Below are 53,401 nucleotides of genomic sequence, written 5' to 3' on the forward strand. Positions count from 1 at the left end.
CGGTGGTCGGCCGGGCCAGTGTTCCTGCCGCGGCGTGGCCGCCGGCCGAGCTGGTCGCCACGGCGGCGGACGCCCTGCGTAACCCCGGTCTGGTGGTCATCGCGGGGGCGCCGGGGACGGGCCGCACGGGCGTGCTGAAGCGCCTCGGGGAGTCCTTCCGGGGCACGGTGTTCAGCGGTGGCGCGCTGGCGATGCTGCGCGGCGTGCCGGCCCTGCCGCTGTCGCGGGCGGTGCGGGTGCGACTGCCATCACATGAGGCGCCGCTCCTCGCGGAGGCGGTCCGCTCCCGCGTGCGTCACGGCCTGTTACTCCTCGACGACCTCCAGTGGGCCGATCCGATGACGATCGCCGCGCTCCCGGCCATCGCCGAGCACTGTCGGATTGTCGTCACATTGCGCACACCGCACCGCCTGCCCGGCGACGCCGAGCGGGCCCTGCGCGCCGCCGCGACCGCGTGGCTGTCCATGCCGCCGATGCCGGCCGACGCCGCCGCCGCCCTCGTGCGCCAGCTCGCCCCGTCCGCGTCCGCCGCCGTCGTCGCCGACGTCGTGCGCCGCGCCGGCGGCGTGCCCCTCGCCGTGAGCGCCCTCGCCAAGCACGTCGCCCAGGGCGGGGGACTGACCGACACCTTCGACAAGGGCCTCGCCTACGCCGTCGCCGGCGCCCTGGCGGACCTGACCCGCCCGGCCCGCACCGCCATGGCCGCCCTGGGCCTGCTCGGCCGCCCCGTCACCGCCACCGTCCTCGGCGAGGGCCTCGCCGAGCTCGTCGAGACCGGCCTGGTCGAGCTCGCCGACGGCGTCGCCGCGCCCGTCTCCCCGTACACCGCGGAGGTCGCCGCCGGCCTGCTCGACACCGCCGAGCGCGCCGCACTGCACCGCCGCCTCGCCACCCTCGTCCCGCCCCGCGAGGCCGCCCGGCACCTCGCCGCGGCCGGCGCCGCCGCCGAGGCCTACCAGGTCGCGGTCACCGCCGCCGCGGCCGCCGAGTCCTCCGGCGACCGGGCCGAGCTGCTGCTGCTGGCCTGCGACCTGCCCGGCGTGGACCCCGAACCGGCCGTGCGCATCGCCGCCGCCCGCGCCGCCCTCGGCGCGGCCGGCCCCGGCTCCTGCCTGCGGGTCATCCCCGCCGGGACGCCGGACCCTGCCGGTGCGGTGCTGCGCGGGGAGGCGCTGCTGCAGCAGGGCAACCCGGTCGCCGCCGCCGACGCCGTCTCGGAGGTGCCCGACGACGCGCCGGCCGAGACCGTCGGCGCCCGCGACCGCATCCGGCTGCTGTCCATGCTCACCACCGACCCCGACGGCGCCGTCGCCCGGGCCGAGGCGCTGCTGCAGGCCCACGGCGACGCGCCCGCCCACACCGGCCTGCGCGCCGCGATCGCCGCGGTCCGGGCCGGCACCCGCCAGCCCGGCTGGGAGTACGGCCTGGCCTCCGCCGCGTCCGCGGCCGGGCAGGCCGGCGACGCCCTCGCCGCCCGCTGGTCGGCGTGGCTGCTCGTGGAGACCCTCACCGCCGACGCCCGCCTCGCCGAGGCCGCCCAGGCCGCCGCGGCGGCCGCCGCCGCCTGCGCCGGCGACCTCGCCTACAGCTGGCAGACCCGGTTCCTCGCCGCCCAGCTGTGGTGCGACGCCCTGCGCGGCGCCGAGATCGACGAGGTGGTCCGCCGGGCCGGGGACCTCGCCGACCGCACCCTGCCCGCCCTGGCCCGCGGCTACGCCGTCGCCGCCGCGTCCCTCGCCGAGGCCGACGGCGGCCTGCTCGCCCCGGCCCGGGCCCGCCTCGACGCCCTGCAGAACCGGCCCGCCTCGGCCGGGCCGCTGCTGGACTGGGTGACCCGCGAGGCGGCCTGGCTCGACGGCCGGCCCGACCAGGCGGTCGTCGACGCCGCCCTGGCCGACGCGTCGCCGCTCGTCGACGGCCTGCGCCGCATCACCGCCCGCTGGGCCGCCTACGACGCCGGGGTCGCCGTCGACCCCGTCCCCGCCGACGCGCCCCTCGCGCCGGTGCGGGCCACCCTGGAGGCGTGGAAGGCCCCGGACCGCTTCGCCGAGGCCGCCGCCGCCTGGCACGAGCTGGCCCGCCGCGAGGAGGTCCGCTGCCTGCTCGCCCAGGGTCTGCTCGAGGACGCCGCCGACCAGGCCGTCCCGCCGCTGCTGGAGGCCGAGCGCCTGGCCGAGGAGGCCGGCCTGGTCGTGCTGCTGGGCCGGGCCCGTCGCGCCCTGCGCCGCCACTCCATCCGCCGCGACACCCGCGGCCGGCGCGCCGGCGACGACCTCACCGACCGCGAACGCGACGTGCTGCGCCTCGTCGCCAACGGCGAGCCGACCCGCCGCATCGCCGGCCAGCTCGGCATCTCCCGGGAGACAGTCGAGACCCACATCCGCTCCGGCATGCGCAAGCTCGGCGCCCGCACCCGCACCGAAGCCGCCGCGCTAGCCATCGAGGAGCTTGGATGATTTGCCGGGTCTTGTGCCCAGTGCTTTCCTTAACGCATGGTGAGCGCATGTTTTCTCCGATGAGCCGCTGATGGCGGGAGATCCGGCACTCGCGCCGCGGTACGTCGTGGCCACCGGCGCGGAGGCGACCGCCGTCCTGCGCCGCCTCGCCCGGGCCGGCTGGACCACCCGGGAAGGCTTCGCCCTGACCGACCAGGCCTGGGACGTCTCCGACGCCCGGCTCGCCCTGTTCGGCCGCGTCGGCGACGCCGACACCGCGGAGCTCGCCCTGCTCGCCGCCGCCCGCGGCGCCGGGATCGTCGCCATCGCCGACGCCACCGCCGAGATCGGCCGCGCCCTGTTCGCCGACCTCGGCCGCATCGGCCCCGTCACCACCGACCCCGACGCCGAGCTCGGCACCGCCCCGCCCGAGGAGTCCGGCGGCCCGGTCCTCGCCCCCGAGCAACGCGCCCTGCTGGAGCGCCTCGCCGGCGGCGAGACGATCGCCGCCGCCGCGGCGGCCGAGTTCCTGTCGCTGCGCACCGCGAACCGCCGCATCGCCGAGGCCCGCGAGGTCCTCGGCGTGCGCACCACCCGCGAAGCCGTCCTGGCCTACTTGCGCATGCGCCGCGAGGGCTGACCCGGCCCGGCTGCGCGGCTGCCCGGCCCGCGAGGTCCTCGGCGTGCGCACCACCCGCGAGGCCGTCCTGGCCTACCTGCGCATGCGCCGCGAGGCTGACCCGGCCCGGGCTGGTTCCGCGGCCGCCTGACCCGGGCCGCGTCCGGGGTCAGGCGCTCGCGGCCCGGTTGTGCAGCTGCCTGACCCGGGCCGCCTCCCGGGTCAGGTGGTCACGCTCCGGGACGCTCGGCGCGGCGCGGGCCGCCGCCGCGTACAGGTCCGCGGCCCGCTCGAGGTCGCCGTCGCGCTCGTGCAGGTAGGCGGCCACCGCCTGGTACCGCGGCAACGCGGGGTCGACGCCGGCCAGCGCCGCCAGCCCGGCCCGCGCACCGTCGGCCTCGCCGACCGCGACCGCCCGGTTGAGCCGCACCACCGGGCTGTCGCCGGTCAGCCGCAGCAGCTCGTCGTACCACTCCACGATCTGCACCCAGTCCGTCTCCGCGGCCGTGGGCGCGTCGGCGTGCAGCGCGGCGACGGCGGCCTGGGCCTGGTACTCGCCGAGCCGGTCCCGGGCGAGTGCCTCCTGCAGGACGGTGACGCCCTCGGCGATGAGGCCGGTGTCCCACCTCGACCGGTCCTGCCGGCCGAGCGGGACGAGCCGCCCGCCCGGGCCGGTCCGCGACGCCCGCCTCGCGTGGTGCAGCAGCATCAGGGCCAGCAGACCCGCCGCCTCCGGGTCACCGGTCAGCGTGTGCAGCTGCCTGGTGAGCCGGATCGCCTCGGCGGCCAGGTCGACGTCGCCGCTGTAGCCCTCGTTGAAGACCAGGTAGAGGACCCGCAGTACCGTCGCCGGATCCCCGGGCTGGTCCAGCGCCAGCCCCGCGAGCTTCCGCTTGGCCCGGCTGATCCGCTGGGCCATCGTCGCCTCCGGGACCAGGTACGCCGCCGCGATCTGCCGCGTCGTCAGCCCGCCGACGGCGCGCAGGGTCAGGGCGACGGCGGAGCTGTGCGGCAGGGCCGGGTGGGCGCACAGGAAGTACAGCCGCAGCGTGTCATCGGTGGCCGGCGCCGCCCCGGGCGGCGGCTCCGCGTCGACCGCCAGCTCCCGCCCCCGCCGCGACGCCTCGGCCCGGGCCGCGTCGAGGAACTTGCGCCACGCCGCCGCGACCAGCCACCCCTTCGGGTCGCGCGGCGGGTCGTCCGGCCACGTCTCCAGGGCCCGGATCAGCGCCTCCTGCACCGCATCCTCGGCCGACGCGAAGTCCGCCCCGCGCCGGACGAGGATGCCGATGACCGCGGGCACCAGCTCCCGCAGCACCCGCTCGTTCACTCCGCTGCCAAGTGCGTCCCGCTGAGGAAGGGGCGCACCTCCAGCCACTCGTGGATCGGCTTCCCACCGGGCCCCGGCGCCGCGGACAGCTCCCCGGCCAGCTGCACCGCCCGGTCCCACGACTCCACGTCGATGATCATCCAACCGGCGATGAGGTCCTTCGTCTCCGCGAACGGCCCGTCGGTCACCGGCGGGCGGCCCTCACCGTCGGACCGCACGAACGCCCCGCCCGGCGTCAGCCCCTGGCTGTCGACGAACTCACCCGACTCCCGCAGCCGGTCCGCGAAGTCCTGCATGTACTGCACGTGCGCGTCGACCTCCTCCGGCGTCCACCGGTCCATCGGCGGGTACTCCCACACCGGCGCCGGCCCACCCCGGTAGTGCTTCAGCAGCAGGTACTTCATGCCCGTACTCCTTCGTCGCCCGCGGCCCCCGTCGGCCGCTCGTGACCCTGGGACGGAGCCGCCCCCGCATTCTCGACACCTTCCCGCACGAGTTTTCCCGCAACCTGTTTCTGCGTAACCCGTGCCCGCGCGACCTGGACGGCGGGTCAGGACGCGGGGCGGTGGCGGCGCTGGACACTCAACGGCCGGACCGGGTCTACGTAACGCGGCAGCCGCGGCTCGGCCGCCCGCAACGGCCGCAGCTCGGCCGTGATCGCGTCGATGATCAGGTCCGTGGCCCGCTGCGCCGCCCCCGGCGACGCCGGGTCGATCCCGGACAGGTTGACGACCGCCCCGAAATGGACCCGCACCACCGGCCGGCGCACCAGCGCCCGGGACAGCGCCCGCACCGTCGGCCCGAACCCGCCCCACGCCGCCACCTCGTGCGCCCCCCACTGCGCCACCGCCACGACCGGCGCCCCGGTGGCCAGGGCGATCCGCGCCATCCCCGTCTTGCCCCGCTCCGGCCACATGCCGGGGTCGAGCGTGATGCGGCCCTCCGGGTACCCGAGCACGTGCGACCCGGCGGCCAGCGCCGCGGTGACGTCGTCGACGGCGGCGGCCACGTTCGCCTGCCGCCGGTTGATCCGGATGTGCCCGCAGGCCCGCATCACCGACCCGACGACCGGCGCCCGGAAGAGCCCGCCGGTGGCCATCAGCCGCGGCGCGAGCCGCACGACCCCGCACGCCGCCGTGATCGCGATCGGGTCGAACGGCCCGATGTGGTTCACGGCGAGAATGACCGGCCCGGCCCGCAGCTCGGCCGGCACGTCACCGGTGACCCGCAGCCGCGCCACCGGCCCGACCACGCCGCGCGCGACCCCCAGCAGCACCCGCCAGACCCGCGGCACCCGCCACGGCACCACGGCCCCACCACCGGCCGGCGCGGCACCGGGGGAGGGGACAACCGCCGATACCGCGGACGCGGCCCCGACGTCGCCGGGTTCGAGCTGGCTGGGTTCGATCGCCGCCCCGTCGCTCACGTGTACGTCGTTTCCGTTCCTGGCGGGGTGCGTGCCGCCCTGCGTCGATTCCGTCCGGTGCGCCGTCCGCGGCGTCCCGGCCCGGCCCGGTCGGGCCGACGATGGAACGGTAGCGCCGCGCCATCCATGCGCAACCGTCCCGGCGGCCGAACTTCACCGCCCGCGCCGACCTGCCCGGTGCACAGATGGTCTGCCGCCGCACTGGGCACCAGCCGGCCGGGTACGGGAACGCCCCTTCTCGGCTGGCGCCCGCGCGGAAGCCTGAGCCCGCGTCCCGGCTGCGACGACCACCACTGCGAGCCGGCCGCCCCGCCGCCCACTGAGCGTGGCGCGGGACGCTTCCGCACCAACCTGGGCTGCCGACAGCCCGCGCTGTCCCGCGCCCAGCAAGGCGACAGCCCAGCACAGCCACGCTGGGTCAGACGGACCCGGCCCGCCCTGCCCGCGCCGAATCCCGGTTGGGCGGCGCGGGCAGGGGACCGGCCCGGTGTTACTCGGCCTCGCGGAGCTCCGCCAGCCGGGCCTCGATCTCGGCGAGCTCGGCCCGCAGCCGCTCCGCCTGGTTCTCGGCCTCCGCGCGGGCCGCGGACACGATCTCCTCCACGGCCTCGTGCACGCCCGGCACGTCGAGCATCGCGACCATCTTCAGCGCCTCGCCGGCCTTGATGACGTAGGGCTTGGCGAGGGCCTTCGCGCCCTGGTTCGCGGCGACCGTCCACTCACCGTCGGCGTAGGCGAGCGTGACGGTCAGCCCGGCCGGGGGCTTGGCCTTCGGGGCGGCGGTCTTCTTCGCCGGGGGCTTGCTCGAGGAGCGCGGCTCCGGCGCGGGCGGCTCGGCGGCAGGTGACGGCGCCGGGTCCGCGGCGGCCGGCGCGTCGGCGGCCGGGGCGTCGGAGTCCGGCTTGGCCGGGGCGGCGCTGGAGTCGGGTTCGGCGGCAACGGCAGGGGCTGGCACGGGGCTCTCCTCACGAGGTGCTGGAACGGCTGGCGTGCGCTTGACCGGCGGGGCCTTCGGCGCGATCGCCAGGTCTGCGGGGGAGAAGGGCAACTCGTCGCGGCCGAACCGGACCACGACCCATTCGTCGGACAGGTCCGGGTCGGTCAGTGCGACGACCTGGCCCAGCTGCCCGGCGATCTGCCCGGCCTGCTCGGTGAACACGACCTTCGGTTTCCGGCCGGCCGCGAGGGTGTCCCGGATCTGCTCCAGATCCAATGTCGACAAGCCCCCCTTGGCCGCGGTCTGCGCGGCAACCATCGCACCCTCCTACCCGCTCAATCGAACATGTGTCGGAACAGTCATACCAGCCACCTATGACATTTTCCGAGTGCGACACACCGTACGATGATCAGGGGAGCTCGTCGATCTCGGCCTGCGGGTCCAAGGTGCGCAGCATCTCCGCCCGGTCCGTCACGATCGCCCAGCCCGGCCGGGCCTGCGCCCGCCGCACCACGTGCGCCGCCGCGACCAGCGCCGGGCCGCCCTCGCCGCCGAACAGCGCGCCCGAGTCGACCGCGTCCGCCGCCGTCAGGTCGTCCACGACCACCACCGGCAGCGCCAGCAGCACCTTCAGCACGTCGTAGTCCTTCGGCGACGTCTGCGCCCACGCCTCGGCCAGGGCAGCGGCCGGCACCGCCAGCACCACACCCTGGTCCACCGCGTGCCAGACGATCGCCGACGAGTACGGCTTCCCGGCCACGAACCCCAGAATTGCCGAACTGTCCAGAATGCGCCCGCCGACCGCCGTCACGCGACCTCCCCGCACGGCAGGCACCCGCAGCGCCGTTGCGCGCCGAGGCCGGTCACGACATCGGGCCGCTCGCCGGAGCCGGGGCCAGCCCCAGCACCTCGCGCGCCCACGCATGGTGCTCCGGGTCCAGCCGGACGCCCCGCTGCGCGTACAGCTCGTTCAGCGTCACCAGCGCCCGGTCCCGGGCCAGCCGTCCCCGCACCGCCTCGGCGACGTACGCCGACACCGACTCGGCCCCGCCCGCGTCGACGAACCGCCGTACCGCAGCGGCGTCGTCGGCGGCCATGGTGACCGTCACCCGCTCCTTGCGCACCTCACGCATACGAACAGCGTAGCGGCCGCATACCCCGCTTACCTACCGTCGCGTCACCCGCGTGGGGGATGTGCGCGCCGACCTGCGTCATTCGTGCCTCACCTTCCGAAACGGATCACCCTACGTGATCAAGCTTTCGACCCAGTGGCGCTGCGCGTCGACGTCGGGGACGGACACGCCCCGGGCCACCGCCAGCCGCGCCCACACGTCGGCCGGGTCGCCGCCGCACGCCACGAGGACACCGGCGGCGACGGTCGCGGACCGGCCGATGCCGAACCGGCAGTGCACCGCCACGTGCCGGCTGGCGCGGTGATGCCCGACGAGCACGGGAAGTACCGACGCGGAGAAATCGGCGCCGGGCGCCTGACGGTCCGGAATCGGCGCGCGCGGGAACTCCAGGCCGGCGTCGCGTGCGCACGCCGGCTCGGCGGCCAGGCCGGTCTCGCGGACCTCGTCGTCGGTCAGCAGGCTCACCAGCACCCGCACGCCGGCGCGGGCCAGGCGGGCCACGTCGTCCTCGAGCCAGTCACCGGGCCGCGGTTTGGCGAGGATGCTGATCCCGTCCACCGTGTACAACACGTTCGATAATGTACATTATGTCAACCAAACGGGGGTCAGATCGCCGGCCGGTAGAAGAACGTGCGGCGCCGGGCGACGCGCCCGCCCCGGAACTCGTACCAGTCCGCGAAGATCTCGTTGAGCGGCACGCCCGCGTGGGACATGCCGTCGAAACGGCCCCAGCAGAACCCCTGCCCGTCCACGGACAGGCAACGGTCGACCTGGTGCCGGCCGGCGGAGACGATGCACCGCCGGCGGTAGAACCCGACGAACGCGTCGGCGCCCTCGATCGGCGGGCAGCCGGGCCGGTGGTAGACGACATCGTCGGTGACGAGCCCGGAAAGCCCGGCCCAGTCCCGGCGGTCGATGACGGTGAGCAGCTTCGCGATGAGCCCCGGATCGTCGCCCATGGGTTCATCACACGCGCCCCCGGGCGGGCCGGTCAACGCCCTGCCGGTCGATGTTTACACCCGGAAACCGGAACGTTACCGGGTCCGGGCGGGCGCACACTACAAGGGTGGTGTGCGCCGGTCGTCGGCGTGCCGGCGCACGCCACCTCCAGCGGTCACACGGTGACGTCGACGTGGTTGCCGTCGTCCGCGGACGCCTTCTGCGTCTCCTCGGCCGGCTGCACGGCGGTACGGGAGGCGGCGAACGCCATGATGAACGACCACGGCGGCACCCCACCGGATCCGCTCGTCACGGCACCGGTCGGTGACAGGCTGTAGCCGGTGGCGCCCTCGATCGCGGCCCGGTCGCCGGGGGTGAGTTTGCTCAGCACCTGCTGTGAGGCGGGCAGGCCGCCCTTCGGCGGGGGTTCCACCGCGGTGACCCCGGGCTCGCTGGCAGCCGGTTTCGGTGGCGGGGCCGCCGGTTGTGCTGCCGGGCCGGTGGCCGGCACTTGTCGAATCTCCATGTTCGAGCCTCCCGAAGCGTCCGTGCTCCAAGCTGATCTTCGCGTACATCACAGCATTTGCGCAGGTGAACGGGCAGCCGGGCGGTCGGCGCGGACAAATAGGACCGAACGGTGGACACGGATCCCAGGTGCCTCAGCGGCACCTAGACTTCTCGGGTGGACGCTCCCGACGTTTCGCAGACCGAGCGGGTCCTCGCGGCGCACCGGCCGGATCTCGCCGCCGGTTTCGCCGCCGCGGTACCGCGGGCCAGAGCCGCGATCCTGGCCCGCCTGTGGGGTGCGCTGTGGCGTGAGGGGATCGTCGCCCGGTCCCGCCTGTCGGGTGCGATGCCGGCCCTGTTCGCCCCTCCCCTGCCGTGCGTGACCGTCGACGGCGTGCGGTTCGACGACCCGGGCGTGCTGGCGGGGGCGCTGGGGCTGCCGGGCGGGTTCCGGGTGGAGCTGGACAACAGCGTCGCGAACCTGGCCCTGGCGATGGCCGCCCCGCCGGTCGCCGGCACCGGCCTGGCCGCCGCGGAGCAGGCCGTCGTCGACGGTCACCCGCTGCATCCGTGCTGCCGTACCCGGCTGGGCATGTCGACGCTGGAGGTGCTGGCGTACGCGCCGGAGCACCGTCCGGTCGTGCCGCTGCGGCTGGTGGAGGCCGACCCGGCCCGGTGGCGCACGGGCGGGGTGCCGCGGCCGCCGCGGTTCCCGGTGCACCCGTGGCAGCTCCCCCGCGCCCTGGCGACCGGCCTGGTGTCCGACACCGGGGTGGACGTGCCGGCGCGGCCGCTGATGTCGCTGCGGACCCTGGAGCCGCTGGCGGAGTGGCCGGGGCTGCACGTGAAGACCGCGGTGGAGGTGCAGATGACCAGCGCGGTGCGGACCCTGTCGGCGGCCGCGGTCCACAACGGGCCGCTCGCCTCGGACCTGGTGGCGGGGCTTGCCCGCCGTACACCCGGGATCCATGTGCTGCGGGAGGTGTCTTCCGGGACGGTCCTGGACGCGGCCGGCGAGCCGCAGCGGGCGCTCGGGGCCGTGTGGCGGCAGGCCCCGCCGGCCGGCGTGACCGTGGTTCCTTTGGCCCTGCTCCCCCACCGGCCGGACCTGCTCACCCCCGGGTTCTTCACCCGGCTCGTCGAGCTGATGGTGCCGCCGCTGCTCGGGCTGCTGGACCTGGGCGTGGCGCTGGAGGCGCACGGGCAGAACACGCTCGTCGAGATCGCGGACGGGCGGCCGGTGCGGGTGCACTACCGGGATCTGGGTGGCATCCACGTCCATCGGGGCCGTCTCGAGCAGCGGGCCGGGGTGCGGATGCCGCCGCTGATCGGGGCGCTGCCGACCGACGACGAGGACGCGCTGCGCACGAAGCTGCTCGCCGCGGCCTTCTCCACGGTCCTGTACAGCCTCGTCGCCGCGCTCGGTGACGACGGGCTCTGGGAGGTGGTCGCCGCGGTCGCCGACCGGTCGGTCGGGCCGGCCGACAAGGGGGCGGTGTTCGGCGACACGTGGCCGGTGAAGGCGACGACCGCGATGCGTCTGGCCGCGGACCCGCTCAGTGACCGGTGGTGCGAGCTACCGAACCCACTGCGCTGATCACGGCCGGCCACAGCGGCCGGGGCGGCACCTCGTGGCCGAGCCCGGGCAGCGGCACGAACGCGGCGCCGGCGAGGGCGGTGCAGAAGCCGGGGTGCCACCAGTCCATCGACGACGAAGCCCCGCCGATCAGCACGATCGGCGGGGCGTTTCGCGGCGTTCCGTACGTTTCGGTGCACAGCATGCACCTCGTTGTACTACACCCGCCCGAAGATCGCCGTCAGCAGCACGTCGTTGATGTCGAACGCGGTCTTCGACGTGTACAGGGTGCCGCCGCTGGTCCGGGAGATGTCCTGCAGGGCGGCGAAGTCGGCGTCGTTGCCGTAGCCGACGGTGACGATCGGGACCTTCTTGTCGCTGGCGGCGTTGGCCTGCAGCTTGGCCCGCAGCTGGTCGAGGTTGAGCCCGCCGGTCGGGTCGTCGTTGGTGCCGTCGGTCATGAGCACGACGAGGTTGGTCGCGCCGGGCTGGAACGCGTCGACGACGGCCTGCTGGGCGGCGGCCGCGGTGTCGTACAGGCCGGTGTCACCGACGGCGGTGAGCTTGTCGATCGCGGCGACCATCTGGTCGCGGCGGGTGGTCTTGCCGGCGACGGCCTCGCCGACCTTGCCGATCGGCACCAGCGGCTTGTAGTCCTGGTTGCCGGCTTGGCGGCTGGAGAAGCTCCACAGGCCGGCGCTGACGTCGGCGTCGAAGAGGGTCACGGCGGCGTGCGCGGCCTCCCTGGCCAGCTGCATGCGGGTCTTGCCCGTGCCGGGGACGGCCTCGTTCATCGACCCGGACACGTCGAGGACCAGCAGCACGTTCGTGGGCCGGGTCAGGGCCGTCCACGTGTCCATCGACTGTTTCACCGACTCGGGCAGCAGCACGGCCCGGGGCACGGTCTTGATCCGGGCGCTGAAGGACGCGTTGCCGGACAGGGCGCTGCCGCCGACCCGGTTCGGGTCGCGGAACCCGGCGTCGAGGAACACCTTGCGCCCCTCGGGCCCGCGGGCGAACGCCAGGAACGCCTTGGCGACCTCCTGCTTGTCCTTCTTCGCCCACGGGGCCTCGAGGATCAGGTAGGGGTTGTCGGCGTCGGCGCTGCCGTTGGACGGGTACACGGCGACGAGCGGGGTGTGCGGGTTGGCCTTGTTGTAGGTCAGGACGTCCTGCTCGAGGGCGGGGAACGCCGACACGTACTGCAGCCCCTGCGCGGCGCCCTGCTTGTCGGCGGCGGCGAGGCCCTCGAGGAGCTGGCCGGTGGTGTTGGTGTACACGGCCCGTTCCTGCTTGAGCTTGGCGAGGGTGGCCTGCTCGTCGGGGGTGACCTCGCCGTCGTCGTTGCCGTCGAGGATCGCCATGAGGGCGAGCAGGCCGGCGGTGGACTGCAGCGGGTCGCTCATCCCGAACTTGAACTTGCCCCATTCGGCCTTGTTGTACTTCGCCCAGCCCTGTGGGTCCGCCGCCACCTTGTTGATCATGTCTTGCCAGGACAGCTCGCCGTCGGGCCAGCCGAGGGCCTCGGCCATCGGTTTCGGCATGGCCAGGACGGTGGGGCTGCGCGCGAGGGACGGCTGCAGGTCCGGCATCATCCGCTCGGCGATCGCCGCGGTGGAGGCCCGCCGCACCCAGGCGCTGGAGTCCGGCACCCACACGTCCGGCGCGGCGCCGGTCTTCGCGTCCCATTCGGTGCCCAGCGCCTGGGCCATGACCGCGGTGTCGCGGCCGGTGACCGACACGTGGGCGCACTGCCCGGCGACGACCGGGTCGGTCTCGGACCACTTCGTGGCTAGCCCCTCCAGGAGGGTGGCGGTGGCCGGCGACGCGACGACGGCCGCCGTGACCGAGCCGGTGCAGGAGCTCTTCACCAGTTTCGCCGCCGCGTAGGCGCCGCCCGCGCCGACGAGCGCGACCACGAGCCCGCCGATGATCCACGGGGTGAACCGAAACCGGCGCTGAGCTGGGCTGGCGCGGTGTGACCGCACGTCCGCCCTGTCGGCCGTGTAGGCCATGGGTGTGCCTCCGGGGGTGGGAAGTCGGCATAGTTTAGGCCCTCGTCAAGTGGGGTTCACGCCGCCCCGGACGTACCCTGGGCTCCCGTGACACTGCACCCCATCCGCCTGCTCGGCGACCCGGTCCTGCGCACTCCCGCCCTGCCGGTGACCTCCTTCGATGCCACCCTGCGGTCCCTGGTCCGGGACCTGCTCGACACCCTGACCGGCGAGCCCGGCCGGGCCGGGGTCGCCGCCCCGCAGATCGGCGTGGGCCTGCGGGTCTTCGTCTTCGCCGCCGGCGGGCAGCTCGGGCACCTGGTGAATCCGCAGATCACGGCCCGTTCCGGGGTCCAGGACGGCGACGAGGGCTGCCTGTCGATCCCGGGCCTGGCGTTCCCGACGCCCCGGGCGATGACGGTGACCGCGACCGGGTTCGACGAGCACGGCGAGCCGCTCACGGTGACCGGTTCGGGCCTGCTCGCCCGGGCGTTGCAGCACGAGACCGACCATCTCGACGGCGTGCTGTACGTGGACACGCTCACCGGCGACACCCGCCGGCAGGCGCTGCGGGCCGTCAGGTCCCAGTTCCGGCCGGGTCAGCCGCCACGTCGGTCGTGATGAAACTGGGATGTGCCAGGCGCAGGAAGTCGTGGTGGGCGACCTCCCACCCGTAGGCGCCGGTGTTGGCGAACAGCAGCACGTCCCCGGCCCGCACTCGGGTCACGTGGGCGTCGCGGGCCAGCACGTCGCGGGGGTTGCACTGCTCCCCCGCGACCGTCACCCGGTCGTCCACGATTTCCGGGCGTTCGAAGTCGTACGGCCACCCCTGCACCGGCAGCACCGTGAACGGGTGGCTGTACCCCCACGACGCCGGCAGCCGGAAGTGGTGCGTGCCCCCGCGGATCACCACGAACCAGGTGCCGTGGCTGCGTTTGACGTCGACGACCTCGGCCGCGTACCAGCCGGCCGGCGCGGCGACGAACCGTCCCGGCTCGACGACCAGCTCGTGATCATCACCGAGGGCCGGATCGCGCAGCTGCCGGTGCAGCGTGGCCAGGTCGAACTCGGCCCCGCCGGTGACGTCGACGCCGAAGCCGCCGCCGACGTTCACCCACGGCCGGCGGATGCCGAGCGCGGCCGCGGCGGGGCGGGCCCACGCGACGCAGCCGCGGATGTACGCGGCGTGCGCGGCGGCGTCGAGGTTGTTCGACACGGCGTGCAGGTGGAACCCGAGCAGCTGATGCCCGTCCCGCCCGGCGATCCCGGCGGCGGCGGCGAGGTCGGTCTCCGGCATCCCGAACTGGGTCGCCGTCCCGGTCATCCGGTGCGTGCCCGGCAGCGCCGCGTGGCCGCGGTTGACCCGCAGGCAGATCCGCGCCGGCCCGGCGACCGCGCCCAGGCGGCGCAGCTCGTGCAGGCTCTCCACGTTGACGACGGCGTTGCCGGCGACGGCGGCGCGCAGGTCGTCGTCGGTCTTCGCCGGCCCGCTGAAGATCGTCAGCTGGTGCCGCCCGGCCGCGGCCAGCTCTCCCCCGGACGCGACCTCGACGCCGTCGCCCGCCCGGGCCGCCGCCTGCACCACCGCCGGGTGACCGTTCGCCTTCATCGCGTACACGATCGTGGTCCCCGTCGGCAGCGCCGCGCGCAACGCCGCCACCCGGTCACGGACCGTCGGCAGGTCGTACACGTAGGCGGGCCGCGCGGCGGCGAGGACCGCCCGGGCGACACGTGGGCCAGCTGACACCGCACTCCGTTCGTGGCAGGCCGGTACGCACAGTAGGCTTCCCGCGATGCGCCTCATCGACGCCCGCGACCCGATCGCGTTGTGGCAGTACGCGGAACGGTATCTCGGCGTCGGGACCCGCACGTACAGCCCCTACGCCGCGGACCTGGACATCGCCGACGCGTACCACCCGCAGCGGGGCGCGGCGACGTTCGAGGTCCCGACGTTCCGGGTCCCGCCGTCCGCCGGCGTGTTCCGCACGGCCGGGCACCCCTCGCCGCTGCCGGCGCTGTACACCGGCGGCGACGGTTTCCTGCTGCCCGTGCACCCGAACGCCCTCGACGCCCCCGACCTCGCCGGCGCCGGTGTCCTCGCCCGCCTCGCCCGGGGCCCGTCGCTGACGGTCGTGCCGTCGGCGAACGCCCGCACGGTCTTCGTCACCGCGATCGGCGGCCGCCCGGTCGAGCCGCACTTCGTGAAGCTGCACTACCCGCGCCGCCTGTCCCGGTTCACCCGCCGCCTGCGCCGCCCGGTGATCGAGCTGCAGCTGTGGGTCTCCGACGAGCTGCTGCAGGCCGGCACCCCGGTCCTGCCGGAGGTCGGCGGCGGCTGGTTCGGCCCGCACCCGACCCTCGACGACGGGTTCGCCGACGACCAGGACGCCTGGGGTTTCCTCATCCGCGCCGCCCGCCCCGCCGTGGCCGCCCCGGCGTGGACGGTCCCGCTGTTCGCCCTGTACGGCCGGGACCTGCACGCCCCCGCCGACCCGCCGCTGCTCGAGCAGCTCGTCGACGCCTTCGGCGAGGACCCGGCGACGTTCGTCGCCACCCGCGTCGTGGCCCCGATGGTCCGCATGTGGTGCGCCACCGCCGCCGCGACCGGCTGCCCCCTGGAAACCCACGGCCAGAACACCCTGTTCGCCTTCGACAGCCGGGCAAAACGGACAAAGGTGTTGTACCGGGACTGTGCGATCTACGTCGACAGCGCCCTGCGCGCGGCCCGCGGCCTGCCCGGCGGCCTCCCACCGGCGAACGTCATCCCCCGCGACGTCCCCCTCGCCGCCGACGAGGTGTTCAGCCTCACGTACGACAGCTTCATGGGCCACCACGCCCTGTCGTACATCGCCGCCCTCGCCCGCACCACGTGGGGCATCCCGGAGGCAGTCCTGCACGACGCCGCCCGGGCCGCCTTCACCACCCCGGCCCTGCTGCCCGACACCGTCTTCTACTACGACAACGTCCTCTACGACAACGGCGACTGGAAGCTCGTCGACACCGGCGAACCCCCGTCCTGGCGCTGACCCGCCACGCGGCACCCGCCACCCGGCGGCGCCGGGACCGCGGTGCGGCGGCACGGCACCACCCGGCCGCACCCAGTAGGGTCGGACGGTGATCGTCGTGCACGGCCTGGTGACCCCGGACGGACGGCTCGCCTGCTGGGCCGAGACCACCGACGCGCCGATCCTGCACCCCTCCCACACCCGCGCGGCCGAGCACCCGGCCCCGGCGCGAACCGCCGCCCGCCCAGCCGCCGGCGAACCGCCGTCCCGGCACCCGTTCGCCGTGCTCCCGCCCCTGCCGGGCGACGTCTCGACCGCCGACCTGCTCCTGCCGTCCACCCCGGCCCGCCCGGCGGCGTCACCGGAGCTCACCGAGCACCTCCCGGCGGGCCGCGGCACCCGGCCGCTGGCCACCCGGCACCAGGCCCGCTGGACCGTCCCGATCGTCGTGCTGTCCCCGGCGGCCGACGTCGAGGCCCTCCTCGCCGCGGCCACCGACACCCGCCCGGGCTCCTCCATCGGGTACCTCGCCGACCTGGCCACGTTCGCCACGAGCCTCGTCGACCGCGGCCGGGTCGTGCCGGCCCTGCCCCTTCCCGGATCGCGCGCCGACCCGGGTTCGGCGCCGATCGCCGGCCCGGCGGCGACGGCCCGGTGGCGCCCGGTCCTGTGGGGCGCCGACGCCGCCACGTACGACACCCTCCGCCGGACCATGCCCGGCGTCTTCGCCGCCGCCGCCACCCACCGCCCGCCCGCCGAGGCCCCCGAGGCGGCCCTGGACACGACCGTCGACCTGCTGGTCCGCGCCCGCCTGCGCCACCACCCCCTGCTCGCTGACGGCCACGTCCGCCACGACACCGTCGTCCGCGCCTGGCTCCACGCCCTCACGTCCGCCGACCCGCACCTGCGCACGGCACCCGCCGAAGCCCCGCTCCCGGCGCAGCCCGGCCTGCGGCGACCCGCCGGGCAGGACGACCCCACCCCGGCGGCGTCGGCCCTGATCGGCGAGGGCCCGGAGGTCGACCGGCTGCGGGAGGTGCTCGAACGCTGGGCCGGCAGCGGCCGTCCCGCCCCGGTCCGCACCTGCTTCCGCCTCACCTACGTCGAGGACCCCGAGGACGACGCCCCCGAGGACGACACCCCGGCCGGGGACACCTCCCCGGCCGCCGCGCCCCTGCCGCCCACCGCCAGCGACCGAGCCGCAGCCGGAGACCTCCCGACCGCCACGGAAACCCTCCGCAGCGCGGACGACAGCTCCCGGACCACGGACAGCGCCGATGCCGCGGACAGCGCCCCGACCTCGGCCGATGCCCACGCCGCGGCCGGTGCGCCCGCGACCGGGCCGAGCCCACACGCGGGCCGCATGGCTGGCAGCGGCGTGGCGGCCCGGACAGCGGACACCCACCGGGCGCCGGGCCCCACCGCGACGAGCCCCACCGCCGGGCGGGCCTCGGCCGCCACCCGCGGCCACAGGGCCGGCGACATCCCGGACCGGGCGGAGGCCGGGGCCGGCGCCGGCCGGGGGGTCGCGGGCGGCCGGGCCGGCGCGGGCGAGGGCGGCTACTGGCTGGTGGAGTTCCTGCTGCAGCCGGCCGGCGAGCCGGGCCTGCTCGTCCCCGCCGCCGACGTATGGCGGGACGCGGCGACGCCGCTGTTTCGGTGGGTGGACTATCCGCAGGAGGTGCTGCTCGCCGACCTGGGCCGGGCGAGCCGGCTGTGGCCGGAGCTCGACGAGGCGCTGTGGGTGCCGCGGCCGGAGTCGCTGCGGCTGGACACGGCCGGGGCGTTCCGGTTCCTGCAGCACGCCACGCTGCTGCACGACGCCGGGTTCGGGGTGCTGCTGCCGGCGCAGTGGCAGCGGCGGCAGGACCTGGGGCTGACGCTGACGGTCCGGACCCGCCAGCCGGCGGCGCCGGTGCTGCGGGACACGACCGCGAACCGGGCCGCGATCGTCGCCTACCGGTGGGGGCTGGCGATCGGCGACGAGTTCCTCTCCGAGGCCGACCTGGCCGAGCTGGCCCGGGCGAAGGTGCCGCTGGTCAGGCTGCGGGGCCGCTGGGTGCACCTGGACCCGGAGCGGCTCGCGGCGGGGCTGTCGTTCCTGGCCCGCGGCGGCGGGGGTGAGATGACCGCGGGTGAGGCGATGCGCCTGACCCGGCTCATCCCGGACGGGGACCTGCCGCTGCCGGTCACCGGCGTCGACGGCTCCGGCTGGCTCGCCGACCTGCTCACCGGCCGGGCCGTGGAACGCCTGGAGCTGCTGGAGCAGCCGGCGTCGCTCACCGCGACGCTGCGCCCCTACCAGCGGCGGGGCCTGTCGTGGCTGGCGTTCCTCGACCACCTCGGGGTGGGTGCGCTGCTCGCCGACGACATGGGCCTGGGCAAGACGATCCAGGTCCTGGCGTTGGAGGCGCGGCTGCGGGAGCAGGGGCCGCGGCCGCCGACGCTGATCGTGTGCCCGCTGTCGGTGCTGGGCAACTGGCGGCGGGAGATCGCCCGGTTCACGCCGGGCCTGACCGTCGCCGTGCATCACGGCTCGGCCCGGGCGGGCCGCGACGGCAGCACCGACCCGGCGGGGCTGGCCGGAGTGGACCTGGTCCTCACCACCTACCAGGTCGCGACCCGCGACGCCGACACCCTCGCCGCGGTCTCGTGGGACCGGGTCGTGCTCGACGAGGCCCAGCACGTGAAGAACGCGGCCGGGGTCACGGCCCGGGCGGTGCGACGGCTGCCGGCCCGGCACCGGGTGGCGCTGACCGGCACCCCGGTCGAGAACCGGCTCACCGAGCTGTGGTCGATCGCCGACTTCCTCAACCCGGGCCTGCTCGGCGAGGCGTCGATCTTCCGGGCCCGCTACTCGGTGCCCGTCGAACGGTGGGGCGACGAGCAGGCCGCGGCCCGGCTGCGCCGCGTCACCCGGCCGTTCCTGCTGCGGCGGGTGAAGACGGACCGGGCGGTGATCGCCGACCTGCCGGAGAAGTTCGAACGCCGCCAGTACTGCAACCTCACCCTGGAACAGGCGACGCTCTACAAGGCCGTCGTCGACGAACTGTTCGTGAAGCTGCGGGAGGGCCGGGCCGGCCCGCAGCGCAAGGGCCTGGTCCTGTCGGCGATGACGAAACTCAAGCAGGTGTGCAACCACCCGGCGCACCTGATGGGCGACGGCACGCCGCTGCCGGGCCGCTCCGGCAAGCTCACCCGCCTGGAGGAGATCCTCGCCGCGGCCCTCGCCGCCGGCGACCGGGCGCTGGTGTTCACCCAGTTCGCCCGGTTCGGGCATCTGCTCGTCCCGCACCTGGCGCAGCGGCTCGGCACCGGCGTCGAGTTCCTCCACGGCGGCACCCCGAAGGGCGCCCGGGACCGGATGGTGGACCGGTTCCAGGGCGGGGCCGGGCCGGGGGTGCTGCTGGTGTCGCTGAAGGCGGGCGGCACCGGGCTGAACCTGACCGCCGCGAACCACGTCGTGCACGTCGACCGGTGGTGGAACCCGGCCGCGGAGGCGCAGGCCACCGACCGGGCGTTCCGCATCGGGCAGCGCCGCGACGTGCAGGTCCACACGTTCGTGTGCATCGGCACGATCGAGGAGCGGGTCGAGCACATCATGGCGTCGAAGCGGGCCCTGTCCGGGGTCGCGGTCGGCTCCGGCGAGGGCTGGCTCACCGGCCTGTCCACCGACGACCTGCTCGACCTCGTCACCCTGTCGCCGGAGGCGGTCGCGGATGCCTGAGCGCAGCTGGGCGAACCAGTTCATCGTCATGCTCGAATCGTTGCGGATGGGTACGACGTTTTCGCAGGGCCGCCGCTACGCCCGCGCCGGGCAGGTACGTTCCGTCACCATCTCCACCAGTATCGTGACGGCGCTGGTCGTCGACGACGACGGCGACACGTACCGGGCCCGGATCGGGGTGAAGGCGTTCACCGCCGCCGACTGGGCGCGCATCGAACGGGCCCTGGCCGGGGAGGCGATCCACGCCGCGAAGCTCCTCGCCGGGCACCTGCCCGACGACCTCGACACGATCCTCGCCGGGTTCGGGCTGTCACTGCTGCCGCAGAACCTGTCCGACATCGTCCTGGACTGCTCCTGCCCCGGCTGGCAGAAGCCGTGCCGGCACCTGACCGCCGCCTGCTACGTCCTGGCGGAGGAGTTCGACGCCGACCCGTTCGCCGTCCTCGCCTGGCGCGGCCGCGGCCGCGACGAACTCCTCGAGGCGCTGCGCGCCCACCGCGTCTCCGCGCTGGGCCACATCGCCCGCCACCAGCACCCGGCGGCCCGAGCAGACCCCGGACACGACGACCCGGGCGCCGGCACGTTCTGGACCGCCGGCCCCCGCACCAGCCCACCGCCGCCGTCGGTCCCCGGCTCCGTCCACCGCGGCGACGCCATCCTCGACCAGCTCGACCAGCTGCCCCTCACCGCCGGCCGGTTCGACGTCACCGACCTGCTCCGCGGCGCCTACCGCACCTTCACCGACCGTGACCCGGGGTTGCCGGGCCGCCACCCCCGCCGGTAACGTCGGACCGAGCGGCGCTCACAGCGGCCGCGGTCAGGGCCGAGAGGCGCTGCGACGGACCCCGGTTTCGGGCGGTCCGCCACGCTCGGCCGATCACTGACCTCCCTTGACCCAAGGGCGCCTCCTGTCACCGGGAGGTGACCACAGGTATGTCCCAAAACCTGACGCCGGCGCAGCACACCGCCGCCACCCACCCCTACCTGCAGACGCGCAACGGCATCGAGTTCGCCGTCGCCGACCTGTCCCTGGCCGCGGCCGGCCGCACCCAGATCCGCCTCGCCGAGCACGAGATGCCCGGCCTCATGGCCACCCGCCGCGAGTACGCCGCCGCCCAGCCGCTGCGCGGCGCCCGCATCGCCGGCAGCCTCCACATGACCGTGCAGACCGCCGTGCTCATCGAGACCCTCGTCGCGCTCGGCGCGCAGGTCCGCTGGGTGTCGTGCAACATCTTCTCCACCCAGGACGAGGCCGCCGCCGCGGTCGTCGCCGGCCCCACCGGCACCCCCGAGCAGCCGCAGGGCACCCCGGTGTTCGCCTGGAAAGGCGAGACGCTGCAGGAGTACTGGTGGTGCACCGACCGGCTGCTGCAGTTCCCCGGCCCCGACGGGCAGACCCTCGGCCCGAACATGATCGTCGACGACGGCGGCGACGCCACCCTGCTCATCCACAAGGGCGCCGAGTTCGAAACCGCCGGCCGGGTGCCGCAGCCCGCACCCGGCGACGACCCGGAGTACACCATCATCCTGGAAACCCTGGCGGCCAGCCTGCGGCGCGACCCGCAGCGGTTCACCCGCATCGCCGCCGGCGTCCGCGGCGTCACCGAGGAGACCACCAACGGCGTGAAGCGGCTGTACAAGCTCGCCGACGCCGGTGAGCTGCTGTTCCCGGCCATCAACGTCAACGACTCCGTCACGAAGTCGAAGTTCGACAACACGTACGGTATCCGCCACTCTCTCCTCGACGGCCTGAACCGGGCCACCGACGTCATGCTCGCCGGGAAACTCGCCGTCGTCTGCGGCTACGGCGACGTCGGCAAGGGCGCCGCGGAGGCCCTGCGCGGCATGGGCGCCCGCGTCGTCGTCACCGAGATCGACCCGATCTGCGCCCTGCAGGCCGCCATGCACGGCCTGCCCGTCGTCCGTCTCGACGACGTCGTCGACACCGCCGACGTGGTCATCACCGCCACCGGCAACAAGGGCATCATCACCGCCGCCCAGCTCGCCCGGCTCAAGCACAACGCGATCGTCGGCAACGTCGGCCACTTCGACAACGAGATCGACATGGCCGGCCTGGCCCGCACCCCCGGGATCACCAAAACCGAGATCAAACCCCAGGTCCACGCGTGGACGTTCCCCGGCGGCCGGTCCATCATCGTGCTGTCCGAAGGCCGCCTGCTCAACCTCGGCAACGCCACCGGCCACCCGAGCTTCGTCATGTCGAACTCGTTCACCAACCAGACGATCGCCCAGATCGAGCTGTACACGAAGCCCGACGCGTACACCCGCCAGGTGTACCGGCTGCCGAAACACCTCGACGAGAAGGTCGCCGCCCTGCACCTCGACGCCCTCGGCGTCCGCCTCACCGAACTGACCAAGGAGCAGGCCGAGTACATCGGCGTCGACGTCGCCGGCCCCTACAAACCCGACCACTACCGGTACTGACCGTCGCTTCCCGGCCGGCCCGCCCCTGGGCCGGCCGGGACCCGGCCGATGAATCGGCGGCGCCCCGCTCGTCACAGCACCTGACAACGCATCGCGACGAAAGGGCGAACACCGATGGCGACCATCCTGTACTCGGCCACCATGTCCCTGGACGGCTACATCGCCGGCCCCGGCGGCGACATGGGCTGGCTCACCCCGCACCTGGGCCCCAACCCGCTCGTCGACGAGCTCATCCCCCGCATCGGCGCGCTCGTCGTCGGCAACCGCACCTTCGGCGGCGACGACCCCCACAAGGGCACCGACCGGGCCGGGAAGCCCTTCGGCGGCGGCTGGGACGGCCCCCAGTTCGTCGTCACCCACCACCCCCGCCCCTCCGGCGACGGCATCACCTTCGTCCCCGACGTGCCCACCGCCCTGCGTGAAGCCCGGGCCGCCGCCGGCGACGGCTACGTCAACATCCTCGGCGCCGACATCGCCCGCCAATGCCTGCACGCCGGCGAGGTCGACGAGATCCTCGTCTGCGTCGCCCCCGTCCTGCTCGGCGGCGGCACCCCCCTGTTCGCCGAACCCGGCACCATCGGCATGCAGCAGCTGCACGTCAGCCACACCCCGCACGCCGTCAACATCTGGATGCGGATCACCAGCCGGTAATCCACTCGCCGGCCACCCCGCACCCGGCGTACAACTCCCCGGGTGCTGACGATCTTGCGTAAGCCGTACGCGGCCGGGCTCGCCGCCGCGAACCTCCTCGTACGGCTCGCCGGCGGCGCCGTCGCGCTCGCCCTGGTCCTGCACGCCCAGGCCGGCCGCGGCTCCCTCACCGCCGCCGGCATCATCGCCGGCGCCTACGCCGCCGGCACCGCCTGCGGCGCCCCCGTCACCGGCCGGCTCGTCGACCGCCTCGGCGCCACCCGCGTCCTGCTCACCGCCGCGGCCGTCCACGCCGCCGCGCTGCTGGCCGTCGCCGGGCTCCCGCACGCACCCCTCGCCGCGGCCGAGGACCTCGCCGCGCTCGCCGGCGGGGCCCGCCCACCGGTCGCCGCCTGGATGCGCGGCATCTGGGCCGCCATCCTCGACACCGACGAGCAGCGCCGCGCCTCGTACCGCCTCGAAAGCGCCCTCCTCGAGATCGGCTTCATCGCCGGCCCGCTCGTCGCCGGCCTCCTCGCGGCTCTCGGCCGCCCCGCCCTCGGCCTCGCCCTCGCCGCCGTCACCACCGCCGCGGCCACCACCGTGTTCGCGCTGCTCCCACCCGCCCGCCACGCCGCGGCACCACCACCCGCCGGCACGGCGCGGCCGCGCCGGGACCTGCTCGGCGCGCTGCGCTCACCCACCATCCGCACCCTCGTCGCGTCCCGCACCGCCCTCGGCGTCACCCTCGGGGCGCTGCAGGTCGCCGCCGCCGGGTTCGCCGCCGCCCAGGCCCGACCCGGATACGCCGGTGTCCTGCTCGGCGCGTCGGCCCTCGGCAGCCTCGCCGGCAGCGCCGCACCCCGGCTGCCGCCGGCGGCACTCACCGGCGTCATGTGCGCCGGGCTCCTGCCGCTGCTGCTGCCCGCCGGCCCCGCCTGGCAGGCCGTGCTCTTCGCCGTGGCCGGGCTGCCCGTCGCGCCGCTCAACGCCCAGTCCTACGACATCACCGAACAGGCCGCGCCACCAGGGACCCGCACGGAGGCCCGGACCTGGACCAGTACCGCCACGATGGCAGGCAGCGCCCTCGGCGCCGCCGTCGCCGGCACCGCCGTCGAACACACCACCGCGCACGCGGCGATCGCCGTGGCCGTCGCCGGCGCGGCAGCCGCGCTGCTGCTCGACACCACCACCGGCATCGCGCGGCGCTGACGGTCAGTGCCGCTGCCACACCTCGGCGTCGGCGGTCCACCGCAGCGAGATCACCGCCTGCAGCAGCAGCCCACCCGTCAACGACGGCGTCAGGTACAGCTCGTCGGCCAGCGACCGGATGATGTGCAACCCGCGGCCGTGCTCATCCAGCACCGGCTCGCCCGGCATCTCCGCGTCGGCGGCGGGCCCGGCCGGCGCCGGGGACACCGGGGCCAGCAGCGACGCGTCGACCAGCGACCCCGCGTTGACCACGTGCAGGACGCACCGCTCCCCCGACACCTCGATCACGATCTCGTAGTCGTCGATCTCCAGGGCGTGCTCGATGACATTCGCGCACGCCTCCGTCAAGATCAAACCCACGTCGTCGCGGCACCCATCCGCCACACCCAACGTCCGCAAAGCCTGATCCAGCAGGCGGCGCACCAACGGCACCGTCGCCGCATCACGCGGCAAATGCAGCACCAGACGCAACGCGATCGACAACCGTCACCACCCATCCGGACAAGCCCGCAACCACCCGATCCAGCGAACCTACCCGCACACCACGATCCCCACCCCAGGTGGGTGAGGGTCGGACGCCGACAAACGGGCAACCGACACCCGTGCGCCGCACCAGCTGGATCCTCGCCCTGGCCCTCGCCGCCGGCTACATCGACGGCCTCGCCCTGCTCTACCTCGGCGGGATCTTCGCCAGCGTCGTCACCGGCAACCTCGTCCTCATCGGCGTCGCCGCCGCCACCGACCCCCACCACCTCGCCGACCCCGCCATCCGCGCCGCCCTCGCCACCACCGTCTACACCACCACCGTCTGGGCCGCCCGCCGCCTACCCCCAGGCCGCTGCCTCGTCGCCGCGACCGCCGCCCTCTGCACCCTCGCCGGCGGCTGGGCCATCACCCACCACGACCCCCACGGCCTCGTCCAACTCCCCCTCCTCACCCTCGCCACCATCGCCGTCGCCCTCCAAGCCGCCGCCCAGCACGACACCGACCAACCCACCACCTACCTCACCGGCACCCTCACCCGCCTCGCCCAAGGCCGCGCCCGCCTCACCACCGACGCACCAACCCTCATCGCCATCCCCACCGGCGCCGGCGCCGCCGCACTCCTCCTCGACCACGCACCCTGGCTAGGACCACTCCCCGCCGTCGCGCTCCTCGCCACCGCCAGCGTCATCCACGCCACACCCCCACGACCACCCCGCACACCAGAACCCGCCCCCCAACGCCACGCCGCCTACACCCCGTAACATCACCACCATGGGGATGGTGCACACCGTCGGGCTGGTCCTCCACCCGCGCCGCGACTCCAAACCGGCCATCGACGCCATCATCGACTGGGCCCGCGCCCGCCAAGCCACCGTCCTCGGCCTCCCCGACGAAGTCGGCCGCATCGACTGCACCGCCGTCGCCGTCGACGCCGACGAACTCGTCGGCCGCGCCAACCTCGTCGTCAGCCTCGGCGGCGACGGCACCATGCTGCGCAGCATGCGACTCCTCGCCGGCAAACCCACCCCAGTCCTCGGCGTCAACCTCGGCCGCCTCGGCTTCCTCGCCGAAGTCAGCGTCGAGGAACTCCCCGAAGCCCTCACCGCCATCGACGCACACCGCTTCACCGTCGAACCCCGCATGGCCGTGCGCACCCAGCTCCCCGACGGCACCGACGTCACCGCCTTCAACGACATCGCCCTCGTCCGCACCCCCGGACACGGCCTCGCCGCCATCGCCATCTCCATGCAGGGCTACCCGTTCGTCCGCTACTCCGCCGACGCCCTCATCGTCGCCACCAGCACCGGATCCACCGCCTACAGCTTCTCCGCCGGCGGCCCCATCGTCTCCCCCACCGTCGAAGGCATCCTCGTCGTCCCCGCCGCCGCCCACTCCGCCTTCAACCGCGCCCTCGTCCTGTCACCCAACGAAGACCTCGACCTCGAACTCCTGCCCAGCAGCGGCCCACTCGTCGTCGAAGTCGACGGCGAAGTCCTCGGCGAACTCCGCCCCGGCGACACCCTCACCGTCTCCGCCGCACCCGCCGCAGCCAAAGTCGTCCGCCTCGGCTACACCACCTTCTACGAACGCGCCCGCCGCAAACTCCAGGTCAACGGCAGCCTCGAAGTCGAACTCCCACTCTGAGGCGGCGCAACCGCACTACGAATGCGAATGCTCGGGCAACCCCGGCACCCGCAACAACGCCTCATCCTCGTAACACCACACCCAGTCCTCACCGGGCTCGAACGACTGCACCAACGGATGCCCCGCACCGTGGAAATGCGCCGTCGCATGCTTCGCCGGCGACGAATCACAACACCCCACATGCCCACACGTCAGGCACAACCGCAGGTGCACCCACTGCCCGCCCACCGCCAGACAGTCCTCACAACCATCCGCCGACGGCTCCACCGCACCGATCGCATCAAGATGCGCACACGCGTTACTCACCACACCACCGTACCCACCAACCGCAGTCGTCGACCGCCCGAACGCGTGGTTGGATTGACCCCATGGCCAAGCCAGCGATCTTGACCGTCGACGACGACCCCGCCGTCTCCCGCGCCGTCGCCCGCGACCTGCGCAGACAATACGGCGAGGACTACCGAATCGTCCGCGCCGACTCCGGCCAGGAAGCCCTCGACACCCTCAAAGAACTCAAACTCCGCGGCGAACAAGTCGCCGTCCTCCTCGCCGACTACCGCATGCCCGCCATGAACGGCCTGCAATTCCTCGAAGCCGCCATGGACCTCTTCCCCCGCGCCCGCCGCGTCCTGCTCACCGCCTACGCCGACACCGACGCCGCCATACAAGCCATCAACATCGTCGACCTCGACCACTACCTCCTCAAACCCTGGCACCCACCAGAAGAAAAGCTCTACCCCGTCATCGACGCCATGCTCGAAGCCTGGAAAGCCGCACCCGACCGCCCCAGCGCCGACGTCAAAATCGTCGGCCACCGCTGGTCCGCCCCCAGCTTCGCCGTCCGCGACTTCCTCGCCCGCAACATGATCTCCTACCGGTGGTACACCACCGACGACGCCGAAGGCCAACGCCTCCTCACCGCCGCCGGCCTCACCCCCAACGACGTCCCCCTCGTCGTCACCACCGAAGGCAAACCCCTCATCAACCCCACCGAAGCCGAACTCGCCACCCACGTCGGCCTCACCACCACCCCCACCACCGACTTCTACGACCTCGTCGTCGTCGGCGGTGGCCCCGCCGGCCTCGGCGCCGCCGTCTACGGCGCCAGCGAAGGACTCCGCACCGTCCTGCTCGAACAACGCGCCACCGGCGGCCAAGCCGGCCAATCCAGCCGCATCGAAAACTACCTCGGCTTCCCCGACGGCGTATCCGGCGCCCAACTCACCGACCGCGCCCGCCGCCAAGCCATCAAATTCGGCGCCGAACTCCTCACCGCCTGCCGCGCCACCCGCCTCGACATCCAAGGCAACACCCGCATCCTGCACTTCGAAGACGGCACCACCATCGCCTCCCACGCCGTCATCCTCGCCACCGGCGTCTCCTACCGCCGCCTCACCGCCCCCGGCCTCGAACACCTCCACGGCCGCGGCGTCTACTACGGCAGCGCCGCCACCGAAGCCCCCAGCTGCACCGACCAGGACGTCTACATCGTCGGCGGCGCCAACAGCGCCGGCCAAGCCGCCATGTTCTTCTCCCGCTACGCCCGCAACGTCCACCTCGTCATCCGCGCCCCCAACCTCAACGCCTCCATGTCCCAATACCTCATCGACCAGATCGCCGCCGTCCCCACCATCACCATCCACCCCTGCACCGAAATCGCCGCCGCCCACGGCGAAGAACACCTCGAACACCTCGAACTACGCCCCGTCGACGGCGGCCCCAGCCGAACCGTCCCCGCCACCTGGCTCTTCATCTTCATCGGCGCCGAACCCCGCACCGACTGGCTCGACGGCACCGTCGCCCGCGACCCCCGCGGCTTCGTCCTCACCGGCCCCGACCTCCTCACCGGCGACGAACCACCCCCCGGCTGGCACCTCCCCCGCGACCCCTACCACCTCGAATCCAACGTCCCCGGCGTCTTCGCCGCCGGCGACGTACGCGCCGACTCCGTCAAACGCGTCGCCTCCGCCGTCGGCGAAGGCGCCATGGCCGTCTCCCTCGTCCACCGGTACCTCCTGGAGGGCCAATGACCACCAACACCGACGGCCGCCGCCTCACCCCCGACGAACTGCGCCAGCTCTTCCTCTTCGAACACCTCGACAACACCCAGCTCGACTGGATCGCCACCCGAGGCTGGGCCGTCACCCACCCCGCCGGCGACACCGTCTACACCGAAGGCGAACCCGCCACCTGCTTCGTCGTCCTCGTCAACGGCACCGTCTCCCTCAGCCGCAACATCCGCGGCGACGACGTCGAACTCTCCCGCACCGACCAACAAGGCGTCTACGGCGGCGCCACCCAGGCCTACCTCGGCGACCAGGTCCCCCAGCTCTACCTCAACACCATGCACGCCATCACCGACGCCGAGGTCTACGAAATCCCCGCCGCCGAATTCGGCCCCACCATCCGCCAATGGTTCCCCATGGCCATGCACCTGCTCGAAGGCCTCTTCTTCGGCATGCGCAACAGCAACAACGCCGTCGCCGAACGCGAACGCCTCCTCGCCCTGGGCTCCCTCTCCGCCGGCCTCACCCACGAACTCAACAACCCCGCCGCAGCCGCCGTCCGCGCCACCGCCGTCCTCCGCGACAAAATCGCCGGCATGCGCCACAAGCTCGCCCTCATCGCCGACGGCCGCCTCAACGGCGAACAACTCCACGGCCTCGTCGAACTCCAGGAAACCGCCGTCAAAAAGGCCGCCAACGCCCCCAAACGCAGCGCCCTGGAAACCAGCGACGCCGAGGACGCCATCGGCGACTGGCTCGACGACCACAACGTCAGCGGCGCCTGGGACATCGCCGCCACCCTCGTCGCCGGCGGCGTCGACGTCCCCTGGCTCGAAGACATCAACGCCTGCATCGGCGACCTCGACCTCGAACCCGCCGTCCGCTGGCTCACCTACACCATCGAAACCGAACTGCTCATGGGCGAGATCGAAGACGCCGTCGCCCGCATCTCCGGCCTCGTCGGCGCCGCCAAGCAGTACTCCCAGCTCGACCGCGGCCCCTTCCAGATCGTCGACGTCCACGAACTGCTCGACGCCACCCTCATCATGCTCAACGCCAAGATCCCCCAGGGCATCCGCGTCGTCACCAACTACGACCGCGACCTGCCCACCATCCCCGCGTACGCCGCCGAGCTCAACCAGGTCTGGACCAACCTCATCGACAACGCCGTCTCCGCCATGCAGGGCAGCGGCACCCTGACCATCACCACCAGCCTCGACCCCACCGGCGACTGCCTCGCCGTCGAGATCGCCGACACCGGCACCGGCATCCCGCCCGACGTACGCCCCCGCATCTTCGAACCCTTCTTCACCACCAAGCCCGTCGGCGAGGGCACCGGCCTCGGCCTCGACATCAGCTACCGCATCGTCGTCAAGAAGCACCACGGCGACATCCGCGTCACCTCCGAGCCCGGCGACACCCGCTTCACCGTCGTCCTGCCGCTCCAGGAACGCCACTGACCCTGCACCCTCAGAGCGGCTGGCCCTCGGCGGGCAGCCGCTCTTTTGTTGGTGCAGTCCGGCGCGAAGCGCCGGCCCTTCTTTGAAGGCGTGCCGACAGGCACGCTGCCTAAGGCGTCCTAGGATGCTAGGATAAGACCCAAAAGCCGGATGGCTCCGGCCCGCGCAACCAGGGGCCGTTGCTCCCGTCAGCGCCTGGTCTGGGTCGATCAGAGCGAAGCCGCATCGAGCCAGACTGGGCGAACCGGTCGGCCCTGGGGGGCCTCCCTGCCGGCTCCGCCGTGCCAAGACCGCAGTCCGCACCCATCCGTACGAATGAGCACGCGGGGGGCCATCCAGGGGTGGGCGACACGGACCCCGAACTGCAGCACCGGATGCGCCTCGAGCTCGCCTCCACCTCCGCGGCCAACCGGACGAAGTCGCGCGGCCTGACGAAGCTCGGTGCTACGCCGCAGGACGACTCTGGCCTACCCGGAGAGCAAGAGTTCTGCGGCTTGACGCGGAGCTTCCCGCCTGCGTGCGCGGTGCGATCGGACGCTCCGCGCGTACGGCGTCCTAGGATACTAGGTTGAGTCCGGCAGCAGAGGGACCGTCGGGCCCTGGCCACGGCCCAGCAGCGACGCGCGCGTCAGGGCCGCCGACCCGAACCGGTCCCGGACCTTGTCCAGCGCCGAGTCCAGCTCCGCCCCCGACGTGACCTCGAACGGCAGCTCCAGCTGCAGCGACCCGTCGTCGTCGAGGTTCGACACCGCGATCCCCACCAGCGTCAGCCCCCGCTTGGCGATGTCGGAGACGGAGGCGGAGTGCAGCCGCCGTACCGCATCCAGCAGCGTCTGCGTGTGCGAGGTCGGCCGGACCAGGGTGTGCGACCGCGTCACCCGCGCGAAGTCCGCGAAACGCAGCCGCAGCACCACGGTCCGCCCCGTGCGCCCGGCCGCCCGCATCCGCCGCGACACCCGGTCGACGAGGTCGGCCAGGACCGCCTCCACGAACGCCTGCGGGTGCGGGCCACGGCCCAGGGCCCGCTGCGCGCCGATCGAGCGCCGCCGGCGGCCCACCACGACCGGCCGCGGGTCCCGGTTGTGGGCCAGGGCGTGCAGGTGCCGGCCCTGCCCCTCGCCCAGCAGCGACACCAGCGTCGCCTCGCCGAGCCGGGCCACCTGCCCGACCGTGGACACCCGGTGCGCGTGCAGCTTCGCCGCCGTCACCTTGCCCACGCCCCACAGCCGCTCCACCGGCAGCCGGTGCAGGAACGCCAGCTCCTCGTCCGGCGGCACGAGCAGCAGCCCGTCCGGCTTGGCGACCCCACTGGCCACCTTGGCCAGGAACTTCGTGCGCGCCACGCCGACCGTGATGGCCAGCCCGACCTCGGCCCGGACCCGCTGCCGCAGCCGCTCGGCGATGTCCATCGGCGCCCCGGCGATGCGGTACAGCCCGCCGACGTCCAGGAACGCCTCGTCGATCGACAGCCCCTCCACCACCGGGGTCGTGTCCCGGAAGATGGCGAACACCGCCTTCGACGCCGCCGAGTACGCCGACATCCGCGGCGGCACCACGACCGCGTCCGGGCATAGCGCCCGGGCCTGCCGCCCGCCCATCGCGGTGCGCACCCCGCGCCGCTTCGCCTCGTAGCTGCACGCCAGGACCACACCCCCGCCGACGATCACTGGCCGGCCGCGCAGGCGCGGGTCGTCGCGCTGCTCCACGGACGCGTAGAAGGCGTCCAGGTCAGCGTGGAGGATGTGCGCGTCCGACACGAACATATGTTCGCATAGCCGCGCCCCTGGGCGCACGGACCTTAAGGGAACATTGACGTTCTTGACTTCCCTGCATCCCCGCCTCGAAACTGACAGGAAACTTTCCTAAAGGAGGGAACGAGTGCACCCCACCAGGCTTCTCGCCGCCACTCTGCTCCTCGCCGGGGCCGCGGTCGCGGTCCCGGTCTCCACCGCCCAGGCCGCCACACCGGGCCTCACCGCCGCGTTCTCGGCCGCGGACTACGGCAGCTACTGGGTCGACAAGTACATCGTCACCAACCCCACCGCCGCGTCCATCACCGGCTGGACGCTCGAGTTCGACGTGCCCGCGGGCCTCAACGTCGGCCAGGGCTACAACGGCGCCGTCACCCGCACCGGCAACCACGTCACCGTCGTCAACGAGCACTACAACGGCACCGTCGCGGCCGGCAAGAACACCGAGCCGTACAGCTTCTGGTTCATCGCCACCGGCACCAACACCGCCCCGCTGAACTGCCGCATCAACGGCAACAAGTGCGACGGCAGCGCCGACCGGGCCCCCGGCGTGCCCACCGGCGTCACCGTCAGCAGTCGCACCACGAAGACCGTCTCCCTGGCCTGGACCGCCGCCGCCGCGACCGACTTCCCGATCGCCGGCTACGACATCTACCAGGGCGGCACCCTCAAGACCAGCGTCACCGGCACCGCCGCCACCGTCACCGGCCTCAACCCGAACACCGGCTACTCGTTCACGGTCCGGGCCCGCGACACCCGCGGCAACGTCTCCGCCGACAGCGCCGCGGTCAGCGCCACCACGCTCAACCCGGCCGACGACACCACCGCCCCGCCCGCGCCGGGCAACCTGCACGCCGTCGGCAAGACCGCGGTCAGCGTCAGCCTGGCCTGGAACGCCGTCACCGACCCCAGCGGCATCGCCGGCTACGACGTCTACGCCGACGGCGCCCTCAAGGCCTCCGTCACCACCACGTCGGCGACCGTCACCGGGCTCGCCCCGCTGACCGCCTACTCGTTCACGGTCAAGGCCCGCGACACCTACGACAACGCCTCCCCGGCCAGCGCCGCGCTGCCGGTGACCACCGACGACTCGGTCGGCAACGGCGCCTACGCCAAGGTCGGGTACTTCGTGCAGTGGGGCATCTACGGCCGGCAGTACTTCGTGCGCAACCTCGACACGTCCGGCGCCGCGGCCAAGCTCACCCACCTCAACTACGCCTTCGCCAACCTCGACCCGGTCAACCTCACCTGCCTGCAGGGCGTGACCCGCGGTACCACCGCGAATCCCCAGGACCCCGACCAGGGCACCGGGGCCGGGGACGCCGACGCCGACTACGGCCGCCCGTTCGCCGCCGCCCAGTCCGTCGACGGGGTCGCCGACACCGGCTGGGAGACCCTGCGCGGCAACTACAACCAGCTGCGCAAGCTCAAGGCCAAGTACCCGAACCTGAAGGTCCTCATCTCCATCGGCGGCTGGACGTACTCCAAGTTCTTCGCCGACGCCGCCGCCACCCCCGCCTCGCGGCAGAAGTTCGTGGCGTCCTGCATCGACATGTACATCAAGGGCAACCTGCCCGCGTACAACGGCGCCGGCGGCCCGGGCAGCGCGGCCGGCATCTTCGACGGCATCGACCTCGACTGGGAGTGGCCGGGCGCCGAGGGCCACGCCGGCAACCACTACGGCGCCGCCGACAAGGCCAACCTGCTCGCCCTGACCGCCGAGTTCCGCAAGCAGCTCGACGCCCTCGGCGGCAAGCGCTACCTGCTCACCGCGTTCACCCCCGCCGACCCGGTGAAGCTCGCCGCCGGCTGGGACGTGACCAAGGCCGACGGCACCCCGAGCGTGTTCGACTACCTCGACTTCGCCAACGTCCAGGGGTACGACTTCCACGGGGCCGGCAGCGACAACTCGTGGGAGCCCAACCGCACCGGGCACCAGGGCAACCTCTACGCCGACGCCCAGGACCCGTACTCGTTCACGTTCTCCGTCGACCGGGCCGTCAAGGCCTACACCGACCAGGGCGTCAACCCGCGCCAGCTCACCGTCGGCTTCGCCTTCTACGGCCGCGGCTGGCAGGGCGTGGCGTCCGGACCGGCCGGCACCAACGGCGAGTGGCAGACCGCGACCGGGGCCGCCCCCGGCCAGTTCGCGGAGGAGGCCGGCACCCGCGGCTACGCCAACCTCCTGGCCATGGTCCCCGGCTGCACCGTCTACCACGACACCCAGTCCGTCGCCACGTACTGCTACACCGGCAACAACGGCCAGTGGTGGACGTTCGACGACACCTGGTCGATCGGCCAGAAGACCGCCTGGCTCAAGCAGCAGAACCTGCTCGGCGGCATGATCTGGGAGATGTCCGGCGACACCACGTCGGGCACCCTGATGAACGCCCTGGCCGGCGGCCTCTAGCCCGGCCGGGCTCGCCGGCGGGCGCGCACCTGCGCCCGCCGGCGAGTCATCCGGCCCCGCGCGGCGGGAGCCCCGCCGCCCGGTACACGTCGTCGATCACGCGCATGGTCCGCACCGAGTCCTCCGGCGGCGTCAGGTTCGTGTCCCCGCCCGCCACCGCCGCGGCGAACGCCCGCAGCTGGTAGGAGTACGTCGTCGCGCCGGGCACCCGCTCGTGGCTGGTCCTGCCGTTGCGGTGCACCGTGAGCCGGTGGAAGGCACTGGGCGCCAGATAGTTGAAGATCCTCAGCGATCCCTCGCTGCCGGTGTACCGCGCGGAGACGTTCAGCAGGTGCCGCGACCACATGCTGGCGACGGTCCGCCCGCTCGCCCCGCCCGGGAACCGGTACTCGGCGACCATCGCCCGGTCCACCTTCGGCTTCTGCAGCAGCGCCCGGGCCGACGTCACCTCGGGCTCCGCTCCCCCGAGCGTGCGCAACGCGTGCACCGCGTAACACCCGGCGTCCATCATCGCCCCGCCGGCCAGCCCGTAGTCGTACCGGATATCGCTGAACCGCGGCAACGGAAAACACAGCGCCGTGTCGATGCTGCGCGGCTCGCCGAGCGTGCCGGCGATCTCCAGCGCACGGGCGAACACCGGGTGGTACCGATAGTGGAACGCCTCCATGACGACGAGCCCGGCCCTGCTCGCCACCCCCGCCACCGTCTCGGCCTCGGCCGCGTTGGCGGTGAACGGCTTCTCGCACAGTACGTGCTTGCCGGCCTCGAGCGCCGCGATCGTCCACCGCGCGTGCAGCCCGTTGGGCAGCGGCACGTACACGGCGTCGATCCCCGGGTCGGCGAGCAGCTCGGCATACCCGCCGTGCACCCGCCCGATCCCGTGCCGCCGCGCGAACGCCTCCGCCTTGCCCCGGTCCCGCGCCGCCACGGCCGCCACCTGAACCCCGGGCACCGACCGGGCCGGCTCGATGAGCGCCGCGGGCGCGATCCGGGCGGCGCCGAGCACCCCGATGCGCAGCATGCCGCCACGGTACCGCGCCCGCCCCGATATCCTTCCGCCGTGGCCCATGTGATCACCCTCGATCCGGTGGCGCCCCACCAGGCCCGCGTCGACGAGTTCCTGGGCCCGGGCGTGTTCCGCAAGACGATCTGGGACTACGACGACGCCGTCGGCCGCATGCGCGGCACCGTGGCGGCCGCCGGCGACGAGGTCGCGCTGTCCTTCGTGGTCGTCATCGGCAACATGCTGCGGTCGTGGCGCACGAGCTGGTGCGGGGCCGCGCTGCTCGCCGACCTCAACCGGCGTGCCCTGCCGTGGCGGCCCGCGGACGTCGCGATGCTGTTCGGGTTCATCGGCGACCTGGACGACCGCAACGTCCCGCTCCTGGTGCGGGCGGCGACCGGCGCCGCCGGGCGACTCGACCCGGCCGGCCGCGGGTCGCTCGCGCCGCTGGCCCGGGCCGCGCTCGCCGACCTGGACCGGCGCGAGTCCCTGACGTCAGCCGAGCGGACCCGCCTCCGGGCGCTGCTGCGAGCCCTGCTGGCCGACGCCGACCTCGTCCACGGCGGCGACGGCTGGGGCCGGGCCGCCCTGCCACTGCTGCGCACGGCCACCGGCGCCGCGCCGTTCGTCGCACACCTCGAACGCGCCGCGCCGACCCCCACGGCGGCGTGGTTCGCCCGCGCCGCGGCCCTGCTGGAGCCTCTCCTGGTCCACGACCTCCTGGCCGCCGTCGCGGACGGCGATCCGTCCGACTTCGCGGACGCGGCCGGGGACTTCGCGCCGCGCTGGGTCGGGCCGGACAACGCCCTGGTGGTGCGCGGCCTGCTCTGGTCGGCCTGCGCGCTGGGCGCCGATCCCGTTCTCGGCGCCGAGGCCGCGGTGGCGCCGATCCACCGCACCGCCACCCTCGGCCGCGCGGTCGGCGAGCGGGTCGTGCACGCCGCGATCGCGGTCCTGGCCCGGCTCGGGCAGCCGGGCACCGCCGCGCTGCACGACCTCCAGCGGACCGTCCGGCAGCCACCGCGCACGGCCCGGCTCGTCGCCCGCATGCTCACCGGGTCCGCCGGGCGTTCCTGACCGCTACGACTGGCGCAGGGCGCGCAGGGCGCGTTCGGAGGATGAGCCGGCCGCGGCCGTGATGAAGACGACCTGCTGGTCGTCGTCCGGGACGGTCAGGACGTCGCAGTGCAGGTCCAGCAGGAAGCGGCGCCGGGCCAGGTTCGGGGCCCGACGCAGGTCGCCCAGCAGGGCCTCGGCCAACGGGTTCCAGGCGAAGCGTCCCAGCTCGGCGCGCGCCATGCCATCGCCCCTTTCGTGGCCCTTTCTGTACCTGGAACGGCCGCCACGACCTTGCCAGGCTCGTGCCATGAACTTTCCACGGCACTGGTCACCGGCGCCAACAAGGGCATCGGCTGGCACATCGCGCGGCAGCTGGCCGAGGCGGGGCTGACCGTCCTCGTCGGCTCCCGCGATCCCGGGCGCGGGGCGGAGGCCGCCGCCCGCATCGGCGGCGACCCGGCGCGGCCGCTCGTGCTGGATGTGACCGACGGGGCGGGCATCGCCGCGGCGGCGGCCGGCGTCGAGCGGCTCGACATCCTGGTCAACAATGCCGGCGTCATGGTCGACGGGGCCACGGCGCCGGAGGCGTCGGTCGAGTCGTTCCGCCGGACGTACGAGACCAACGTGTTCGGGGCGCTCGCCGTCACCAACGCGTTCCTGCCGGCGCTGCGGCGCTCGGCGCATCCGCGGATCGTGAACATCTCCAGCGGGACCGGGTCGCTCGGCTGGAGCGCCGGGGAGGAGTTCCCGTCGGCGGGCGGGGCGGCGTACCGGTCGTCGAAGGCCGCGCTCAACGCCCTGACGATCTTCTACGCGCGGGCGCTGCCGGAGTTCCGGGTCAACGCGCTCGCGCCCGGGCTGCGGCGCACCGATCTGGCGCCGCGGGCGGCGTCGGCCGCGGCCGGGGACCCGGCGGAGGCGGCGGCCGCCGCGGTACGCCTGGCCACCCTGCCCGACGACGGGCCGACGGGCGGCTTCTACTCGTGGGACGGCACCCCGGCCGCCTGGTGAAGGCCGTGAAACTGGCCGACCGCGGCCCGCACGCCCGGGGCCAGGGCGGTGTCATAGGCGGGATCGGGTTCGGCGCCGGCGGCCGCGATGACGGTACTGAAGAAGCACCGCGCCGCAGCCGTCAGCGCCACGTCCAGGATCTCCGGGTCGGTGAGCCCCAGCCCGCGCAGCACCCGGACGTGCTCCGCGGTCACCGAGTTCGGGTCGCCGGCCACCCGGTCGGCGAAGTCCATCACGGCCACGTCGACCTCGGACAGCCCGGCGGCGTGGTGGTCCGCGGCGATGCGCTCGAGGGCCTCGTCGTCGTAGAACCGGTCGCGCAGCACCTTGGCGTGGGCCAGGGAGCAGTACCGGGAGCGCAGCCGCCGGGCCGCGGCGAAGGTGGCCAGCTCGAAGCGGCGCAGGTCCATGGTGGACTTCACGGCGGCGCCGAGCGCCTGCCAGGCCTCCAGCGCCGCCGGGCGCAGCGCCAGGACGCGGGTGTAGTTGGCGACGTACCCGAAGCGGGCGCGGTCCGCGTCGTAGAGCCGCGCGGCGGCGGGGTCGGTCATCGGCGGCGGTTCGAGGTGCGACATGCCGGCACGCTAGCTCGCGATCGGCGCGGCGCGAATGGGCAGACTTGCCCATGTTGGCGGGTGGGTTAGGTTGGTTCGCGTGCGGGTGCTCATGATTGCGCCGCCTGGCGCGGGCAAGGGAACACATGGCGCGGTGATCGCCGAGCACTTCGGCCTGGACCACATCGCCATCGGCGACCTGTTGCGGCGCAACGTGTCCGAGGGCACGGAGCTGGGCCGGCGGGTCGAGCCCCTCCTGGCCCGCGGCGAGCTCGTCCCCGACGACATCGTGCTGGAGCTGACCCGTCAGGGCCTGGCCGCGGCGAAGGCGGCCGGCCACGGCTACGTCCTCGACGGCGTCCCCCGCACCATGGCCCAGGCCCTGGCCGCCTACCGCATCGGCCTGCGGCTGGGCATGACCGCCGACGTGGCCCTGCACCTGGCGGCCGACGACGACGAGCTGCTGCGCCGCCTGCTGAAGCGGGCCGAGACCGAGCACCGCGCCGACGACACCGAGCCGGTGATCCGCCAGCGGCTGCGCTTCTACCGCGACGTCACCCAGCCGGTCCTGCAGTTCTACGCCCGCCGCCGCATCCTGCTCACCGTCGACGCCGAGCGCCCGGTCGAGGCGGTCAGCGCCGACGTCATCGCCGCCCTGCAGGAGCGGGCGGCATGACATCGCGCTCGTCGTGGTGTTGTGCGTCGCGGACGCGGATCACACCATGTGCCCGGCGATGGTCAAGGGGGGCGTGATCGGCCGCCGCGAGGCGCGGGGCTACCTGGCCCTCGTGGAAACGCCCGACGCCGAGGTGAGACGGGCGCATACTGTCGACGGGTGAACGCTGAGACGCTGCTGCTGCTCTGCCTCGGGGCCGTCGCGATCATCGCCGGAGTCCGCTGGCTCGGAGAGCGCACCGGCCTCCCGGCGGCCGCGCTGCTGCCGGTGATCGGCATCGCCTACGCGCTGCTGCCCGGCCCCAACATCCCGCTCGACCCGCACATCGTGCTCACGTTCGTGCTGCCGCCGCTGCTGTACAGCGCCGCGCTGGACTCGTCGCTGCTGGCGATCCGGGCCAACCTGCGCATCGTGATCGGGCTCTCGGTGCTGCTGGTGTTCGCCACCGCGCTGCTGATCGGGGCCGGGTTCGCGCTGTTCGTCACCGGGGCCACGCTCGCGGCGGGGGTGGCCGTCGGGGCGGCGGTGGCGCCGCCCGACCCGGTGGCGGCGCTCGCGGTCGGGCGCAAGGTCGGGCTGCCGCCCCGGCTGGTCACGATCATCCAGGGCGAGGGCTTGCTCAACGACGCCACCGCGCTGACGCTGCTCAACGTGGCGGTCGCGGCGGCCGTGGGCGGGGCGTACTCGACGCCGCTGGCGGCCGGGCTGTTCGTGTTCGCCGCGGTCGGCGGGACCGCCGTCGGGCTTGGCGTCGCGTACCTGCTGCGGCTGCTGCGCCCGGTCGCCCGCGATCCGCTGCTGGCCAACGCGATCTCCCTCGCCACGCCGTTCGTCGCCTACCTGATCGGCGAGGAGCTGCACGTCTCCGGGGTGCTCGCGGTGGTCGTCGCCGGGCTCGTCGTCGGGCACGACGCCCCGCGGTCCACCACCGGCGCCGGGCGGCTGCAGACCGGCGCGGTCTGGCGGCTGGCCGACTTCCTGCTGGAGGGGATCGTGTTCCTGCTCATCGGCCAGCAGCTGCCCACGGTGGTGCGGGGGCTCCAGCATTACGCCATGAGCACCATCGTGACCGCGGTGGCCATCTCCGTGGGGGTGACGCTGCTGCTGCGGCCCGTGTGGCTGATCCTCACGCAGGCCGCCCACCTGCTGCTGCGCCGCGAGGACGAGGGCCTCAGCGGGCGGGAGATCACGGCGCTGAGCTGGGCCGGGACGCGCGGCGTGATCAGCCTCGCGGCGGTGTTCACCATCCCGCTCACCACCGACGCCGGTGCGCCGTTCCCCGACCGGGACCTGCTGCTGTTCTGCACGTTCGTGGTGGTGCTCGTCACGCTGGTCGGGCAGGGGCTCACGTTCGCGCCGCTGGTGCGGGCGCTGGGGCTGAAGGCCAACGAGGTGGATGAGGCCCGGCAGCGCAACGAGGCGCGGGCCGCGGCCGTGCAGGCGGCCCTGGACCGGCTGGACGAGCTGGAGCGGGAGGAGCCGGACGAGGCGCCGGTGGTGGCGCAGCTGCGCGGCAAGCTGCAGGGGCGGCTGCGCCGCTACCAGCACCGCCTCGACGTGCTCTCGGCCGCCGAGTCCGACGAGGTGCCGACGTCGCAGCGGTACGAGTCGGCGCTGCGGGTGCAGAAGATCGCCATCGAGGCCCAGCGGGAGGAGCTGCTGCGCTGGCGTGACGCCGGCAACCTCCCCGACGAGGGCCTGCGCCGCCTGGAGCGGGAGCTCGACCACGAGGAACGCATCCTGCCCGAGCGACCCTGATAAACCCATCGGCTGAGTGGGATTGACGAGCGACGGCCACCTTCACTACATTACCTACTCAATAAGTAGGCTACATAGACTTTCGAAGGATGGATGGCCCCGTGAAGCTGCGCACCCGCATGCTCGCCGTCAGTGCCGCGCTCCTGGTGACCGGGATCGCGCTGGGCGGCTGCGCCGGCACCGCGAACAGCTCCAGCGAAGGCGGCAGCGGCGACGAAGTGACCCTCGCGCTGGTCGCCTACTCCACCCCGCAGGCCGCGTACGAGCAGCTCATCGCCGCGTTCCAGAAGACCGACGCGGGCAAGAAGGTCAAGTTCACGCAGTCCTACGGCGCCTCCGGCGACCAGAGCCGCGCGGTGGCCAGCGGGCTCAAGGCCGACCTCGTGGCCTTCTCGCTGGAGCCCGACATCACCCGCCTGGTCACCGCCAAGCTCGTCGACGCCTCGTGGAACTCGGACCAGTACAAGGGGATGATCACCGACTCGGTGGCGGTCATCGGCACCCGCAAGGGCAACCCGAAGAGCCTCAAGACGTGGGACGACCTGGCCAAGCCGGGCGTGCAGGTGCTCACCCCCAACCCGTTCACCTCGGGCGGGGCGAAGTGGAACATCCTCGCCGGCTACGGCGCCAAGTCGAAGAAGGGCACCGACAAGGACGCCGGCGCGGCCTACCTCGACGCCCTGTTCAAGAACGTCCCCGTGCAGGACAACAGCGGCCGCGCCTCGCTGCAGACGTTCACCAGCGGCAAGGGCGACGCGTTCATCTCCTACGAGAACGAGGCCCTCTTCGCCCAGAAGAACGGCCAGGCCGTGGACTACACCGTGCCGGACGACACGATCCTCATCGAGAACCCGATCGCGGTGACCACCAACAGCGCCCACCCGGCCGAGGCGAAGGCCTTCCTGGACTTCCTGCACACCCCGGCCGCGCAGAAGATCTACGCCGACAACGGCTACCGCCCGGTGGTCAAGGACGCCGGCGGCCCCTCCTTCCCCACCCCGTCCGGCCTGTTCACCATCGCCGACCTCGGCGGCTGGTCGAAGGTGAACAAGGAGCTGTTCGACCCGGGCCAGAGCGTCATGGCCTCCATCGAGCAGAAGCTCGGCATCTCGACCTCCGCGGCCCCGGCGGCGAGCGGGAGTGCGAAGGCCTCCGCGGCCCCCAGCGCCTCGGCCTCCAAGTAATGACCGCAACGACGGCAGTCAAGCCCACCGGGTCCGGCACCGCGCCGGGCCCGGCCGGGCCCGTGTTCCGCAAGCGCCGGCCCTACGGCACCGCGCTCGGCCTCGGCACGGCGGTGCTGTACCTGAGCCTCATCGTGCTCATCCCCCTCGCCGCCGTCGTCTGGCGCTCCACCGACGGCGGCTGGGACCGGTTCTGGGCGGCCGTGCGCACCCCGGACGCCTGGGCCGCGCTCGAGCTCACCGTCGGCGCGTCCCTCATCGTCGCGCTCGTCAACGTGGTGATGGGCACCGTGATCGCGTGGGTGCTGGTCCGCGACAAGTTCCCGGCCAAGGGCCTCGTCGACACCCTCATCGACCTGCCCTTCGCCCTGCCGACCATCGTCGCCGGCCTTGTGCTCCTGGCGCTGTACGGCACGAACAGCCCCCTGCACATCGACCTCGCCTACACCAGGGCCAGCGTCGGCGTCGCGCTGCTGTTCGTCACCCTGCCGTTCGTGGTGCGCACCGTGCAGCCCGTGCTCAAGGAGCTGGACCGGGACATGGAACAGGCCGCCTACTCCCTGGGCGCCTCACCCTTCACCACGTTCCGCCGGATCATCCTGCCCAACCTGGCCCCGGCCATGATCTCCGGCGCGGGCCTGGCCTTCACCCGGGCCATCGCCGAGTACGGCTCCACGAACCTGCTCACCGGCAGCATCCCGTTCCAGACCCAGGTGTCGGCGGTGAACATCTTCGGCCGCATCGAGAGCGACGACACCACGTCGGCCGCGGCCATCTCCACGGTGCTGCTGGTCGTCGCGTTCGTGGTGCTCGTCCTGCTCGACCTCTTCCAGCGTTGGAGCGCCCGCCGTGGCTAAGTACCCGCTGCGCATCCTGGCCCTGGTCTACCTGCTGTTCCTGCTCGTGCTGCCGGTCGGCCTGGTCCTGTGGCGCACGTTCGAGCACGGGCTGCGGCCGGTGATCGACACCCTGACGTCGGACAACGCCACCCACGCGTTCGCGGTCACCCTGTCGGTGGCGGTGTGGGCGGTGCTGGCCAACACCGTCTTCGGCATCGGCACCGCGATCCTGCTCGTGCGGCACAACTTCCCCGGCAAGCGGCTGCTGGGCGCGCTCATCGACCTGCCGCTCGCGGTGTCCCCCGTGGTCGTCGGGCTCGCCCTGATCCTGGTGTACGGCAAGTTCGCCCCCGTCGGCGGCTGGCTCGAGGACCACGGCGTCCAGGTCATCTTCTCCCTGCCCGGCATGGTCCTCGCGACGATCTTCGTGTCGCTGCCGCTCGTCGTGCGGGCCATCGTGCCCGTGCTGGAGGAGATGGGCGACGAGCAGGAGCAGGCCGCGCACACCCTGGGCGCGAACCGCCGGCAGACCTTCCTGCGCATCACCGTCCCCGGCATCCGGGCCGCCCTGGGCTACGGCGTGGTGCTGTGCCTGGCCCGGGCCCTCGGCGAGTACGGCGCCGTCGCGGTCGTCTCCGGCCGCCTGGTCGGGCAGACCCAGACCGCCACGCTGTACGTCGAGGAGCGCTACCAGAACTACCAGCAGACCGCGGCGTTCACCACCGCCGCCGTGCTGGCCCTGATCGCGATCGTCATCCTGCTCGTCACCAAGCTCCTGCGGCCGAAAGAGAACGACTGATGGCCATCGAAGTCCGCGACGTGAACAAGTCGTTCGGCAAGACCCCGGTCCTGCGCGACATCTCCATCGACATCGCCTCGGGCTCGCTCACCGCGCTGCTCGGCCCGAGCGGCGGCGGCAAGTCCACACTGCTGCGGGTGATCGCCGGCCTGGAGCAGCCCGACAGCGGCACCGTGCGGATCAACGAGGTCGACGCCACGCGGCTCACCCCGCAGCGGCGCAACGTCGGGTTCGTGTTCCAGCACTACGCGGCGTTCAAGCACATGACGGTGTACCGCAACGTCGCCTTCGGCCTCGAGGTCCGCCGCCGCCCGAAGGAGGACATCCGCAAGCGGGTCATGGAGCTGCTCGAGCTCGTCCACCTCGACCAGTTCGCCGACCGCTACCCGGCCCAGCTCTCCGGCGGGCAGCGCCAGCGCATGGCCCTGGCCCGGGCGCTGGCCCCGCAGCCGCAGGTGCTGCTGCTCGACGAGCCCTTCGGGGCCCTCGACGCCCAGGTCCGCAAGGAGCTGCGCACCTGGCTGCGGCGCCTGCACGACGAGGTCCACGTGACGACCGTCTTCGTCACCCACGACCAGGAGGAGGCCCTCGACGTCTCCGACGAGATCGTGGTGCTCGCCGACGGGATCGTGCAGCAGGTCGGCAGCCCGCACGAGATCTACGAGCACCCGGCCAACCCGTTCGTGATGAGCTTCCTCGGCCCGGTCACCCACCTCGGCGGCCACCTGGTCCGGCCGCACGACGTCGCCCTGTCCCGGGAGGCCTCCCCCGGCGCCACCGCGGCCGTCGTCACCCGGGTCGTGTCGCTCGGCTTCGAGGTGCGCATCGAGGCCAAGGCCGGCGACGTCGACGTCTGGGCCCAGCTGACCCGGGCCGGGGCGAAGGCCGTCGGCGTGCAGCCCGGCGACACGGTGTACCTCAGCCCGGAGACCGACGCCCGGACCCTCGCCGCCGCCTGAGGCGCCCCGCACATGCTGCCCAAGCGCATCGAGTACTCCATCCGGGCCCTCGTCGCCCTGGCCGGCGCCGCACCGCAGACGGTCAAGGCCCAGGACGTCGCCGACGCCCAGGACATCCCCTCCGGTTACGTGTACGACCTGCTCGCCGACCTGCGCCGCGCCGACCTCGTCCAGGTCCAGCGCGGCACGGGTGGCGGCTACCAGCTCGCCCACCCGCCGGCCGACCTGACCCTGGGCGAGATCGTGCGCCGCCTCGACGGCCCGGGCACCGACCCGCCGCCGGACGCCGACCGCTCCATCGAGCGCTTGCGCCACCTGTGGGAGCGGGCCAACCGGGTGCGCCTGGACTACCTGGACGCGGTCACCCTCGCCGACCTCATCAACCACCGCCCCCCGTGACCGGACCGGATCGGCTGCTCGAGCCCCTGATCCCCCGGGACCGCGAGCAGCTGCCCTGGGGGGGCAGCCCGGACCTGGACGCGTCCTCCGACTACTCCGAGAACTACGCCTATGCCGTGAACGTCGAGCGCCGTCTCGTCTTCTTCGCCACGCGCAACAACCACCCGGAGGGCTGAGGCCCGGCGGCGGTAACGGGGGAACCGCCGCCGGACGTTTCAGAGCTGCCCGTGGGTGCAGCCGGCGAGGTACCCGGCCAGGTGGGCGTGCGGGATGGCGGCGACGTAGGCGTGGCCCCAGGTCCAGGCCGGCACCAGGTAGTGGGTCGGGTTCTTGGTGATCTTGCCGGTGATGGCGAGGATGTGCGCGCCGACCGGGGTGCGGTGGCCCCACAGGCGGGTCGGGGCGGCCGGGGCCGGGGCGAAGGCGTCCGGCTTGGCCTCGGTGCCGTCGAGCCAGCCGTCGACACCGTTGACGAAGCCGTAGACGAACGGGCGCTCGCGGTCGAACTGGGCGTTGATCACGCCCACGGCGACGTCGACGGAGCCGGTCAGGGCGGTGTAGGTGCACGAGGCGGCGCCGACGACGGAGGTCATGATGGTGGCCAGGCCGGTCGGGTCGAGGGCGAGGTCGCCGTCCTTCTGGTAGATGACGGCGCTGTTGACCGCGGCCTGGTAGACCACCGACTCCGAGAAGGCCTCGTGGTAGGCGTCGTAGGAGACGTCGAGGTGGTCGGCGGCCCGGGTGACCAGCAGGCGGCGCTTGGCGTCGTCGGCGAGCTTGATGTGCCACTTGCGGCCCAGCTCGACAACCTCGACCTTGGCCGACGTCGGGTCGATGGAGAACGCGCACAGGTAGGCCGAGCGCCAGTCCTTGATCCGAAGGTGGAAGGCGAGCAGGTCGCCGATCGTCTGGGTGTCGAGCTCGGCGGCGAACTGCAGCGGCAGGTCGAACAGGTGCACCGGCGCGGCGTCCGGGCGGGTCCGGTAGTTGGCCGAGATGTCCTCCGAGGTCATCAGCTGCAGCTCGTACGCGGGCAGGGACCGCTCCTTGAGCAGCTTGCCCAGTGCCCGGGACAGGATGAAGTCGAGGGCGTACAACGGGTTCGGCGGGTCCAGGCCCAGGAGCCGCTCGTGGGAGACCTTGCGGTCCCACTGCTTGACCCGGCCGGTGAGCAGCTTCCCCTCCGGCACCACGGCGATCGTGTTGAACGGCCGGCTGCGGAAGACCGCGTCGAGCAGCTCGGCGAAGCGCGCCTTGTCGTCGGCGGCGAGCAGGCTGCGCACGACCGCGGCCATCCCGCACACCCCGAAGCTGCTCTGCTGCATCGCGTCGGGCTGGTCGAGCAGCGCCAGGGCCCGCGGGGCGTAGTCCTCGAACGCCGGCACCTCCGCCGCCAGCTTCGTCACGTGCCCCTTGGCCTCGGTCAGGTTCATCTCACGTCCCCCTCCACAACGGTGCGTGTTCGCGGCAGGACGACCGCTGACCGGGGGTCGCAGATACGGCGTGTCAGCTTGGCGACAGGCGCTCCAGCTGGGCCAGGATGGTCCGGTCGGTGATGCGCTCGTCGTCGGCCAGCAGCAGGATCTTGCTCAGCACGACGCTGGTGCCGGGGTCGTCGTCGGCGAAGGGCAGGAACAGCCGGGCGTGCGGGCGGGCGCCGAACGCCTCCGGGACCACGCACAGGTAGCCGCCGGGCTCGACGTGGATGCTGCCGCTGTTGAGGTGCACCCGGTAGGTGGCCCGGGAGCCGCGGACCACGGCAGTGGTGCCCTCGACGGCGACCCAGTCCAGGCCCAGGTCGCGCACGAGCGCGCCGAGCAGCTGGGCGCGGCTGTGCGCCAGCAGCGGCGACGCGTAGCCGCCGGGGTCCGTCCCGGCCACCGAGGCGACCAGGTCGAGGTCGCGCATGACCTCGGAGAACGCGATCGGCGGGGCCTCGTCCAGCGCCACCGCGGCGCCGCCGGCCAGCAGGGTCACCTCGCCGAGCACGACGTCGCCCATGCCGAAGTACCCGTGGAACTCGCAGGCCAGTGCGGCGGTCAGGCCGGGGCCGGCGGGCCGGGTGGCCTGGTGGGTGTCGTAGGCGTCGCGCAGCCGCCAGCCCCGCGCGGACAGCAGCCGCCCGGCGACCTTGCCGTCGACGCGGTGCCCGGCGAAGCGGGCCGAGCGGGTGCCGGCGGCGCGCTCGGCCGGCGTCGGGACGTACAGCTCCCGGAACGCCTGCTTGACGGGCTGGCGAATCCGCCGGGCGACGATCTCGGCCTGCCAGTGGGCGAGCAGGTCGCGCTCGAACAGGTGCCACGGGTGCACGGCGGTGACCGGTCCGGCGGTGTCGACGTCGTCGAGCAGCCCGACGGCCCCGGCCCGGTCCAGCCACAGCAGGCCGGGCAGCATCGCCGCGCCGGACGGCAGCCGCCGCAGCCGGGCCAGCTCGTCCGGGGCGAGGGTGCCGCCGGTGGCCACCAGCCGCTCGATGAGCCCGGCACGCATCCGGCGGGCCTGCTCGCGCAGCCGCTCCTGGTGCTCCCGCAGCAGCGGGTAGTCCTCGTGTTTCCTGACTTCCGGCGGTACCGCCCGCAGCCGCTTCCCGCCGCGGACCACCTCGATCACGGCGTCGGTCCCGTCGGCCCGCACGGCCACCGCGTAGGCGCCGATGCGCCGCTCGACCGGCCCCTCGACCAGCCCGGCCTCGCACTCCCACTCCAGGCGGCCGGCGTCGGGGTAGCCGGCGACCTGGGCGAGGTGGTCGAGGGCGGCGTCGACGGCGGCGGCCTGGCTGTGCCGGCGGTTCGGCCCGAGCTTGACGCCGCGCTTGGCGACGTCGCGCAGCGCCAGGTACCGGTCCACGACCGTCTCCCCGGCGGCGAGGGGCAGCAGCCCGTAGGCGGCGATGCCCTCGAGGGCGTTGTGCTTGACCCGCTTCTCGACCGCGGCCCGGTCGAGCCCGAGCGCGGCGGAGACCGCCTCGCTGGGGAACAGCCGCAGCGCCCGCCGGGTGCCGTCCTCCCCGGCGGCGGCCGCGGCGGCCCGGATCTCGGCGAGGTCGTAGCGGCGCGGCCCGGCGTCGGCGTCCCGGGGCCCGGGCCGGCACAGCCGCAGCAGCGGCTCGGCGGCGGCCAGGCCGAGCAGCGGCAGCAGGGGTGCGGCGTCGCCGAGCGGCAGCCGCCGCAGGAACAGCGCCTCCACCTCGGCCTCGGTGCGCCCGCCCAGCCAGGCGACGAGCTCGTCCATCTCGGCCGGCGTCAGCTCGGCGGTCGCGAACAGCTCCGCCGTACCGGGCTCCGCCGCCGCACGTTCGACGGCCCGCCGCACGAACCGCAGCCCGCGGGGCCGCAGCAGCGACGGCCCGTCGCCGCGCCAGAACAGCTCGTCGGCCACGTCCCGCACGACGCCGGTGAGGGGCGGGCCGGCCGCCTCGGCGCCGCGCCACAGGAACCGGTCGGCGGCGAACGCCCGCTCCACGGTGGCCGCGTCGAGCGCCCCGGCAGCCAGCAGGGCGGCGAGGGCCCGGCCGGCGACGTCGCGGTTGATCGGGCGGAACGGGTTGTCCAGCAGCAGCCGCAGCAGCGGCACGTCGCCGGCCTCGATGGCCTCCTCGGCGCGGTCCTCGAGGCGGCCGATGCGCTCGAGCCGGCCCTCGTCCGGCCACGGGTTGTCCAGCAGGGTCGCGAGGCCCGCGCCCGGGGGCGCCGGGAAGGCCCGCTCGTAGATCTCGTCGAGGGTGGCGACGAGGTCGCGGACGGCGGAGCGCAGGTGCCCGCCGGTGCGGTGGATCTCGTTGCCGGCCTCGAGGCGTCCGCGGATCTCGCGCGCGAGGTCCCGCAGCGCGTCCCGGTCGGTGAGCTCCGCGGCCCGCGCGACGAGGCCTTCGAGGGCGGCCCGCTCGTCGGCGACGGCGGCGAGGTAGACCACCGGCACGTTCAGGGTCACCGCGCTCAGCCCCCGACCAGCGGCACGAGGCGCAGGAACAGCACCGTCTCCCCCGGCCCGAGGACGACGGGCTCGTCGAGCCGGTGCAGCTGGCGGCCGCCGGCGAAGACGACGAACGCGCCGCGCTCGAACGCCCGCCGGGCCCGGTCGGCCTCCGCCGCGGCGTTGACCGGTCGCGGCTCGCCGGCCGGCAGCCGGACGACGCCGGTGGGGGCCTGGGCGGCGATGTCCTCCGCGGTGAGGTACTGCCGGTCCAGCACCGTCCGGCACCGCGCCCGGTCCGCGTCGAGCAGGCGCACCTGCTCCGCCACCGCCCGCCCGATGAGCTCGGCCACGGTGACCGGCCCCGCGCCCAGCTCGACCCCGACGGCCGGCATCTCGTCGCGTTCCCGCCCCGGCACCCGCCCCCGCACCTCGACGATCATCGCCCCACTATGGCAGCCGGAACTCGGCCACCCACCGCCGCACCGGCGGCACCTCCCCGTCGTCGACCTCGTCCACGGCGACCTCTCGCAGCCCGCCCGTGGCGAAGGCGGCGATCTCGGCGCGGGTCAGGGGCCACGGCATCATGGCGCTCACCGTAGCAAACCGTACGTACGTCTTGGTATGCCGGTCCGGCGCTCAGTAGACGTCGCGCAGGTAGCGCTTCTCGGTGGCGAGCTGCTTGACGTAGGCGGCGGCGGAGGGCTCGTCCAGGTGGCCGTGGGCGGCGGCGATCTCGCGGAGGGTCCGGTCGACGTCCTTGGCCATCCGGGTCGCGTCGCCGCACACGTACAGGTACGCCCCGTCCTGCAGCCACGCCCACAGCTGGGCGCCGTGCTCGCGCATGCGGTCCTGGACGTAGACCTTGGCCCGCTGGTCGCGGGAGAAGGCGAGGTCGAGGCGGGTCAGCGTGCCCCGCCGGGACAGCTGCGCCAGTTCGTCGGCGTAGTAGAAGTCGGTGTCGCGGCGCTGCTCGCCGAAGAACAGCCAGTTCGGGCCGCGGGCGCCGCGGGCGTCGCGCTCCTGCAGGAAGGCGAGGAACGGGGCGACCCCGGTGCCGGGCCCGACCATGATCATGGGGGCGGCGTCGTCGGCCGGCGGGTGGAAGTGCGGGGAGCGCTGCAGGTACACCGGCACCCTCGCCCCGTCGGCCGCGTCGGCCAGGAACGTCGAGGCGACGCCCTTGCGGTTGCGGCCGTCGGCGTTGGGGAAGCGGATCACGGACACGGTCAGCGACACGTGCCCGGGACTCAGCAGGGGCGAGGAGGAGATGGAGTACTGCCGCGGCTGCAACCGCTTGAGGACCGCCACCCACTCGTCCGGCCCCGCCTTGACGGCGTGCTCGGCGACCACGTCGACGGCCTGCCTCCCCCAGGTGTACTTCGCCAGCTCCCCCTGGTTGTCGGGGCGCAGCAGCGCGCGCAGGGGCGAGTCCCCGGCCCGGTCGGCGACGAAGCGCAGCAGGTCCGGGGTGATGCGGGTGACGTCGAGGCGGCGCAGCAGGGCCTCGCGCAGCTCGACCTCCCCGCCGGCGTCGACGACGGCCCGCGGGTCGAGGCCGGTGACGGCGAGCCACTCGTCGACGAGGTCGGGGCAGTTGACCGGCCACACGCCCAGGGCGTCCCCGGCCCGGTAGTCCAGCTCCGGCACCTCGAACGTGAACTGGCGGACCTCCTTCGCCGACCCGGGGCGGCTCAGCAGCCTGTTGCCGGTCAGCGCCGCGGTCACCGGGTCGGCCCGGCCGGAGCGGCTCGCGGCGGGCGCGGCGGCCGGGGTGCGCAGGGCGGTGACGACGGCGTCGAGCCAGCCGGCCGCGGCGTCGGCGTAGTCGGGCTCGCAGTCGACCCGCGGGGCGAGCCGGACCCCGCCGAGCTCGGTGAGGCGGGCGTCGAGGCGCCGGCCGTGCCCGCAGAAGTCGGCGTAGCTGGAGTCGCCCAGGGCGAGCACGGCGTAGCGGCGCCCGTCGAGGCGCGGCGGGTCGGCCTGCAGCGACTCCCAGAACGCGGCGCCGTTGTCGGGGGCGTCGCCGTCGCCGAAGGTGCTGGTGATGACGAGCAGGTCGTCGCCGCCGCGCAGCAGCTCCCCGGCGGCGGCGGTCATGGCCCGCACGTTGGGCCGCAGCCCCTCGCCGGTCAGGCGGCGGCCCGCCTGGGCGGCGAGCTCCTCGGCGTTGCCGGTCTGCGACGCCCACAGGATCTCGACGGTACGGCCCGGGCTCGGCGCCACCGCCGGCGCGCCGGGCCGGTGGTAGGTCCCGGCGAGGAACCCGTCGACCCAGGCGGCCCGGTCCGCGGCGAACGGCGCGCCCGGCGGCAGGGCCGGCACCATGCCGGGCGCGGGCGGGCTGGCGGCCAGGGCGCCGAGGAACCCGGCGAGGTAGGCCCGCTCCCCCTCGGTGAAGACGGGCGGGGCGAGGTCGAGTCCCAGCGGGCCGGGTGCCAGCGGGGCGGGTTCCGGCGGGGCGGCGGCCGCCACGCGCGTGAGGCGGACCGCGCAGGCCTTGAGCTCCGGCTGGAACGAGATCGGGTCGACGGCGTCGGAGGTGACCGCGTTGACGGCCAGGTCGTCGCCGAACAGGTCGTTCCAGTGGAACGGGGCGAAGCAGGTGCCGGGCCGCACCCGGTCGGTGACGGTGGCCGGCAGCACCGCCCGGCCGCGGCGGGAGGCGACCTCGACGCGGTCACCGGCGCCGAGGCCGAGCCGTTCGGCGTCGGCCGGGTGGACCTCGACGAACGGGCCCGGGTTGAGCTTGTTGAGCTTGCCGATCCGGCCGGTCTTGGTCAGCGTGTGCCACTGGTGCTGGACCCGGCCGGTGGTGAGCAGCAGCGGGTAGTCGTCGTCGGGCAGCTCGGCCGGGTCGAGGTGCGGGCGGGCGAAGAAGACCGCGCGGCCGCTGGCGGTGGCGAAGCGCAGGCTCGGCTCGGCGGCCTCCTCGCGGTACCGAATCGGATTGCGGCTCTTCGAACCGGGCGGCGCGGGCCACTGCACGGGCCCTTCGCGCAGCCGCTCGTAGCTGACGCCGCGCAGGTCGTAGCCGGTCTGCGGGTTGTGGAAGCCGCGGATCTCGGCGAACACGTCCTCGGCGCGGGCGTAGTCGAACGCCGCGCCGTAGCCCATGGCCCGCGCGACGCGGGCTATGAGGTCCCAGTCGGCGAGGGCCTCGCCGGGCGGGTCGGCGACCGCGCTGACCAGGGTCAGGTTCCGCTCCGAGTTGATCATCACGCCGTCGGTCTCGGACCACGTGGCGGCGGGCAGGATCACGTCGGCGTAGGCGTTGGTCTCGGTCTCGGCGTAGGCGTCCTGGGTGATGACCAGCTCGGCCCGGCGCAGTGCCTCCACGACGGTGTTCCGGTTGCCGACCGAGGCGACCGGGTTGGTGCAGATGATCCAGCAGGCCTTGATCTCGCCGGCCGCCATCCGCTCGAACATCTCGATCGTGCCCTTGCCGGCGTCGGTGCGCAGGGTGCCGCCGGGCAGGCCCCAGGCCCGCTCGACGAAGTCCCGGTCGGCCTCGACGAGCACGGAGCGCTGGCCGGGCAGGCCCGGGCCCATGTACCCCATCTCGCGGCCGCCCATGGCGTTGGGCTGGCCGGTGAGGGAGAACGGGCCGCTGCCGGGGCGGCAGATGGCGCCGGTGGCCAGGTGCAGGTTGACCAGGGCGTTAGTGTTCCAGGTGCCGTGGGTGCTCTGGTTGAGGCCCATGGTCCAGCAGCTCATCCACTCCCCGGCCGCCCCGATGAGCCGGGCGGCCTCGGCCAGGTCCTCAGCCGGGATGCCGGTGATCGCCTCGACCTTGTCCGGGGTGTAGCCGGCCAGGAACCCGGGCATCGCCTCCCAGCCCTCGGTGTGCGCGGCGATGAAGGCCTCGTCGGTGTGGCCGCCCTCGACCAGCAGGTGCAGCAGGCCGTTGAGCAGGGCCAGGTCGGTGCCGGGGCGGACCGGCAGGTACAGGTCGGCCTTCTCCGCGGTGGCGGTGCGGCGCGGGTCGGCGACGATGAGCTTCGCGCCCGCCTTGACCCGGTCCATCATGCGCAGGAACAGGATCGGGTGGCAGTCGGCCATGTTCGCGCCGATCACGAGGAACACGTCGGCGTGGTCGAAGTCGTCGTACGACCCGGGCGGCCCGTCGGCCCCGAGCGACAGCTTGTAGCCGCTGCCCGCGCTGGCCATGCACAGCCGCGAGTTGGACTCGATCTGGCTGGTCCGCACGAAGCCCTTGGCGAGCTTGTTGGCCAGGTACTGCGCCTCGAGGGTCATCTGCCCGGAGACGTAGAGGGCGACCGCGTCCGGCCCGTGCTCATCGACGATCGCGCGCAGGCGGGCCGCGGCGTGCGCGATCGCCGCGTCGACCCCGGTCTCCACCCGCGGCCCGGCCCGCTCGGCCCGGACCAGGGCGGTGCCGAGCCGGCCGCCGGCGGCGAGCATCTCGGCGCTGGTCGCGCCCTTGGTGCACAGCCGGCCGCGGTTGGCCGGGTGGTCCTTGTCGCCGTGCACCCGCAGCACGCGGCGGCGGCCGTCGGGGTCCGTCGCCACGTCGAGGACCATGCCGCAGCCGACCCCGCAGTAGGAACAGACCGTGCGGCTCTGCATCACGCCGCAGACGGTACGCACGCCCAGTTACACCCGTGTCACACGAATCCGCACGACCGACGACGGCCGATGTGAGCGGCGGCCGGGACCCGGAATGGCCCGCCCCATGGGCCGAGATGTCCCGTCGAGTAGTCAGACGGCGACGCACGGCACTGACACCGGGGGCGGCCCGCCCCATCATGGGGGCGCGACCTACCGGGAGGGCAGACGCATGATCGCCGGTCGACTCATCGTTGCAGGGGGCCTCGTGGCCCTGCTGGCCGCCTGCGCCCCGCCGCGCAGCCCGCGCCGGTGACCCTCGACCCTGTCGCGGACCAGGTGAACAAGGACCGCGTGACGGCGCGGCAGCTGCGGGAGCTGCTGCACGGCGCCGGCCGGACGTTCGACCACCACGTCTTCATCTCCTACGCCCAGGACCCCGACCTCGAGCGCGCCCAGCGCCTGCGGGCCCGCCTGCAGCGGCTCGGCCGGCGCTGGTGGGAGCGGCGGCGGCTGCGGGTGTTCCTCGACGTCGCGAGCCTGTCCGCGGGCGAGGGCCTGAGCAAGAAGATCGAGGCCGCGCTGCACTCCTCCGCGGGGCTCGCCGTGCTGGCCGGCGAGTCCTCCGCCGGGTCCCGCTGGGTCGCCGAGGAGCTGCGGTCCTGGTGGGAGTGGGAGCGGCCGGCTCCGCTCATCGTGCTCACCGGCGGCGAGATCGCCTGGAGCGACGCCGAGCGGGACTTCGTGTGGCCCGCGAGCACCGCGCTCAACCAGGCCGGGTTCGCCGGGCGGTACCGCGAACAGCCCCTCTGGGTCGACCTGCGCCCCCGGCACACCGGATGGCTGCGGGCCCGGCGCCACGAACGCCGGCAGCTGACCGACGCCGCCGTGAGCATCGCCGCGGCCGTGCTGCAGGTCGAGCGCGACGCCCTCGCCAGGCACGAGGAGCGGCTGCGGCGCCGGCGGCTGGTCACCGTCGCCGGCGCCGCCGCGCTCACCGCCGCCGT

General features: G+C 73.9%; 49 protein-coding genes. 26 read left to right on the plus strand and 23 right to left on the minus strand.

Annotated features, from left to right (window positions below; genetic code table 11):
• Together ABD352_RS47800 and ABD352_RS47805 are read left to right on the plus strand one after the other, a co-directional pair.
• On the plus strand, positions 1 to 2,456 hold a 2,456-nt coding region (locus ABD352_RS47800), incomplete at its 5' end, for a helix-turn-helix transcriptional regulator (protein ID WP_344619286.1).
• A 70-nt stretch (positions 2,457 to 2,526) separates the two neighbouring features.
• Positions 2,527 to 3,075, plus strand: a complete 549-nt coding sequence (locus ABD352_RS47805; protein ID WP_344619287.1) for a LuxR family transcriptional regulator — start codon at positions 2,527 to 2,529, stop codon at positions 3,073 to 3,075.
• A 148-nt stretch (positions 3,076 to 3,223) separates the two neighbouring features.
• Here the strand turns inward: ABD352_RS47805 and ABD352_RS47810 are convergent, their stop codons facing one another.
• The 9 genes from ABD352_RS47810 to ABD352_RS47850 form a co-directional block, all read right to left on the minus strand.
• On the minus strand, positions 3,224 to 4,384 hold the full coding sequence (locus ABD352_RS47810; RefSeq protein ID WP_344619288.1) for an RNA polymerase sigma factor: 1,161 nt from the start codon (positions 4,382 to 4,384) through the stop codon (positions 3,224 to 3,226).
• Positions 4,381 to 4,788, minus strand: a complete 408-nt coding sequence (locus ABD352_RS47815; protein ID WP_344619289.1) for a YciI family protein — start codon at positions 4,786 to 4,788, stop codon at positions 4,381 to 4,383. The genes ABD352_RS47810 and ABD352_RS47815 overlap by 4 nt, the downstream gene beginning before the upstream one ends.
• Before the next feature lie 146 nt (positions 4,789 to 4,934).
• A complete protein-coding gene (locus tag ABD352_RS47820) occupies positions 4,935 to 5,693 on the minus strand; it encodes a lysophospholipid acyltransferase family protein (RefSeq protein WP_344619341.1) in 759 nt (252 codons plus the stop codon).
• Between the two features lie 607 nt (positions 5,694 to 6,300).
• The gene (locus tag ABD352_RS47825) at positions 6,301 to 7,065 is read right to left on the minus strand and encodes a hypothetical protein (RefSeq protein ID WP_344619290.1); all 765 of its coding nucleotides are present in this window, start codon (positions 7,063 to 7,065) and stop codon (positions 6,301 to 6,303) included.
• A 91-nt stretch (positions 7,066 to 7,156) separates the two neighbouring features.
• Positions 7,157 to 7,558 (minus strand): hypothetical protein, encoded by a 402-nt coding sequence (locus tag ABD352_RS47830; protein ID WP_344619291.1) that lies wholly within the window; start codon positions 7,556 to 7,558, stop codon positions 7,157 to 7,159.
• A 52-nt stretch (positions 7,559 to 7,610) separates the two neighbouring features.
• Complete coding sequence (locus ABD352_RS47835) at positions 7,611 to 7,880, minus strand: hypothetical protein (RefSeq protein ID WP_344619292.1); 270 nt, start codon at positions 7,878 to 7,880, stop codon at positions 7,611 to 7,613.
• Positions 7,881 to 7,991: 111 nt separating this feature from the next.
• A complete protein-coding gene (locus ABD352_RS47840) occupies positions 7,992 to 8,450 on the minus strand; it encodes a phosphatase domain-containing putative toxin (RefSeq protein WP_344619293.1) in 459 nt (152 codons plus the stop codon).
• Positions 8,451 to 8,485: 35 nt separating this feature from the next.
• A complete protein-coding gene (locus ABD352_RS47845) occupies positions 8,486 to 8,839 on the minus strand; it encodes a nuclear transport factor 2 family protein (RefSeq protein ID WP_344619294.1) in 354 nt (117 codons plus the stop codon).
• A gap of 155 nt (positions 8,840 to 8,994) precedes the next feature.
• On the minus strand, positions 8,995 to 9,252 hold the full coding sequence (locus tag ABD352_RS47850) for a hypothetical protein (RefSeq protein ID WP_344619295.1): 258 nt from the start codon (positions 9,250 to 9,252) through the stop codon (positions 8,995 to 8,997).
• A gap of 249 nt (positions 9,253 to 9,501) precedes the next feature.
• On the opposite strand from ABD352_RS47850, the gene ABD352_RS47855 reads away from it, so the two are divergent.
• On the plus strand, positions 9,502 to 10,923 hold the full coding sequence (locus tag ABD352_RS47855; protein ID WP_344619296.1) for an IucA/IucC family protein: 1,422 nt from the start codon (positions 9,502 to 9,504) through the stop codon (positions 10,921 to 10,923).
• Here the strand turns inward: ABD352_RS47855 and ABD352_RS47860 are convergent.
• The gene (locus ABD352_RS47860; RefSeq protein ID WP_344619297.1) at positions 10,883 to 11,107 is read right to left on the minus strand and encodes a hypothetical protein; all 225 of its coding nucleotides are present in this window, start codon (positions 11,105 to 11,107) and stop codon (positions 10,883 to 10,885) included. The genes ABD352_RS47855 and ABD352_RS47860 overlap by 41 nt on opposite strands.
• A 13-nt stretch (positions 11,108 to 11,120) precedes the next feature.
• Positions 11,121 to 12,917: a substrate-binding and VWA domain-containing protein gene (locus tag ABD352_RS47865; protein WP_344619298.1), complete on the minus strand. Its 1,797-nt coding sequence runs from the start codon at positions 12,915 to 12,917 to the stop codon at positions 11,121 to 11,123.
• Between the two features lie 87 nt (positions 12,918 to 13,004).
• On the opposite strand from ABD352_RS47865, the gene def reads away from it, so the two are divergent.
• Positions 13,005 to 13,517, plus strand: coding sequence for a peptide deformylase (gene def, locus ABD352_RS47870; RefSeq protein WP_344619299.1), 513 nt, complete (start codon positions 13,005 to 13,007; stop codon positions 13,515 to 13,517).
• Here the strand turns inward: def and ABD352_RS47875 are convergent.
• Positions 13,474 to 14,643, minus strand: a complete 1,170-nt coding sequence (locus ABD352_RS47875; protein WP_344619300.1) for an alanine racemase — start codon at positions 14,641 to 14,643, stop codon at positions 13,474 to 13,476. The genes def and ABD352_RS47875 overlap by 44 nt on opposite strands.
• A 46-nt stretch (positions 14,644 to 14,689) precedes the next feature.
• Between ABD352_RS47875 and ABD352_RS47880 the strand changes: the two genes are divergently transcribed.
• The 6 genes from ABD352_RS47880 (at position 14,690) to ABD352_RS47905 (ending at position 23,915) form a co-directional block, all read left to right on the plus strand.
• Positions 14,690 to 15,922 carry a ferric iron reductase gene (locus tag ABD352_RS47880; RefSeq protein ID WP_344619301.1) on the plus strand — a complete coding sequence of 411 codons (1,233 nt, stop codon included), beginning with the start codon at positions 14,690 to 14,692 and terminating at the stop codon, positions 15,920 to 15,922.
• Positions 15,923 to 16,010: 88 nt separating this feature from the next.
• A complete protein-coding gene (locus ABD352_RS47885) occupies positions 16,011 to 19,628 on the plus strand; it encodes an SNF2-related protein (protein WP_344619302.1) in 3,618 nt (1,205 codons plus the stop codon).
• Positions 19,621 to 20,412, plus strand: coding sequence for an SWIM zinc finger family protein (locus ABD352_RS47890; RefSeq protein WP_344619303.1), 792 nt, complete (start codon positions 19,621 to 19,623; stop codon positions 20,410 to 20,412). Before ABD352_RS47885 ends, ABD352_RS47890 begins: the two co-directional genes overlap by 8 nt.
• 149 nt (positions 20,413 to 20,561) lie before the next feature.
• Entirely contained in the window at positions 20,562 to 22,073 is a 1,512-nt protein-coding gene (gene ahcY / locus ABD352_RS47895) for an adenosylhomocysteinase (protein ID WP_344619304.1), read from the plus strand.
• A gap of 114 nt (positions 22,074 to 22,187) precedes the next feature.
• Positions 22,188 to 22,724, plus strand: a complete 537-nt coding sequence (locus ABD352_RS47900) for a dihydrofolate reductase family protein (protein ID WP_344619305.1) — start codon at positions 22,188 to 22,190, stop codon at positions 22,722 to 22,724.
• A 42-nt stretch (positions 22,725 to 22,766) separates the two neighbouring features.
• Positions 22,767 to 23,915, plus strand: a complete 1,149-nt coding sequence (locus tag ABD352_RS47905) for an MFS transporter (RefSeq protein ID WP_344619306.1) — start codon at positions 22,767 to 22,769, stop codon at positions 23,913 to 23,915.
• Between the two features lie 3 nt (positions 23,916 to 23,918).
• Here the strand turns inward: ABD352_RS47905 and ABD352_RS47910 are convergent, their stop codons facing one another.
• Complete coding sequence (locus ABD352_RS47910; protein ID WP_344619342.1) at positions 23,919 to 24,377, minus strand: ATP-binding protein; 459 nt, start codon at positions 24,375 to 24,377, stop codon at positions 23,919 to 23,921.
• Between the two features lie 140 nt (positions 24,378 to 24,517).
• On the opposite strand from ABD352_RS47910, the gene ABD352_RS47915 reads away from it, so the two are divergent.
• Positions 24,518 to 25,162, plus strand: coding sequence for a YoaK family protein (locus ABD352_RS47915; protein WP_344619307.1), 645 nt, complete (start codon positions 24,518 to 24,520; stop codon positions 25,160 to 25,162).
• Positions 25,163 to 25,172: 10 nt separating this feature from the next.
• Positions 25,173 to 26,045 carry an NAD(+)/NADH kinase gene (locus ABD352_RS47920; RefSeq protein WP_344619308.1) on the plus strand — a complete coding sequence of 291 codons (873 nt, stop codon included), beginning with the start codon at positions 25,173 to 25,175 and terminating at the stop codon, positions 26,043 to 26,045.
• Between the two features lie 15 nt (positions 26,046 to 26,060).
• Here ABD352_RS47920 and ABD352_RS47925 read toward each other — a convergent pair whose 3' ends face one another.
• Positions 26,061 to 26,354, minus strand: coding sequence for a UBP-type zinc finger domain-containing protein (locus ABD352_RS47925; RefSeq protein ID WP_344619309.1), 294 nt, complete (start codon positions 26,352 to 26,354; stop codon positions 26,061 to 26,063).
• Positions 26,355 to 26,413: 59 nt separating this feature from the next.
• Here ABD352_RS47925 and ABD352_RS47930 point away from each other — a divergent pair, with 59 nt between their 5' ends.
• Entirely contained in the window at positions 26,414 to 28,075 is a 1,662-nt protein-coding gene (locus ABD352_RS47930) for an NAD(P)/FAD-dependent oxidoreductase (protein ID WP_344619310.1), read from the plus strand.
• Positions 28,072 to 29,511, plus strand: coding sequence for an ATP-binding protein (locus tag ABD352_RS47935; protein ID WP_344619311.1), 1,440 nt, complete (start codon positions 28,072 to 28,074; stop codon positions 29,509 to 29,511). Before ABD352_RS47930 ends, ABD352_RS47935 begins: the two co-directional genes overlap by 4 nt.
• Before the next feature lie 563 nt (positions 29,512 to 30,074).
• On the opposite strand, the gene dinB is transcribed toward ABD352_RS47935, so the two are convergent.
• On the minus strand, positions 30,075 to 31,274 hold the full coding sequence (dinB, locus tag ABD352_RS47940; protein ID WP_344619312.1) for a DNA polymerase IV: 1,200 nt from the start codon (positions 31,272 to 31,274) through the stop codon (positions 30,075 to 30,077).
• A 115-nt stretch (positions 31,275 to 31,389) separates the two neighbouring features.
• Between dinB and ABD352_RS47945 the strand changes: the two genes are divergently transcribed.
• Positions 31,390 to 33,672, plus strand: a complete 2,283-nt coding sequence (locus tag ABD352_RS47945; protein ID WP_344619313.1) for a glycosyl hydrolase family 18 protein — start codon at positions 31,390 to 31,392, stop codon at positions 33,670 to 33,672.
• A 46-nt stretch (positions 33,673 to 33,718) separates the two neighbouring features.
• On the opposite strand, the gene ABD352_RS47950 is transcribed toward ABD352_RS47945, so the two are convergent.
• Positions 33,719 to 34,693 (minus strand): Gfo/Idh/MocA family protein, encoded by a 975-nt coding sequence (locus tag ABD352_RS47950; RefSeq protein ID WP_344619314.1) that lies wholly within the window; start codon positions 34,691 to 34,693, stop codon positions 33,719 to 33,721.
• Between the two features lie 39 nt (positions 34,694 to 34,732).
• Between ABD352_RS47950 and ABD352_RS47955 the strand changes: the two genes are divergently transcribed.
• Positions 34,733 to 35,752, plus strand: a complete 1,020-nt coding sequence (locus tag ABD352_RS47955; RefSeq protein ID WP_344619315.1) for a hypothetical protein — start codon at positions 34,733 to 34,735, stop codon at positions 35,750 to 35,752.
• A gap of 3 nt (positions 35,753 to 35,755) precedes the next feature.
• On the opposite strand, the gene ABD352_RS47960 is transcribed toward ABD352_RS47955, so the two are convergent.
• Entirely contained in the window at positions 35,756 to 35,974 is a 219-nt protein-coding gene (locus ABD352_RS47960) for a hypothetical protein (protein ID WP_344619316.1), read from the minus strand.
• 15 nt (positions 35,975 to 35,989) lie between these two features.
• Between ABD352_RS47960 and ABD352_RS47965 the strand changes: the two genes are divergently transcribed.
• On the plus strand, positions 35,990 to 36,745 hold the full coding sequence (locus ABD352_RS47965; protein ID WP_344619317.1) for an SDR family NAD(P)-dependent oxidoreductase: 756 nt from the start codon (positions 35,990 to 35,992) through the stop codon (positions 36,743 to 36,745).
• Here ABD352_RS47965 and ABD352_RS47970 read toward each other — a convergent pair.
• Positions 36,712 to 37,320 (minus strand): carboxymuconolactone decarboxylase family protein, encoded by a 609-nt coding sequence (locus ABD352_RS47970; RefSeq protein ID WP_344619318.1) that lies wholly within the window; start codon positions 37,318 to 37,320, stop codon positions 36,712 to 36,714. The two genes, ABD352_RS47965 and ABD352_RS47970, sit on opposite strands and share 34 nt — an antisense overlap.
• Positions 37,321 to 37,399: 79 nt before the next feature.
• Between ABD352_RS47970 and ABD352_RS47975 the strand changes: the two genes are divergently transcribed.
• The 8 genes from ABD352_RS47975 (at position 37,400) to ABD352_RS48010 (ending at position 44,089) form a co-directional block, all read left to right on the plus strand.
• Complete coding sequence (locus ABD352_RS47975) at positions 37,400 to 37,975, plus strand: adenylate kinase (protein ID WP_344619319.1); 576 nt, start codon at positions 37,400 to 37,402, stop codon at positions 37,973 to 37,975.
• A 159-nt stretch (positions 37,976 to 38,134) separates the two neighbouring features.
• On the plus strand, positions 38,135 to 39,733 hold the full coding sequence (locus tag ABD352_RS47980; RefSeq protein ID WP_344619320.1) for a Na+/H+ antiporter: 1,599 nt from the start codon (positions 38,135 to 38,137) through the stop codon (positions 39,731 to 39,733).
• 89 nt (positions 39,734 to 39,822) lie between these two features.
• Positions 39,823 to 40,917, plus strand: a complete 1,095-nt coding sequence (locus tag ABD352_RS47985) for a sulfate ABC transporter substrate-binding protein (protein WP_344619321.1) — start codon at positions 39,823 to 39,825, stop codon at positions 40,915 to 40,917.
• Positions 40,917 to 41,774 carry a sulfate ABC transporter permease subunit CysT gene (cysT, locus tag ABD352_RS47990; protein WP_344619322.1) on the plus strand — a complete coding sequence of 286 codons (858 nt, stop codon included), beginning with the start codon at positions 40,917 to 40,919 and terminating at the stop codon, positions 41,772 to 41,774. Before ABD352_RS47985 ends, cysT begins: the two co-directional genes overlap by 1 nt.
• The gene (locus tag ABD352_RS47995; protein WP_344619323.1) at positions 41,767 to 42,555 is read left to right on the plus strand and encodes a sulfate ABC transporter permease subunit; all 789 of its coding nucleotides are present in this window, start codon (positions 41,767 to 41,769) and stop codon (positions 42,553 to 42,555) included. The genes cysT and ABD352_RS47995 overlap by 8 nt, the downstream gene beginning before the upstream one ends.
• Complete coding sequence (locus ABD352_RS48000) at positions 42,555 to 43,514, plus strand: sulfate/molybdate ABC transporter ATP-binding protein (RefSeq protein WP_344619324.1); 960 nt, start codon at positions 42,555 to 42,557, stop codon at positions 43,512 to 43,514. The genes ABD352_RS47995 and ABD352_RS48000 overlap by 1 nt, the downstream gene beginning before the upstream one ends.
• Positions 43,515 to 43,526: 12 nt before the next feature.
• Positions 43,527 to 43,913: an RrF2 family transcriptional regulator gene (locus tag ABD352_RS48005; protein WP_344619325.1), complete on the plus strand. Its 387-nt coding sequence runs from the start codon at positions 43,527 to 43,529 to the stop codon at positions 43,911 to 43,913.
• Positions 43,910 to 44,089 (plus strand): hypothetical protein, encoded by a 180-nt coding sequence (locus ABD352_RS48010; protein ID WP_344619326.1) that lies wholly within the window; start codon positions 43,910 to 43,912, stop codon positions 44,087 to 44,089. The genes ABD352_RS48005 and ABD352_RS48010 overlap by 4 nt, the downstream gene beginning before the upstream one ends.
• Before the next feature lie 39 nt (positions 44,090 to 44,128).
• On the opposite strand, the gene ABD352_RS48015 is transcribed toward ABD352_RS48010, so the two are convergent.
• From ABD352_RS48015 to ABD352_RS48035, 5 genes are all read right to left on the minus strand, one after another.
• Positions 44,129 to 45,346: a hypothetical protein gene (locus ABD352_RS48015; RefSeq protein ID WP_344619327.1), complete on the minus strand. Its 1,218-nt coding sequence runs from the start codon at positions 45,344 to 45,346 to the stop codon at positions 44,129 to 44,131.
• Between the two features lie 73 nt (positions 45,347 to 45,419).
• Positions 45,420 to 47,843 carry a DUF7737 domain-containing protein gene (locus ABD352_RS48020; protein ID WP_344619328.1) on the minus strand — a complete coding sequence of 808 codons (2,424 nt, stop codon included), beginning with the start codon at positions 47,841 to 47,843 and terminating at the stop codon, positions 45,420 to 45,422.
• Between the two features lie 5 nt (positions 47,844 to 47,848).
• On the minus strand, positions 47,849 to 48,268 hold the full coding sequence (locus tag ABD352_RS48025; protein ID WP_344619329.1) for a hypothetical protein: 420 nt from the start codon (positions 48,266 to 48,268) through the stop codon (positions 47,849 to 47,851).
• A gap of 7 nt (positions 48,269 to 48,275) precedes the next feature.
• A complete protein-coding gene (locus ABD352_RS48030; RefSeq protein ID WP_344619330.1) occupies positions 48,276 to 48,413 on the minus strand; it encodes a hypothetical protein in 138 nt (45 codons plus the stop codon).
• 51 nt (positions 48,414 to 48,464) lie between these two features.
• Entirely contained in the window at positions 48,465 to 52,415 is a 3,951-nt protein-coding gene (locus ABD352_RS48035; RefSeq protein ID WP_344619343.1) for a bifunctional nitrate reductase/sulfite reductase flavoprotein subunit alpha, read from the minus strand.
• Between the two features lie 291 nt (positions 52,416 to 52,706).
• Here ABD352_RS48035 and ABD352_RS48040 point away from each other — a divergent pair.
• Positions 52,707 to 53,401, plus strand: a 695-nt coding sequence (locus tag ABD352_RS48040; RefSeq protein ID WP_344619331.1) for a toll/interleukin-1 receptor domain-containing protein, incomplete at its 3' end; no start/stop codon positions are given.

This window comes from Dactylosporangium salmoneum, assembly GCF_039532525.1.
Lineage (GTDB): Bacteria > Actinomycetota > Actinomycetes > Mycobacteriales > Micromonosporaceae > Dactylosporangium > Dactylosporangium salmoneum.

Excerpts from the sequence above, each read along its gene's own strand:
- ABD352_RS47970 (WP_344619318.1), bottom strand. The coding sequence starts at position 37,320 with ATGTCGCACCTCGAACCGCCGCCGATGACCGACCCCGCCGCCGCGCGG.
- ABD352_RS47880 (WP_344619301.1), top strand. The coding sequence starts at position 14,690 with ATGCGCCTCATCGACGCCCGCGACCCGATCGCGTTGTGGCAGTACGCG.
- ABD352_RS47890 (WP_344619303.1), top strand. The coding sequence starts at position 19,621 with ATGCCTGAGCGCAGCTGGGCGAACCAGTTCATCGTCATGCTCGAATCG.
- ABD352_RS47845 (WP_344619294.1), bottom strand. The coding sequence starts at position 8,839 with ATGGGCGACGATCCGGGGCTCATCGCGAAGCTGCTCACCGTCATCGAC.
- ABD352_RS48015 (WP_344619327.1), bottom strand. The coding sequence starts at position 45,346 with ATGAACCTGACCGAGGCCAAGGGGCACGTGACGAAGCTGGCGGCGGAG.
- ABD352_RS47920 (WP_344619308.1), top strand. The coding sequence starts at position 25,173 with ATGGGGATGGTGCACACCGTCGGGCTGGTCCTCCACCCGCGCCGCGAC.
- ABD352_RS47900 (WP_344619305.1), top strand. The coding sequence starts at position 22,188 with ATGGCGACCATCCTGTACTCGGCCACCATGTCCCTGGACGGCTACATC.
- ABD352_RS47865 (WP_344619298.1), bottom strand. The coding sequence starts at position 12,917 with ATGGCCTACACGGCCGACAGGGCGGACGTGCGGTCACACCGCGCCAGC.
- ABD352_RS47985 (WP_344619321.1), top strand. The coding sequence starts at position 39,823 with ATGGATGGCCCCGTGAAGCTGCGCACCCGCATGCTCGCCGTCAGTGCC.
- ABD352_RS47825 (WP_344619290.1), bottom strand. The coding sequence starts at position 7,065 with ATGGTTGCCGCGCAGACCGCGGCCAAGGGGGGCTTGTCGACATTGGAT.
- ABD352_RS48000 (WP_344619324.1), top strand. The coding sequence starts at position 42,555 with ATGGCCATCGAAGTCCGCGACGTGAACAAGTCGTTCGGCAAGACCCCG.
- ABD352_RS48030 (WP_344619330.1), bottom strand. The coding sequence starts at position 48,413 with ATGATGCCGTGGCCCCTGACCCGCGCCGAGATCGCCGCCTTCGCCACG.
- ABD352_RS48035 (WP_344619343.1), bottom strand. The coding sequence starts at position 52,415 with ATGCAGAGCCGCACGGTCTGTTCCTACTGCGGGGTCGGCTGCGGCATG.
- ABD352_RS47960 (WP_344619316.1), bottom strand. The coding sequence starts at position 35,974 with ATGGCGCGCGCCGAGCTGGGACGCTTCGCCTGGAACCCGTTGGCCGAG.
- ABD352_RS48025 (WP_344619329.1), bottom strand. The coding sequence starts at position 48,268 with ATGATCGTCGAGGTGCGGGGGCGGGTGCCGGGGCGGGAACGCGACGAG.
- dinB (WP_344619312.1), bottom strand. The coding sequence starts at position 31,274 with ATGTTCGTGTCGGACGCGCACATCCTCCACGCTGACCTGGACGCCTTC.
- ABD352_RS47935 (WP_344619311.1), top strand. The coding sequence starts at position 28,072 with ATGACCACCAACACCGACGGCCGCCGCCTCACCCCCGACGAACTGCGC.
- ABD352_RS47805 (WP_344619287.1), top strand. The coding sequence starts at position 2,527 with ATGGCGGGAGATCCGGCACTCGCGCCGCGGTACGTCGTGGCCACCGGC.
- ABD352_RS47815 (WP_344619289.1), bottom strand. The coding sequence starts at position 4,788 with ATGAAGTACCTGCTGCTGAAGCACTACCGGGGTGGGCCGGCGCCGGTG.
- ABD352_RS47835 (WP_344619292.1), bottom strand. The coding sequence starts at position 7,880 with ATGCGTGAGGTGCGCAAGGAGCGGGTGACGGTCACCATGGCCGCCGAC.
- ABD352_RS47950 (WP_344619314.1), bottom strand. The coding sequence starts at position 34,693 with ATGCTGCGCATCGGGGTGCTCGGCGCCGCCCGGATCGCGCCCGCGGCG.
- cysT (WP_344619322.1), top strand. The coding sequence starts at position 40,917 with ATGACCGCAACGACGGCAGTCAAGCCCACCGGGTCCGGCACCGCGCCG.
- ABD352_RS48005 (WP_344619325.1), top strand. The coding sequence starts at position 43,527 with ATGCTGCCCAAGCGCATCGAGTACTCCATCCGGGCCCTCGTCGCCCTG.
- ABD352_RS47930 (WP_344619310.1), top strand. The coding sequence starts at position 26,414 with ATGGCCAAGCCAGCGATCTTGACCGTCGACGACGACCCCGCCGTCTCC.
- ahcY (WP_344619304.1), top strand. The coding sequence starts at position 20,562 with ATGTCCCAAAACCTGACGCCGGCGCAGCACACCGCCGCCACCCACCCC.
- ABD352_RS47860 (WP_344619297.1), bottom strand. The coding sequence starts at position 11,107 with ATGCTGTGCACCGAAACGTACGGAACGCCGCGAAACGCCCCGCCGATC.